55 protein-coding genes and 4 pseudogenes (1 of these 59 running past the window's edge) are annotated in these 55,304 nt (G+C 65.2%); 20 read left to right on the top strand and 39 right to left on the bottom strand.

Going from position 1 to position 55,304, the window contains the following annotated elements; translation table 11 throughout:
* A protein-coding gene (locus AVTE2539_RS22895; RefSeq protein WP_284414189.1) for a LysR family transcriptional regulator crosses the window boundary here: on the top strand, window positions 1-603 show its 3' portion. 312 nt of this gene lie to the left of the window's left edge; only the last 603 of its 915 coding nucleotides appear in the window; the start codon falls outside the window, past its left edge; the stop codon is at window positions 601-603.
* A gap of 134 nt (window positions 604-737) precedes the next feature.
* On the opposite strand, the gene AVTE2539_RS22890 is transcribed toward AVTE2539_RS22895, so the two are convergent.
* A complete protein-coding gene (locus AVTE2539_RS22890) occupies window positions 738-1,436 on the bottom strand; it encodes an FMN-dependent NADH-azoreductase (RefSeq protein ID WP_284414187.1) in 699 nt (232 codons plus the stop codon).
* A 115-nt stretch (window positions 1,437-1,551) separates the two neighbouring features.
* Between AVTE2539_RS22890 and AVTE2539_RS22885 the strand changes: the two genes are divergently transcribed.
* On the top strand, window positions 1,552-2,454 hold the full coding sequence (locus AVTE2539_RS22885; protein ID WP_284414185.1) for a LysR substrate-binding domain-containing protein: 903 nt from the start codon (window positions 1,552-1,554) through the stop codon (window positions 2,452-2,454).
* On the opposite strand, the pseudogene AVTE2539_RS22880 reads toward AVTE2539_RS22885, so the two are convergent.
* The 14 genes and pseudogenes from AVTE2539_RS22880 to AVTE2539_RS22815 all read right to left on the bottom strand — a co-directional run.
* Window positions 2,444-2,599: pseudogene (locus tag AVTE2539_RS22880) on the bottom strand (DUF3363 domain-containing protein); the annotation flags it as partial. The gene AVTE2539_RS22885 and the pseudogene AVTE2539_RS22880 sit on opposite strands and share 11 nt — an antisense overlap.
* Before the next feature lie 154 nt (window positions 2,600-2,753).
* Complete coding sequence (locus tag AVTE2539_RS22875; protein ID WP_284414183.1) at window positions 2,754-5,027, bottom strand: helicase-related protein; 2,274 nt, start codon at window positions 5,025-5,027, stop codon at window positions 2,754-2,756.
* Between the two features lie 135 nt (window positions 5,028-5,162).
* Window positions 5,163-5,480: a methyltransferase gene (locus tag AVTE2539_RS22870; RefSeq protein ID WP_284414181.1), complete on the bottom strand. Its 318-nt coding sequence runs from the start codon at window positions 5,478-5,480 to the stop codon at window positions 5,163-5,165.
* 38 nt (window positions 5,481-5,518) lie between these two features.
* Window positions 5,519-6,628, bottom strand: a complete 1,110-nt coding sequence (locus AVTE2539_RS22865; RefSeq protein WP_284414179.1) for a DUF6094 domain-containing protein — start codon at window positions 6,626-6,628, stop codon at window positions 5,519-5,521.
* Window positions 6,629-6,702: 74 nt separating this feature from the next.
* The gene (locus tag AVTE2539_RS22860; RefSeq protein WP_284414177.1) at window positions 6,703-7,374 is read right to left on the bottom strand and encodes a hypothetical protein; all 672 of its coding nucleotides are present in this window, start codon (window positions 7,372-7,374) and stop codon (window positions 6,703-6,705) included.
* Window positions 7,375-7,450: 76 nt separating this feature from the next.
* Window positions 7,451-7,711 (bottom strand): hypothetical protein, encoded by a 261-nt coding sequence (locus AVTE2539_RS22855; RefSeq protein ID WP_284414175.1) that lies wholly within the window; start codon window positions 7,709-7,711, stop codon window positions 7,451-7,453.
* 90 nt (window positions 7,712-7,801) lie between these two features.
* Window positions 7,802-8,515 (bottom strand): DUF3275 family protein, encoded by a 714-nt coding sequence (locus tag AVTE2539_RS22850; protein ID WP_284414173.1) that lies wholly within the window; start codon window positions 8,513-8,515, stop codon window positions 7,802-7,804.
* 63 nt (window positions 8,516-8,578) lie between these two features.
* Complete coding sequence (locus tag AVTE2539_RS22845; protein WP_284414171.1) at window positions 8,579-9,502, bottom strand: DUF3577 domain-containing protein; 924 nt, start codon at window positions 9,500-9,502, stop codon at window positions 8,579-8,581.
* A gap of 370 nt (window positions 9,503-9,872) precedes the next feature.
* The gene (locus AVTE2539_RS22840; protein WP_284414169.1) at window positions 9,873-10,559 is read right to left on the bottom strand and encodes a hypothetical protein; all 687 of its coding nucleotides are present in this window, start codon (window positions 10,557-10,559) and stop codon (window positions 9,873-9,875) included.
* Between the two features lie 388 nt (window positions 10,560-10,947).
* On the bottom strand, window positions 10,948-11,310 hold the full coding sequence (locus AVTE2539_RS22835; RefSeq protein ID WP_284414167.1) for a DUF3085 domain-containing protein: 363 nt from the start codon (window positions 11,308-11,310) through the stop codon (window positions 10,948-10,950).
* 49 nt (window positions 11,311-11,359) lie between these two features.
* Window positions 11,360-12,157, bottom strand: coding sequence for a GTPase (locus AVTE2539_RS22830; RefSeq protein WP_284414165.1), 798 nt, complete (start codon window positions 12,155-12,157; stop codon window positions 11,360-11,362).
* Window positions 12,158-12,317: 160 nt separating this feature from the next.
* The gene (locus AVTE2539_RS22825) at window positions 12,318-12,710 is read right to left on the bottom strand and encodes a hypothetical protein (protein ID WP_284414163.1); all 393 of its coding nucleotides are present in this window, start codon (window positions 12,708-12,710) and stop codon (window positions 12,318-12,320) included.
* 19 nt (window positions 12,711-12,729) lie between these two features.
* A complete protein-coding gene (locus tag AVTE2539_RS22820) occupies window positions 12,730-12,942 on the bottom strand; it encodes a hypothetical protein (protein WP_284414161.1) in 213 nt (70 codons plus the stop codon).
* A 336-nt stretch (window positions 12,943-13,278) separates the two neighbouring features.
* Window positions 13,279-14,850, bottom strand: a complete 1,572-nt coding sequence (locus AVTE2539_RS22815) for an ATP-binding protein (RefSeq protein WP_284414159.1) — start codon at window positions 14,848-14,850, stop codon at window positions 13,279-13,281.
* 651 nt (window positions 14,851-15,501) lie between these two features.
* On the opposite strand from AVTE2539_RS22815, the gene AVTE2539_RS22810 reads away from it, so the two are divergent.
* Both AVTE2539_RS22810 and AVTE2539_RS22805 read left to right on the top strand, forming a co-directional pair.
* Window positions 15,502-15,996: a hypothetical protein gene (locus AVTE2539_RS22810; RefSeq protein WP_284414157.1), complete on the top strand. Its 495-nt coding sequence runs from the start codon at window positions 15,502-15,504 to the stop codon at window positions 15,994-15,996.
* Between the two features lie 128 nt (window positions 15,997-16,124).
* Window positions 16,125-17,552 (top strand): Shedu immune nuclease family protein, encoded by a 1,428-nt coding sequence (locus AVTE2539_RS22805; RefSeq protein ID WP_284414155.1) that lies wholly within the window; start codon window positions 16,125-16,127, stop codon window positions 17,550-17,552.
* A 604-nt stretch (window positions 17,553-18,156) separates the two neighbouring features.
* Here AVTE2539_RS22805 and AVTE2539_RS22800 read toward each other — a convergent pair.
* The 11 genes from AVTE2539_RS22800 to mobH form a co-directional block, all read right to left on the bottom strand.
* Complete coding sequence (locus tag AVTE2539_RS22800) at window positions 18,157-19,617, bottom strand: DNA cytosine methyltransferase (RefSeq protein ID WP_284414153.1); 1,461 nt, start codon at window positions 19,615-19,617, stop codon at window positions 18,157-18,159.
* 484 nt (window positions 19,618-20,101) lie between these two features.
* Window positions 20,102-22,144, bottom strand: coding sequence for a DNA topoisomerase III (locus AVTE2539_RS22795; protein WP_284414151.1), 2,043 nt, complete (start codon window positions 22,142-22,144; stop codon window positions 20,102-20,104).
* A 163-nt stretch (window positions 22,145-22,307) separates the two neighbouring features.
* A complete protein-coding gene (locus tag AVTE2539_RS22790; protein ID WP_284414150.1) occupies window positions 22,308-22,694 on the bottom strand; it encodes a single-stranded DNA-binding protein in 387 nt (128 codons plus the stop codon).
* 88 nt (window positions 22,695-22,782) lie between these two features.
* A complete protein-coding gene (locus tag AVTE2539_RS22785; protein ID WP_284414148.1) occupies window positions 22,783-23,337 on the bottom strand; it encodes a DUF3158 family protein in 555 nt (184 codons plus the stop codon).
* Window positions 23,334-24,176, bottom strand: a complete 843-nt coding sequence (locus AVTE2539_RS22780) for a PFL_4669 family integrating conjugative element protein (RefSeq protein ID WP_284414145.1) — start codon at window positions 24,174-24,176, stop codon at window positions 23,334-23,336. Before AVTE2539_RS22780 ends, AVTE2539_RS22785 begins: the two co-directional genes overlap by 4 nt.
* Window positions 24,177-24,502: 326 nt before the next feature.
* Window positions 24,503-25,741, bottom strand: coding sequence for an STY4528 family pathogenicity island replication protein (locus AVTE2539_RS22775; protein ID WP_284414143.1), 1,239 nt, complete (start codon window positions 25,739-25,741; stop codon window positions 24,503-24,505).
* A 4-nt stretch (window positions 25,742-25,745) separates the two neighbouring features.
* A complete protein-coding gene (locus AVTE2539_RS22770; protein WP_284414140.1) occupies window positions 25,746-26,306 on the bottom strand; it encodes a DUF2857 domain-containing protein in 561 nt (186 codons plus the stop codon).
* Entirely contained in the window at window positions 26,303-27,928 is a 1,626-nt protein-coding gene (locus AVTE2539_RS22765) for a ParB family protein (RefSeq protein WP_284414138.1), read from the bottom strand. The genes AVTE2539_RS22770 and AVTE2539_RS22765 overlap by 4 nt, the downstream gene beginning before the upstream one ends.
* Window positions 27,929-28,147: 219 nt before the next feature.
* Complete coding sequence (locus AVTE2539_RS22760; RefSeq protein ID WP_284414513.1) at window positions 28,148-28,993, bottom strand: ParA family protein; 846 nt, start codon at window positions 28,991-28,993, stop codon at window positions 28,148-28,150.
* 32 nt (window positions 28,994-29,025) lie between these two features.
* Window positions 29,026-29,253 carry an AlpA family transcriptional regulator gene (locus tag AVTE2539_RS22755; protein WP_284414136.1) on the bottom strand — a complete coding sequence of 76 codons (228 nt, stop codon included), beginning with the start codon at window positions 29,251-29,253 and terminating at the stop codon, window positions 29,026-29,028.
* An 896-nt stretch (window positions 29,254-30,149) separates the two neighbouring features.
* Window positions 30,150-32,027 carry a MobH family relaxase gene (gene mobH / locus AVTE2539_RS22750; protein WP_284414134.1) on the bottom strand — a complete coding sequence of 626 codons (1,878 nt, stop codon included), beginning with the start codon at window positions 32,025-32,027 and terminating at the stop codon, window positions 30,150-30,152.
* Window positions 32,028-32,356: 329 nt separating this feature from the next.
* Here mobH and AVTE2539_RS22745 point away from each other — a divergent pair, with 329 nt between their 5' ends.
* Window positions 32,357-33,463: an NAD/NADP-dependent octopine/nopaline dehydrogenase family protein gene (locus tag AVTE2539_RS22745; protein WP_284414132.1), complete on the top strand. Its 1,107-nt coding sequence runs from the start codon at window positions 32,357-32,359 to the stop codon at window positions 33,461-33,463.
* Window positions 33,464-33,534: 71 nt separating this feature from the next.
* The gene (locus AVTE2539_RS22740; protein ID WP_284414130.1) at window positions 33,535-34,422 is read left to right on the top strand and encodes a DMT family transporter; all 888 of its coding nucleotides are present in this window, start codon (window positions 33,535-33,537) and stop codon (window positions 34,420-34,422) included.
* A 47-nt stretch (window positions 34,423-34,469) separates the two neighbouring features.
* Here the strand turns inward: AVTE2539_RS22740 and AVTE2539_RS22735 are convergent, their stop codons facing one another.
* A complete protein-coding gene (locus AVTE2539_RS22735) occupies window positions 34,470-35,366 on the bottom strand; it encodes a LysR substrate-binding domain-containing protein (RefSeq protein ID WP_284414128.1) in 897 nt (298 codons plus the stop codon).
* Window positions 35,367-35,501: 135 nt separating this feature from the next.
* Here AVTE2539_RS22735 and AVTE2539_RS22730 point away from each other — a divergent pair, with 135 nt between their 5' ends.
* The 8 genes from AVTE2539_RS22730 (at window position 35,502) to AVTE2539_RS22695 (ending at window position 41,776) form a co-directional block, all read left to right on the top strand.
* The gene (locus tag AVTE2539_RS22730) at window positions 35,502-36,875 is read left to right on the top strand and encodes an MmgE/PrpD family protein (RefSeq protein WP_284414126.1); all 1,374 of its coding nucleotides are present in this window, start codon (window positions 35,502-35,504) and stop codon (window positions 36,873-36,875) included.
* The gene (locus AVTE2539_RS22725; protein ID WP_284414125.1) at window positions 36,875-38,047 is read left to right on the top strand and encodes an NAD(P)/FAD-dependent oxidoreductase; all 1,173 of its coding nucleotides are present in this window, start codon (window positions 36,875-36,877) and stop codon (window positions 38,045-38,047) included. The genes AVTE2539_RS22730 and AVTE2539_RS22725 overlap by 1 nt, the downstream gene beginning before the upstream one ends.
* Entirely contained in the window at window positions 38,040-38,342 is a 303-nt protein-coding gene (locus AVTE2539_RS22720) for a (2Fe-2S)-binding protein (protein ID WP_284414124.1), read from the top strand. The genes AVTE2539_RS22725 and AVTE2539_RS22720 overlap by 8 nt, the downstream gene beginning before the upstream one ends.
* Window positions 38,342-39,727 (top strand): FAD-dependent oxidoreductase, encoded by a 1,386-nt coding sequence (locus tag AVTE2539_RS22715; protein WP_284414123.1) that lies wholly within the window; start codon window positions 38,342-38,344, stop codon window positions 39,725-39,727. The genes AVTE2539_RS22720 and AVTE2539_RS22715 overlap by 1 nt, the downstream gene beginning before the upstream one ends.
* Window positions 39,728-39,752: 25 nt before the next feature.
* Entirely contained in the window at window positions 39,753-40,139 is a 387-nt protein-coding gene (locus AVTE2539_RS22710; protein WP_284414122.1) for a RidA family protein, read from the top strand.
* A gap of 14 nt (window positions 40,140-40,153) precedes the next feature.
* Entirely contained in the window at window positions 40,154-41,155 is a 1,002-nt protein-coding gene (locus tag AVTE2539_RS22705; protein WP_284414121.1) for a Bug family tripartite tricarboxylate transporter substrate binding protein, read from the top strand.
* Between the two features lie 103 nt (window positions 41,156-41,258).
* Window positions 41,259-41,639 (top strand): transposase, encoded by a 381-nt coding sequence (locus AVTE2539_RS22700; RefSeq protein ID WP_284414119.1) that lies wholly within the window; start codon window positions 41,259-41,261, stop codon window positions 41,637-41,639.
* Window positions 41,594-41,776, top strand: coding sequence for a hypothetical protein (locus tag AVTE2539_RS22695; RefSeq protein ID WP_284414117.1), 183 nt, complete (start codon window positions 41,594-41,596; stop codon window positions 41,774-41,776). Before AVTE2539_RS22700 ends, AVTE2539_RS22695 begins: the two co-directional genes overlap by 46 nt.
* Before the next feature lie 96 nt (window positions 41,777-41,872).
* Here AVTE2539_RS22695 and AVTE2539_RS22690 read toward each other — a convergent pair whose 3' ends face one another.
* Window positions 41,873-42,307 carry a GlcG/HbpS family heme-binding protein gene (locus AVTE2539_RS22690; protein WP_284414115.1) on the bottom strand — a complete coding sequence of 145 codons (435 nt, stop codon included), beginning with the start codon at window positions 42,305-42,307 and terminating at the stop codon, window positions 41,873-41,875.
* 129 nt (window positions 42,308-42,436) lie between these two features.
* Here AVTE2539_RS22690 and AVTE2539_RS22685 point away from each other — a divergent pair, with 129 nt between their 5' ends.
* From AVTE2539_RS22685 to AVTE2539_RS22675, 3 genes are all read left to right on the top strand, one after another.
* The gene (locus tag AVTE2539_RS22685; RefSeq protein WP_284414511.1) at window positions 42,437-43,297 is read left to right on the top strand and encodes a LysR family transcriptional regulator; all 861 of its coding nucleotides are present in this window, start codon (window positions 42,437-42,439) and stop codon (window positions 43,295-43,297) included.
* A gap of 215 nt (window positions 43,298-43,512) precedes the next feature.
* Window positions 43,513-43,686 (top strand): hypothetical protein, encoded by a 174-nt coding sequence (locus AVTE2539_RS22680; protein ID WP_284414113.1) that lies wholly within the window; start codon window positions 43,513-43,515, stop codon window positions 43,684-43,686.
* Window positions 43,687-43,695: 9 nt separating this feature from the next.
* Window positions 43,696-44,115, top strand: coding sequence for a JAB domain-containing protein (locus tag AVTE2539_RS22675; protein WP_284414111.1), 420 nt, complete (start codon window positions 43,696-43,698; stop codon window positions 44,113-44,115).
* Here AVTE2539_RS22675 and AVTE2539_RS22670 read toward each other — a convergent pair.
* The 10 genes and pseudogenes from AVTE2539_RS22670 to AVTE2539_RS22625 form a co-directional block, all read right to left on the bottom strand.
* The gene (locus AVTE2539_RS22670) at window positions 44,027-44,548 is read right to left on the bottom strand and encodes a hypothetical protein (protein WP_284414109.1); all 522 of its coding nucleotides are present in this window, start codon (window positions 44,546-44,548) and stop codon (window positions 44,027-44,029) included. The two genes, AVTE2539_RS22675 and AVTE2539_RS22670, sit on opposite strands and share 89 nt — an antisense overlap.
* Window positions 44,545-45,702: pseudogene (tnpC, locus tag AVTE2539_RS22665) on the bottom strand (IS66 family transposase); the annotation flags it as partial. The pseudogene tnpC and the gene AVTE2539_RS22670, both read right to left, overlap by 4 nt.
* Window positions 45,703-45,740: 38 nt before the next feature.
* On the bottom strand, window positions 45,741-46,175 hold the full coding sequence (locus AVTE2539_RS22660) for an EamA family transporter (protein ID WP_502868967.1): 435 nt from the start codon (window positions 46,173-46,175) through the stop codon (window positions 45,741-45,743).
* A 28-nt stretch (window positions 46,176-46,203) separates the two neighbouring features.
* The gene (locus AVTE2539_RS22655; protein WP_284414107.1) at window positions 46,204-47,556 is read right to left on the bottom strand and encodes a sensor histidine kinase; all 1,353 of its coding nucleotides are present in this window, start codon (window positions 47,554-47,556) and stop codon (window positions 46,204-46,206) included.
* On the bottom strand, window positions 47,532-48,197 hold the full coding sequence (locus tag AVTE2539_RS22650) for a response regulator transcription factor (protein ID WP_284414105.1): 666 nt from the start codon (window positions 48,195-48,197) through the stop codon (window positions 47,532-47,534). Before AVTE2539_RS22650 ends, AVTE2539_RS22655 begins: the two co-directional genes overlap by 25 nt.
* 22 nt (window positions 48,198-48,219) lie before the next feature.
* Window positions 48,220-48,978, bottom strand: coding sequence for a COG4705 family protein (locus tag AVTE2539_RS22645; RefSeq protein ID WP_284414103.1), 759 nt, complete (start codon window positions 48,976-48,978; stop codon window positions 48,220-48,222).
* Window positions 48,979-48,994: 16 nt separating this feature from the next.
* Window positions 48,995-49,447 (bottom strand): hypothetical protein, encoded by a 453-nt coding sequence (locus AVTE2539_RS22640; RefSeq protein WP_284414102.1) that lies wholly within the window; start codon window positions 49,445-49,447, stop codon window positions 48,995-48,997.
* 28 nt (window positions 49,448-49,475) lie between these two features.
* On the bottom strand, window positions 49,476-50,258 hold the full coding sequence (locus tag AVTE2539_RS22635) for a COG4705 family protein (RefSeq protein WP_284414100.1): 783 nt from the start codon (window positions 50,256-50,258) through the stop codon (window positions 49,476-49,478).
* Window positions 50,259-50,327: 69 nt separating this feature from the next.
* Window positions 50,328-50,924, bottom strand: a complete 597-nt coding sequence (locus AVTE2539_RS22630) for an undecaprenyl-diphosphatase (RefSeq protein ID WP_284414098.1) — start codon at window positions 50,922-50,924, stop codon at window positions 50,328-50,330.
* Between the two features lie 56 nt (window positions 50,925-50,980).
* The gene (locus tag AVTE2539_RS22625; RefSeq protein WP_284414096.1) at window positions 50,981-51,316 is read right to left on the bottom strand and encodes a PepSY domain-containing protein; all 336 of its coding nucleotides are present in this window, start codon (window positions 51,314-51,316) and stop codon (window positions 50,981-50,983) included.
* Window positions 51,317-51,462: 146 nt separating this feature from the next.
* Here AVTE2539_RS22625 and AVTE2539_RS22620 point away from each other — a divergent pair.
* Window positions 51,463-51,675: pseudogene (locus tag AVTE2539_RS22620) on the top strand (hypothetical protein); the annotation flags it as partial.
* Window positions 51,676-51,697: 22 nt separating this feature from the next.
* Here AVTE2539_RS22620 and AVTE2539_RS22615 read toward each other — a convergent pair.
* Window positions 51,698-52,150, bottom strand: a pseudogene (locus tag AVTE2539_RS22615) (fumarylacetoacetate hydrolase); the annotation flags it as partial.
* Between the two features lie 80 nt (window positions 52,151-52,230).
* Between AVTE2539_RS22615 and AVTE2539_RS22610 the strand changes: the two are divergent.
* Together AVTE2539_RS22610 and AVTE2539_RS22605 are read left to right on the top strand one after the other, a co-directional pair.
* On the top strand, window positions 52,231-53,259 hold the full coding sequence (locus tag AVTE2539_RS22610; protein WP_284414094.1) for an IS5 family transposase: 1,029 nt from the start codon (window positions 52,231-52,233) through the stop codon (window positions 53,257-53,259).
* 730 nt (window positions 53,260-53,989) lie between these two features.
* On the top strand, window positions 53,990-54,454 hold the full coding sequence (locus AVTE2539_RS22605) for a hypothetical protein (RefSeq protein WP_284414092.1): 465 nt from the start codon (window positions 53,990-53,992) through the stop codon (window positions 54,452-54,454).
* The last annotated feature ends 850 nt before the right edge of the window (window positions 54,455-55,304 follow it).

Here is a 55,304-nt window from a genome sequence, read left to right as displayed (position 1 = left end):
GCCTTCGGCGTTCACTACCTGCTGCCGCGCGTCTCGGAGTTTCTGGAGCGCTACCCGGACGTTCAACTGGACGTGACGTTGAGCGACGTGGTGGTCGATCTGCTGGACGACCGCAGCGACGTGGCGATCCGCACCGGGCCGCTGCCGGATTCGCGCCTGACACAGCGCCGGCTTGGCGCCAGCGGACTGGTGGTGGTCGCCTCGCCGGACTATCTGCGACGCGCCGGCACTCCCGAACGGCCCGAAGACCTGCACCGGCACCGCCGCCTGGGCTTCCACTACGCCCGGCATGTGGATGCCTGGCCTTTCATCAACGGTGATGGCGCGCACATCGCCATCGCACCGTCGAGCGACCTGCGCCTGGGCGATGGCGAGAGCATGCGCCAGATGGTGCTGGCCGGGGCCGGTGTGGCCCGGCTGGCGCGCTACCACGTCCGGGCCGATCTTGCTGCCGGCAGGCTGGCGCCCTTGCTGGAAAACCACGACTGCGGCGCCGTGGAAGACATCCATGCGGTGTTCGTCGGGCCCGGCCGCCATGTGCCGGCCAGGGTCAGGGTGCTGCTCGATTTCTTGGCCGAACGGGTCGCGCGGGATTTGGCTTGAGGCAACAGTCGGTGCTGACCGCTGCGACGTGGGCATCTTCCTTGTCAACGGCGACCTGGCCGTCCATCGTGCGCCAATCACCCCGCGCATTTGCGACCGGCTGCCGACCTATGCCTTCGGCATCGCCAAAGGCCTCAAACTATTCGGCTTGCCGGCGAGGCCACGTGGCTTGCCAGCAGCGATACCAGTCCGTCCACCGCCGTTTCGGCTTGCTGGATCGAATCGGCCAACCGCTGGCCGGAGAACTCGTCGTACTCGATGGCCACGCCGTGCACGTCGGTCACGCCGATGTAGGCAAAGGCGGTGCGCACGGACGCTTCCACATGGTTGCGCCCGGCCAGGCGTTGGCCCGCGTCGTATCCATAATCCCCGCGCGAGGACAGGATCACTAGGCACTTGCCGGCATTGGCCAGCAGCGGCCAGTACGGGTCGCCGCTGCGGCCCCGATCGAACCCGAAGGTCCGTCCCACGCGCACGATGTTGTCGATCCAGGCCTTGAACTGTGCCGGCGGGGCAAAGTTGTACATCGGCACGCCGGCGACGATGAGATCGGCTTGCAGCAGTTCGTCCACCAGCGTGTCGCTCTGCTGCAGCGCCTCTCGCATCCAGTCCTCGCGCTCGGATTCCGGCGTGAACGCGGCATGGATCCAGCGACCGGTGACGGGCGGCGGGGGCTCCTGGCCCACATCCCGGTAGATCACCTGTGTTTCTGGGTGTTGTGCCGTCCATTGCCGAACGAAACGGGCCGTCAGTCGGCGCGTGTGCGAGCCGTGGGGTGTCGCGTCGGAACCGCCCGGGCGGGCGCTGGCGTCGATGTGCAAAAGCGTGGTCATGCTGGCAGTGCTCCTGATGGATGAATTAAAATCACTGACAGAAAGTTTCATTCGAGAATGAAACCAGGACAAACGATCATTTATCAGCCAACGGCTGATATGGAATCATCCATAGATGGCGACGCGTCTCCCTTCGCTCAGTGCATTGCGTGCCTTTGAGGCAGCGGCGCGGCTGCGCAGTTTCAAGAAGGCGGCCGAGGAACTGGCCGTCACGGCCACGGCCATCAGCCACCGCATTCGCGTGCTGGAGGAAGACCTCGAACGCCCCTTGTTCGTGCGCAAGGTCCGCGCGGTCGAACTGACGCCGGATGGGCAGACCTTGCTTACGGCGGTCAGCAGCGGCTTCCAGGCCATCGCCATGGCGATCGAGCAGGTGCGCCGACCTCGCCGTGCGTCGGTGACGCTGTCGGCGACGCCGGCCTTCGCCACTAAATGGCTGGTGCCGAGGCTGGCCGCGTTCCAGGCCGCATATCCCGACATCGACCTGCATGTGCATGCGTCCAACGTACCCGTCGATCTGAGCGCCGGCACGGCGGACCTGGCGATCCGGTACGGCCACGGCCATTACCCGGGTCTCACCGCCGCCTTGTTGCTGGAGGATCGTTTCGCCCCTGTCGCCAGTCCGACCCTGCGGACCGCGATACGCCAGAAGGCGTCGCAGTGGCCGCTGATCCATTTCGACTGGCATCGCCCCCTCCCCGTGGATCTCACCTGGGCGGCCTGGATGCGCGCGAGCGGCCACCCGCCCTCCGACCAGTCCACCGGCATCCGCTATTCCGAGGAAAGCCACGCCATCCAGGCGGCTGTCGCCGGCCAGGGTGTGGCGTTGCTGAGCCTGCTGCTGGTCGAGGAAGAACTGCGAATGGGATTGTTGGAGATCGTGGCCGAACCGGTGCTCAAGGGCATGTCGTATCACGTCATCAAGCCCGGCCGGCGGTCTGTATCCGACGCGGTGCTGGCCGTGGAAGACTGGCTGGTGCGCTTGGCCGAGACAACGCACTTCAACATCAGTCCATAGCCGGCCCACGCTGCCGCCCAATCTCCCACGACACACCACCGCCGCGCACTGTCGCGGCGATCTGCTGTCCCAGCCGCTGTTCGATCACCGGCCGCCACGGCAGCAGGCTGAATCCCTTGCCGTCGTCCGGCATCGCATAGCTACCTCGCGGCTAGTATTTCCAAGGAAGTCGATGCATCGTCTACCGATCCGCTGCCGGATTGGACGATTAGGCACCTGGCGGCGTACGGTGTCGACCAAGATATGAGAGGTGCAAAGAACCGCGGCTCCCGAAGGAGCCGCGAAGGATTGCGAGATATTCAAGCCACCAACTGCCGCGCGAGCGCGACTTCGACGGAGTCCCCGTCCTGGTTCAGGACGTCGAGGCCGCTTTCCGGGATGTCTCCCGACGTGCTCTGCGCCACCATGATCTTCTGCGCCATCAACTTCAGGCACGCCATCTGCGATGACGCCGCGTAGCCCAGGAAGATCACCCGGATGTCCTGCTTCTGTCCGATGCGCCAGGAGCGGCGCGCGGCCTGCTGCAGCGAATACACGTTGTAGCCGGACTGCATGAAGACGATCGTCGGAAAGTCCAGCAGATCGAGTCCGGTCTTCACCAGTTCCGGGTTGGTGATGAGGACATCGACGCCGCGGTCCACCTGCTCGGCGATCCAGTCCTCGCGGCGGCTCGCATCCACCGTCGCTCGCAGCACCGCGACTTTGAAGCCTTCCAGTTCGAGCAACCGCTTCAGGCGTGCAGTCGTGTCCCGCTTGCCGGTGTACGTCGTATAGACGAGCGTGTTCCTGCCCCGGTCCTTCTCCTGCCGGCAGATCTCGATCAGTTCCTGTTCCTTGGGCGTGACCTCCATGTCGTGGAACTGGGACGGCACGAACGCGAGGGTGTCCCGCGTGCGGGGATGCACGACGTTCTCCGCGCGAAAGCACGTGTCCGGCCAGGCCAGCAGCGTGTTGAGGACGACACCCAGCAGGGTGGTGTCGCGGCGGGCCAGTGCCTGCCGCAACTCGGTGGTGAGCCGCACGGACAGCGCCGCATAGGCGGCGGCCTGGGCCGGTGCCATCGGCACCTCTCGGAACTCCTCGTCGTACGGCGGGAGCGCATCGCTGCCGATGTCGCGCAGCTTCAGGAAGATCGTGAACGGCACGACGCAGCGCAGCACGCCCTTCGGACCGAAGCCAGGTGCCTTGACTGTGCGCACGCTGACCTTGTTGCCCTTGGCGGTCTTGTGCGCCGTGCCCGCGCTCTCGGAGTAGATGTCCTTGAGGACGCCGTGGTCGCGCATGAACGCCATGGCCGCCGAGGCCATGCTGCCGCTCTTGGAGGGCCGGTAGCCGTCTTCGATCATCCGCCGGGGCAGTGCGCGGAACAGCAGGTAGAACAGGTCATCGCCATAGCCGCCCATCAGCGTGCCGGTGAGCTCTAGCGACTTACGGCACTTCGATGCGAGCACGCCCATGGCCTGGCCTTGGGCGCTGCCGCCGTTCTTGTACTCGTGCGCCTCGTCGGCGATGAGCAAATCGAACGTGCCATTAGGCAGGTAGCGTTTGACGAACTCCGAAGGCTGGTAGCCGCCCTCGCCGAAGCCGAACTCCATATTGGCCATCGCGCGTTCCATGCGCGTGGCTTGGCGGTCGGAGAACACCAGCTCCCCGTCGCCATCCATCAGGTTGATGAATTCATGGATGTTGTCCCCTAGCATCGAGGCCAGGAAGCCATCGCCGAACTTGCGCATCAGCTTCTGGGCCGTGACCTCGCCGATGGTGGGAATGCGCTTGAGCGCCTTCAGCACGGCCGAGGACTGGTCGCTACCCGACAGGGTGCGAGGACGCATCAATGTCCACAGGGGCGCGGCGCAGTGGCTGCACTTCCTGCGGTACTCCTCCGCTTCCAGCGCGACCGGGCTGACCGGTTCGCCGTCGAGGTCGGTGATGACCGTGCCGCAGTCCGGGCAGGCGGCCACGTGGCCGTGGCGCGTACGCCGGGCGACGAAGGTGGGCTTCCAGTGGAAGCCCATCCGCATCCGCACCCGGCCCAGGACGAAGAACTCCTGGCCGCCGGGCTGCACGCCCAGTTGCTCGCGCAGCTTGATGAGCTTGACCAGCGTATCCGGGCCGTTGAGCACCCAGACCTTGGCACCCGCCACGGTTTCGAGAATCTCGCGGCGCCACTTGTAGACCAGGTGCGGCGGCGACAGAACCAGCGTGCGGCGGTAGCCTTCGGCGTGCAGCACCGCCGCGGTGGCGATACCCACCGTGGTCTTGCCGCAGCCCATTTCGCCGTTGATGAACGCGGCGCGCTCGCCGCGGTCGATCAGCAGCTCGGCGGCTGCATGGACGACTTCCGCCTGGGCGGGAAAGAGCCTGCGCTTGAGGCCCGCAATGACGCGCTCGCGATGCGCCCTCGGCTGGCCGGCATAGACCGGCGGATTGGCGCGGTTGAGCGATTCGAGCAGTTCGTCGCCGAACTCGGCAACGAATTCGGTGAGGCTCAGGGACAGGGGCGAGGCTTCCGCATCGAGCAGATCGCCTTGCACGGGCTCCGCATCGGCGGTGGTTTCCAGATCGAGGGACATGGTGATGCTCCAAAGCAATGGGGCATGCACCTCCCCCAGGGGGCGATGGCATGCCCCGGGTGGGAGAAAGCTCGGCGCGCGGCCGAAGGGATCAGAAGTTGCAGGCGCTGGCGGCCTGCGGGAAAAGCCTGCGGGTCAGATCGCGGCCGGTTCCTCGGGCAGTTGCACGACGGTCTTGCCCTGGTCCGCGCTGGTGACGATGACCAGCGACAACCGGGGGGTGATCGCGAACCGCGAGGTCACCGGCGTGCCGCGCTCCAGCGCGGTGCCGTTGGCCTGGCGCTCGGCCTCGCCGACCTCGCCCCAGTCGCCGCGCACATGGCGCTGCACGTAGGGCAGGGGATCGATGAGGGTCTTGCTCGCGAGCCAGCGCACCTTCTCGCTCAGCTCGATCGTGCCCAGCGCGAACAGCGGTTGCGGAAGCGGCTTGCGCCGCTGGAACAGTGGAAACATGTTGATTCTCCTTGCCGTGGTGGATGGATGCGCCGGGATCAGCGGATGGTCAGGACCTCGCCCAGCGTGGGAGAGCCCGGGGTCATGTCCCAGGCCCGGATCACCGGCACGAACTTGTCGGTGAGGATGCGCGTCTCGGCGATCGAGCCGTCTTCGCGTTCTGTGAACTCGCGCTGCAGCGCCTTGTCCTTGTGCGTGTCGCCCTTGACGATCAGTACGCGGCCCGCCTTGGAGCGCACCACGCCCGAGATCGCACCGGCGGCCAGCGCCAGGGCGAGATGCCACGGAGACAAGGCCCGCGCGGGCGGGCGCAGCGACTGCTGCGCGGCGCCCAGGTGCGTATCGAGCATCGGCCAAAGGCCGCGCAGCCGGCCGACTTCGTCGGCGAACTGCTCGGGCTCCATGGTCACGCGGAAGAAGTTCTCCGGCGCGGCCACGCTGGCAGGAACGATGTACGGCAGGAACGGCCATTCGCCGGGCAGTTCTTCGGGGATCACCTCTCCGTGCCCGACCTGCAGCAGAAGGGTGCGCGCGGCGGCGGCCGCATCGGCGGCCAGGTCGCGTTGCCGGATGCGCCGGCCGAAGATCACCACCTGTTTGAACTGCGTGTCCACCGCCCGGTAGATCCGCAGGTCCGCATAGTGGCGCGTCAGCCAGCCCACCAGCTCCGCGTCGAGCACGTAGCCCGGGACGATGAATACGAGCACGCCGCCGTGCTGCAGCAGTTGCAGGGTGCGCTGGTAGAACAGCTTTTCGAGGCGGGCGCGGCCCTGGCCCTGGTAGCCGATGTTGCCGTTGACGTCCTTGGCCAGATCGCCGTAGGGCGGGTTCAGCCACAGCAGCCCGAAGGCCTGTTTGGAGATCATGGTGTCCATCAGGTCGGCGTGCAGGCAGTGATCGACCAGGCCGCGGGCATGGCGTGCCCGCTCCGCGTCGAACTCCACCGCATACGCCTGTGCCCGCTCGTTCCCGAGCGCCCGGGCCATTTCGGCGATGGCAGCGCCTTCGCCTGCGCAGGGGTCGAGGATGCACATCGGGCCGTTGCCGGGAACCAGTGCATGCAGCGCTCTTTCGAGCGTGGCTTCGTCGGTCGGGTAGTAGCCGTTCTTGATGAAATTGCGGGCAAGCCGCGCAAACATGAGGGCCATGGAATGCTCCTTGGGATGGATGAAGGAATGCGGTCGCGCCGGCGGTGTCGCCGCCGGCACGACCATTGCGGAACTCAGGCCACCGCTTCGAGCGACAGCTGAGGTGCGGGGTCGATGGACTGCGGAAGCCGCCGCGGTTCGATGCGCAGGACTGCGTTGCGGATCAGGTCGCCGAGGGCCTGGGTGAGCACCGGAACGTCGATCGCGAGCCGGTGGCCTTCGAGGGGCCCGAGGGCGAAGGGAAGGCGTGCCAGCATGTCGTGGCCCTGCAGCAGATCGAGCACCGGCTCGCGCCAGTGATCGAGCAGCGGCAGCGGGCAGGTATCGCGCACCAGCGACCAGAGCCGGTCCGGCCTGCAGTGGCTGTCCTTCGGCAGCACGGCCAGGGCGCTGGCGTTGGCCTTGTCGGGCCTGGCGCAGCGCCGGTCGAACAGCCACACGTTGGACAGCGCACCGAAGAGCGTTCGGCGGTAAGCACGCGTCATGCGCTTTTCCAGGCGATCCACATTGCCGACGAACACCGGAACGCTGCCGCCCTCGGGAGTGATGACGTGGAACTGCTGCAGTCCCTGCTCGTCGCGGCCCAGGGTCAGGCGTGCGAGAAACTGCTGGACCGCCGTGTCGCGGGCCCAGATCGATAGGAAGACGAGACCGCCCTGGTCGTCGCCAACGCACGCGTCGGCCATGACATCGGGGCACTCGTCGATGCGATAGAGCGGGGAAGATCGGGAATCGGTGGTGGGCATGGTGATGTCCTCGGATAGGCGGGGACAGCACTGCCCGGTGGGGCGTGTGCAGCCCCCTGGGGTGGAGTGATGGCGTTCAGACCGGCTCGAATTGCCGGCTGTACGGGTTGAAGCGCAGCACGTCGTCGGCTGCAGTGATGGGCGTGAAGCCGTCGAGGTAGATGTTGCCCAGGTACTGCGCGCGATAGGTCAGTGCCTGCCGCGCCTGGTCCTCGGTCAGGCCGTTGGCGACGAAGTGCTCCAGGAGCTCTTCATCGGTGGAGGTCTCGTCGTTGGACAGTTGGCCTTCGACGAAAGCCAGCAACGGCCGTGGGAGCGTTGAAAGAATCGGGTCCATGTCGGTGCGTTGAAAGATGGCCGGACGAGTCCCGAAGGAGAGGCGCGCCCGGCGTATGGATGGGAAGCACCGCGGGTGCGGTGCCTGCGATCACGCGGCCTGGCTCACCGCCGGGCGGCTCCAGACCTGTGCCTTGATGTCCAGTGCGTAGCCCAGTTCGCCCAGGCGGGCGATCTGCGCACGCAGGGTGCGACGGCCGATGGTCGAATCGAGCTTCACGCAGTCCTGCAGCGGCCAGAGCAGGCCGAACAGTGCGGCGTCCTCGCTCTCGGTCGCACCCTGCGCCTGGCTGGCTGCGCTGTGGGCGGAAGAGGGCGTATCCACGCCGAATGGCGTGGTATCGACCAAGGGATCCGTCGATGCCTGCGGCATCGCGGCGCCCGTGGATGGCGTAGCGGGCTTTGCCGGCGTCGCCGGAGCCGGCTGGCGGGCGGCGGAAGCCGCACCCTGCTCTTCGTCGAGGGGATCGACGTCCTGCGTGGCAAAGCTGCGCGCCTCGTCACGGCTCAGCTTGTCGATGCCGTGGAGCGTCATGCCGTCCAGGTTGGCGCGGATCTCGAACCGCATGCCGTCGCCCACCGGATAGGACTTGGGGAAGATGTAGCGGATGACGAACTCCCCGTCATACCGGCCCTCGGGATACTGCTCCAGCTCCGCATCCTTGACCGCGAAAACGCCCAGATGCGTGGTGAGCCGCCCGACCGTGAACGGTCCGTTGCGGCCGCGAATCGTGCGCAGCGTCAGCTGGCCTGGAACGATGATGGGCGAGGGCGCGGGGCGCTCGCCGGGTGTGGTGGTGTCCATGATGATGTCCTTGCGTTCGCTCGGGAGAAGAAGGGCGGGGCCCCGTGCGGGGCCCTGCCGGTTTCAGAACGACTCGACCGCTTCCGGCTCGCGTTCCTGCTCCTCGCTCACGGGCTCACGCTCGGCGGGCTCGGGAGCATGGACGGATGCCGCGTCGGGGGCGTCTTCGGCTTCGGACGCGGAGGCATCCTCGGTCGGCGGCGTGTCGGGAGCCGGTGCCGCCAGCGGATAGACCTTCTGGCCATCGATCTTGATGAGCCCGATGTGGACCAGATTGGCCTCCAGGGAGGCGGCGGCTTCGCCGGCACGTTCCCCCTTGGTGCGCAGGTACGCATCGATCTTCATGTCGTTCAGGAAGAACGAGATGAGCACCTTGCGCTCGGCCTCCACGGCTTGCACGCAACGCCGCACCAGATGGGCTGCGGATTCCGTCTTCACCTTGGTCTCGATATACCGGTATTCCGGCTCATCGGTCGGCCCGGCCAGCGCCGCGATGCAGCAGGCGAGGAACGGGTCGCCGTCCTTCGGACGAACTTCCTCCGGGCGGTTGAGATACCCGATGCCGCGGGTGATGAGCTCATGCGTCTCGATGCGCATGAACTCGCCGCGATCGACCAACTCGGCCTTCAGCAGGCGGCCCTTGAGGCCCGCCGCCGCTTCGCCCTTGCGCTCGCCCTCGGTGCGGATGAAGGGATCGGGCCACAGGTCGCCGATGCGGAAGCGGACCAGAGGCCGCTTCCGGCGGTCGTCCACGCCCATGTAGCTTTCGACCAGTTCCTTGGCCTTGGCGCCGGAGACCTTCAGATCGAAGGTGCGGTAGCTCGGGTCCTTTGCGGGACCGACCAGCGCGTCGATCTTGCAAGCCAGGAAGGGCTGTGCGCGGCGGCCGCCGCGGACCGGAACTTCGCGGACGTTCTTCAGGTAACCGATGCCCGAGGTGTGGAGGTCGAAGTAGGACTTCGCGTTGGATGACGATGAGGTAGTCATGGTGGTGCTCCAGAGGATGAAGCGGAGACACACCGACCCCATCGTGCGGGGAGAGGTGCGTAACCCCGCGGTGGGTTGAACAGGCGGATGCATCGCCACCGGAAATCGGCGGCCGTTCGCGCGATGGATGCGATGCGAACTGGTTCGGTCACGCAGCCTGGCGGCTGCGCGCAACTTCGAAGACCGAAGGTTGCCTGGCATGTCGCCGACTTCTGTCGGCAGGCATGCGCGGAGCGTCCTGCGTTCCGCCTCGTGCTGCCAGACAGAACCCGTGCCGCGGCGCGACCGCATTGAGCAAAAAAAAGCCCCCGCATGGCGGGGGCTGGGAAGCACAGGGCGCAACTCGACGCCTCGGAAGCGAAGAGGCATGTCATTCCTCTCCCCGGACAACGAGGCCTCCCATCAACTTCCAGATGGCGGCGCGCTGCACCTTGTCGCGATGGGCCACGTCTCGGATGCCGGCCAGAAGCCGCAGCGCTTCGCGCGCAATGACCACGCCTGCGCTGTCGAAGTCGTTGCTCGACAGTGCGCTGCGGATCAGGGGGCCTAGCTGCGTCGCGTCGCTGGACGTGCTGTCCCATGCGAACTCGCGGCTCATGTAGTGGCCCGCGCCACCGAACTCGAACAGGTGAGGCCTGTCGCATCGCCAGCAGCCCTCGAAGCGGACCTCACGAAGGTGGTGCCCGTCATCGAAGCACGTGGCGAGCAGGAACAGGTCCTTGATATCGGCTGCGTCCCCGAAGTCGTCCCGCTGGATCATGGAATCCAGTGCCGTGTCTCCGTCGGCGCAGAAGTGGTTGCCGAGCACCTGCAACACCTCACCGATCGGCGTGATGCTGTCTGGTGAAGGAGTGAAGCCCAGAGGCGCTGCAAGATCGATCAGCGTCTCGCGCAGATCGTCCCAGCTGGGGGAGCTGTCGGACCGGAGGGCGATGTAGGCCTCGCCGTTGCCGGGATACTCGGCATCCAGCCGGAATTCGCTGAACAGCGCACGGATGACCGGTGTAACGCGGTCGAGAACGAGGACACCGGTGGCCTCGTAGTAGTTGTCTGCCATAGCGTGGCTCCTGTAAAGATCGCGGAGCCAGCCCCTGCGGACATGGCATCCGCAGGGTGGACTGGAATCGGGGCACACCGGCCCGTCGAGCGGGGGAAGGTGAAAAGCCCCGCGCTGGGTTGAGTGGATGAATGCATCCGCCACCGAAGTTTCGGAGGCCGTTCGCGAAGTGATGCGAAGCGAACTGGTCCGGCCACGCAGAGCGACTCGCTGCGCGCAACCTTGAAGACCGAGGGTTGCCTGGCATGTCGCCGACGTCTGTCGGCAGGCATGGCCGCAGCGTCCTGCGGATTGCTTCGGCGAGCCAGCCGCAACGCGATCGACCACCAGCCGCATTCCCGCAAAGAAAAAGCCCCCGCTTGAGCGGGGGCTGGGAGGCGCAGCGAACTCAGTTCGTGCGGTCGGAGGGAACGGCCAGCATCGTGAGCTGCTCGGGCGTGGCAGAGAGTTCGAGGTCATAGCCGCCGGCCAGAACCTTGGCGAACACTACATCGCCCGGGTCGATGTGCTCAGCGAAGTCGTCGCCGCCGAGTTCAGCATTCGCCGTGTGCCACCAGTCATCGAAGGGGTCGATGTCCGGATTGCAGCCCACCGCGTATGCGATCAGCTTCTGGCGGCCGTTGCTGTTGCGGGCACCGCGCTCGGCGAGCCAGTACACGCCCTGGTCCTTGACCAGGACGATCCTGCAGCGCTGAGCAGCAGCTTCGGCGAGCACGGGGCGAAGATCGGCGCCCCTGAAACGAAGAGACATGATGTGCTCCTGAAAAGCGAAGTTGAGAAGGTCACGTTGGTGCGATGCTTCACGCCGGTGAGTACGTCCTCGCTGGCAGCGGTGTCACGCGGATGCGCCGCCAGCTGCCGTCGTCGAGGCGCGATTCCAGTACGCTGCCAAGCTCTTCGAAGTACACGTCTTCGACACGGTCAATGGGCTGGCCCACGGGAAGAAACTCGATCACGTAGGCGTCTGCGCCGCGGTCGTACAGGATGCGCACGCCCCCATCGAACTTCGCCGCCGAGACCGTGAAGGTGATGGCCGGCGGCGTCTTGCAGATGTCCGACGGCTTCGGATCTACCCAGTTGAAAACCTTGGCACCCGCGTCCACCAGCATGTGCGTGATTCGGCGGAAGCCATCAGGCGCCGGAAGCTCCTCCAGTTGCTCGATCAGTGCGGCGAGCTCGGGGCATCGTGGCTTGGGAATGGGCAGCTTGGCAGGCGCAGCGCCCAGCACCATCGTCTCCGAGATGAACTCGGTGCCATCCGCAGTTCGTTCCGTCCGACGCTCCGGTGTGTCCGCACGCAGGCCGTCGAACCGGCGCCTTGCGTACGGCTCGACCAGTACCCTGGCACCCTCGTCGGGCTCCATGGTCACCAGCGACCGGTCCAGCACGGCGAACTCGGCGCGGCCCGTCTTGACGACGATGGCCTCCGCCGTCTTGGCGACGACCTTGCCCTCGAATGGTTTGGGATCGAAGGTGATGCCGAGAGACGAAGGCCGTGGCACGCCGTCGAGGATGCAATACGTGAACCTGCGCACGTTCGAAGGAATATGTAACCGCACCAGGGCGGGCAGCTGGGCACGAAGAATGGTGGGATCCATGGAAACCTCCTTGATGAAGCACAAGGGGCTTCCCCCCAAGGGAGAGGCTCCCTTGGGGGTTGATAGAAAAGCGGGCGCTCAGGGCGCCCGGTGATGAAAGCGAGGGCTGCGCGGCGAGCCGCGTAGGTTCCTCGTGGCCAGGACCCTGGCCGGCGTGGACTTACCAGCCCACGTAGTTCAGCAGCAGGTCGGCGATGACCTGTCTGCTGTGCAGGTCGAGTCCCCCGAAATCGGCGAGACCCTCGAACCGGCACTGGCGCAACATCGCTGCGCCTTCCCGAGCGTTGTAGAAGCTCACCATTGCGGAGAGGAACATGCGCTGGCCGCTGCTCAGCACGCTGAGTGCTTCGCCGATGGCAAGCAGGTTGGGCCGCAGGTCCCACTTGCTCGTGGCCTTGCGCATCCCTTCCATCGTGCCGTCGCCGAACCACTCGGGACCGGCAATCTCGATACCGCGCTTCCAGGCTTGGAAGAACGCTTCCGGTGCAGCAGCGAAGTGGATCTGTTCGCGCACGAACAGATCGGCGACCTCCGGGGGAAGAGTCAAGTTCATGATGGAATCCTTCACGGGATCAGGGGTTGGGCAACTGGGACCATCCACCGCGCTGCAGCGCGCGCTGGGCTGCTTTCTCGCTGCGGAAGTACTCGCTCGATTCACGGGATACGGGACCGTCGAGGTCGCGCGTGCCGATGTAATGGCCGGCGGCGCTGTGCAGCACCTCCAGGGGCAGCAACTTGCCGGCGTAGTGCAGGGCCAGGTGGCCGAAGACAGATGGCTTTGGCATGGACAGATCCTTCTGGATGCGCGAGGCGCCACAGCCCAGTGCGGGCAGAGGCTCCCGCAGGACGTGGATGAAAATGCATCGACGCCACGAGGGGCGTTCGTCCGCGCAGCGATGCGAAGCGGACTGGTGGATCGCGCGGGACGAATCCCGCGGCAGCCTTGAGATCCAGGCTGCTGGCATGGCGCTGACGGCGTCAGCTACACATGCGTCCAGCATCCCGCCCCGATGCCGGGCAGTGGTCGGCCAATCCGATGCCGCCCTGGACCGCATTCCGTCCAAAAAAAATGGCCCCGCACCGGAGTGCGGGGCCTGCGTGGCTTGGTTGTGGATTGACAGCTAGGAGGAGGTGACCGATGCCAACTTGCCTTCCGCATCGAAGGCGAGCCTCACGCCGGCACCTGCGAGTTTGGCCTGGGCTTCGTAGCGCAGTGCGCGCGGAAGCAAGGCTTCGACCACATGGTGCGGTGACGAGGAACTGCCCACGGCGATGAAGGTCCGGATGGTCTCTTCATCGTCGTCTTCGAGGTCCTCGTCGTAACGATCATCCACGGTGTAGTCGCTGACCAGCCGCGTGACGCTGCCTGCCTCCCTGGTGACGTACAGCGTGCCGTCCTTGCGGAGGGCTGAGACATCGAAGAGCTTGCCGCCTTCGAGAAGCCCGACCTGCAGCGAGTCGACGAGCTCCAGAGCGACCTCCCAGTCGGCCAAGCCTGGATGCTCCATCCGATGCCGTGATGCACCGACGCTGACCGCGATCCGTTCCGCGCTGAGCGGGCGTGCCAGACGAAGAAGCCAGTGGCCTGCATCCAGGTTGATTTGATCCAGCAAATAGGCGTCCGCCGCCTGCAGAAACACTTCAGCCAACAGCACATCGCCATCATCGTCTTCGATCCGCCAGACTCCGGCTTCCGACATGGCGTCCGCGGAAGTCACTCCGTCGTCACCGTAATGTTCCCAATACCGGCAAACCCCGGCTGGCCGGTCTTTCCAGTTGCGAAACCAGGCGCGCGGCACGAAGGGAACATCGTTGAGGAGGTCGGCGTTGGAGGAAATGACGCATGCGTCGGCATACCACTCGGCGAACTCGTGACCGGCCAGCTCGGACTTCTTGTCCATTAAGGCCTCTCTGTAGGCAACATTCACTGCAGCCTGGATACGAGGAATATCGCTGGATTCGTTCAGCAGATGCTGGCGATCAGGTAGCTTGGCGACCATGTCGTCGGGCAGCAGGACGACCTGCTTCGGCGCATGCGAACTTCCTGCTTGGATAGGCAGCCCCTGGAGGAAGCATCGCCACTGGTTCGTGGCGCCATGCAGGTCGATCAACACCTTGCCCATGGACGTCTCACGCCATCGAAGCTCGGGCTTTGCCAGCGGCCTGGGGATTTCGGCGTCATTGACGTACACCCTGACCGGAAATGCCTCGCACAGTCGCCGCATCTCCGAGCGCACCCAGTCCGGCAGAAAGACGTGGCGATCCGGTGAGCGTACGCCGTCGAGCTGGATCTGCGTGCCCTGCCAGGTGCCATCTGCCGGGAGAACCTCGATCGGCTCTCCGGCAAGGATGTCGGCGGTTCGTGCGGAAAAGGTCTTCCCGCATGACCGCACCGTCAGCCGTTCGGCGAAGTACAGCGTGGCGAGCGCACCCATGCCGAAGGCGTTCTCACGCTCCCTGATGGATGCTTTCCAGCCTGATTCGGCGATGTGGATGAGCGATTGGAGGTCTTCGATGCCGCTGCCATTGTCGTGGATGGCAATGCAGTCGTCGGTGACGTAGATCCGGATCTCGCTCGCCTGGGCGCGGCGGGCGTTCTGCAACAGTTCCCCCAGCATGGAGCGCTGGTTGAACGCATGCCGCAGGTTGGCGATGAGGCGGTGCTGATTGGTCTGAAGTCGAATGGTCGTCATGGTTGGCTCCTTGGATGGAGTGCGCCGTGGCGCACGCGGGCGCACGCCCGTCCGCTCGCATGAGCGGGCGAACAGGACGTTTGCCGGTAGGAATGAAATGGGCAGAGTCGCCCGGAGAAGGGTTCGCATCAACGCCCCTGGGAAGGGCGTGCGTCCGCAGGCTTGATGCTGGGCGGACTGGAGGATCGCGCGGTTGGTGTTCCACGGCAGCCCAAGGATCCTGGCTGCTGGCAGCCGCCGACAATGTCAGCAACGCATGCGATCAGCATCTCTTCCGGACGCCCGGGAGTGGTCGGCGAATGCGATGCGGTCGCGCCCGCATTCCAGTAAAAGGTGCGCCTATCACTTAGTGCATGGCGTTCCTGACGTGGAAGGGTTTCCTAGCCAGGAAGAGTGAGGGGGCGGGCACCGCCGCCGGTCAGCGACGAGCCAGGAGGTGCAGTGCAACGCCGGCGCGCTGAGCTGCGCCGACTTTGGGCAGTATCGTTATGGCGTAGCCCAGCGATGGATAGGCGCTCTGGAGCCGTTCGAACTCATGGCTGGGGATGGCGCAATCTGGGCCCTAGTTCATGCGGTCCGTTGAATAACGGGGCACAATACGCTTCAATTTGTATAGACTTGTGCGAGGATATATCTTGGGAGTGAGAAATTATGCTTGATCGCATCGTGGTTCCTACAGATAACATCTATAAGTTTATCGCCTTGTTCTCGCTGGTCGTGCTGATATTTTGTGGGTGGCAATCAATATCATTTAACACGGAAGTGAATTCAATCGTTTTTAAGAATTATCCGGAAATGCAGGATCTGCGTGCGCTGGATGCGCGCTCGCGCGTGCAAGATGCTCGGTTGGCGGTATTGGATCGCCAAATCGAGATTGCGACCCAGGACAGGAAATTCTATAACTCGCTATTAGGGTTTTCGATGGCCATTGCCATTTTGGGACTGGTAGTTGGTTTTGGCGTTTGGTACCGGAAGATTCAGCCTCTGGTTGATGCGCAAAGCAAGGCTCAGCTCGAAATCCTTCAACTTGAAATAGAAAAAATCAAGCTCGAAAACCGAAGGCTGGCCGATTCGCTCAAGGCAGGTGACGATCCTTCCAACATGCCGGCAGCCGCGTCACGGAGCGGTGTCGTCGGAGAGGCCTGACACGGCGGTCGCGGCGGGACTAGGGTAGACGCCCTGCTCCAAGCCAAGAACGCAATAGTATTGTCGCGCGGCCCGCCGTGGCGAGTTGGATGTGGCAGGGCAAAACATCAATTTAGCGGGAGGAGACCATGGCAGTTTCCAGGGTCAACATGGGCGAGATCGAAGCATCAGACGAAGAGCCCCAGGCGGCGAATGCCGCTGAGGAGTGTATGGTCAGCCTCGACGTCATCGAGGTGGATGGCGATGAGGTCGCTGAGGTGTTTGCTCATGAAGAGCCGTCCGACGATGCCGTTGGTCGAGTGCCACGCAAAGAGCTCCTGGCGCACGTCACCTCCAGTGAACTGCTCATGTTGCCCAGGGTGTCAGCTACCTACCGCGCAGAGTTCCTCGAGCCAAAGTACCAGCAGATCGTGAGAATACGCATTCCGGGAGACTGGAAGGTCCCGCAAAGCATCGAGGAGTTTGATGAACTGCTCAAAGAGCTGCCCGTGGGCTTCTCGCGACGCGCCTCGCTGGGGCTTGGTCTCAAGTGGGAGAATCGTTTGATCGTCGAGTCGATCGAACGCGCGACGCAGGCAACGGAACTCCTGCTGGTCGAAGGCGATGAGGCCTCGATCTCGGGCGCGACCTTCTCGATCGGACGGAGGCTTTTCGATCGCGTGCGGAGGGGTATGGCCCAGATCGGACGACGGTTTCAACACCGCGCTCTCCAGGACCGGCGGTTCTTGGCACACAACGAGATACTGCACCCGATCGACGAGTTGTTGTTTCCAAAGCTGGTTCGGCAACCCAAGCCGGGCGAGGTGTACGAGTTGGCAAAGCTCAGCACGCGCGATCAACTTCGCAACGAGCGTGACCGCTCTGCCGCCACCGAACTCGTCCGACAAGACGCTCCGCAGATCGCGAAAGAGAATCCTCGCGCGTTACTTGAGTTGAGGTCCGAAATAGAGCGGGTAACGCTCGGTGAGTTGATCGCTCGTTTCGAGGCTCTACTCGATCGGAATCCAGTAGAGCAGGCCTGGCAGACGTTCTTCGAGGAACACCCGTTTGTCTTGAGCGTCGCCTTCCCTCACCCAGTGCTGCTAATACGGGGACAAGCGCACGTGGGAGGGACGACGATCGATGGAAAGGGAGAGACCATCGCGGACTTCCTCTTTCGACAAGGTATGACAGGCTCAGTGGCAATCGTGGAAATCAAGACGGGCCGCACGCGCCTGCTTCAGAGCAAGCCGTTCCGAGGGGCCATGTACGCGGCGCACGCAGACATGTGCGCCGCGATCTCCCAAGTCCTGGACCAGCGTGCCGAACTCACGAAGAACTTCCATTCGCGCGTTGGAAGTGCTGGCATGGAGGGAACGCACGTGTGGCATGTCCATTGCCTGGTGGTAGCCGGCAGAAATCCTGAAACCACGGACAGGCGACATTCTCTCGATCTTTTTCGCAGTGCCACCAAGGACGTGGCCGTGGTCACGTTCGACGAGTTGTTGGAGAAGCTGCGAGCCATTCACCGCGCCATGTCGGCCGAGGGGGCAGGTGCCGTGGACTCCACCGCCTGATGGCTGCATCATGAGGAAACGTAGACCGAACAGGGCGCAGTTGCTCGTGGCAAACGCGCCCCTCTCGAAGATTTCTTTCACCCCCGTAGCTTCCGCGCCAGCCGCTTTTCCTCGCGGCTAGGGCCAGGTTCCGGGAGCCTCCGTCGCGCACCGGTCTCCAACTCGCGTAGAAGGTGCCCTGCATGCGCACAGGCCCAGCGCTCCACCGACCGCATCGCCGATCCTTGCGAGCGAAAGTACGCGTGTGGGTAGCTGGCTGTTCTCTCGTCGTGCCGATTGACGTTCGCAATCCAGCGCCCGTCAGCAAACACCGTCTTGCTCACGCTCGCGACAATGGCACGATGACACCGCAGCCAGGTGTTGCCCCACTGGTCGGCGTCCCACGCGAAGTGTTCGGGCAGCGGCATGGGGCCATGCTATCGGCCGGCGTCTCACCGGAGGAGACGCCGCCTGAATCGTTCGGTTGCCGGATCGGCGCTGCTCGGGCGCCCCTCGGGTCGAGCGGCCAATGGCCCCGGGTCGGCAGCGCCATCCTCGCTCACCGGCCCGGGCGTGCACCATCGGGAACCTGCCCTGCGCAGGGTCGGGCATTTCTGACGATGCGTCAGGGTGCGCCCGACAGCGCGCGCTGCAGCCGCGCGCCGATCCACGCAACGCACGGCACGGCCATCGAGTTGCCGATGGCCTTGTAGCGCGGCCCATCGGCGGCCGGCTTGCCGCGGTAAGGCACCAGCGTGTGATCGTCCGGCATGCCCTGCAGTCGCTCACACTCGCGAGGCATGAGCCGCCGCACGCGCCAGCGCAGGCCCCAGCTGCCGTAGCCTGAAGGCTCGCATACGAAGTGATCTTCGTGGGCCGCGGCCTGCAGCACCATGGGATGGCCCTGGCCGGGCTTCCCACCGCCAGTGGAGAGCGTGCCCGCGATCCGGCCGTGCCCGCCCTCCCAACGCAGCTCGTTGCGGGAGTTCTGCGCGAACGCGATCGCCGGGATGACACCGCCGTTCGCGTGGGCGGATCGGTGGCCTCCGGCCCGCAGGGTCGGGCACCGCCCGATGAGCGCGTCGGCGCCGTTTCCCTGCGCAGTGAAGGCGATGATGGGCACGCCCTTGCCCGTGCCGTCCTCGCCGCACCCTTTGCCTCCGTTCGCGGTGTCCAGGGTGTGGCTGATCGCGCCAGCGACCGATTGCACCAGGACGGTCTCGGTGGAGAGATCGAACCGTGGCGGCGCACCCATCAGGCATGCCGCGAGCTCGGTCGGCCTCTGGCCGTTGCCGAACCCTACCGAGACGCGGGCCGCGCCATATGGCGAGCTCAGGCGGGATGTCCCGCCTGCTGTTGCAGCGCAAGTTCCAGCAGCGGAGGAAGCGCTTTCCCGCGGCGCGCTGCCCGGCGCAGGATGCCGCGGCAGGCCTTCTCGCTCAAAAAGTACCTCGGCGGGATCGAGGTCGCTTCGACCACTTGCCACAAGAAACACGCGCTTGCGGCGCTGGGCGAGGCCGAAGTATTGGGCGTCGAGCACGCGCCAGGCGATGCGGCGCCGGGGGCCAGACACACAACCCGCGTGCGTCCACCGCTTCCCTGGCGGTTGGAGAGCACGGCCTTCGCCGGCCAGTGCGCCCAGCAGGCAGCCGAAGGCATTGCCCCGGTCGCTGAGGACGCCGGGGACGTTTTCCCAGACGACCGTCGCGGGCGGGCGGCTGGAGCGAGTACGGACTTGGTCGATGGCATTGGCGAGCTCCACATAGGCAAGGGTGAGCGCACCGCGCGGATCGGCAAGCCCCTCGCGGGCTCCCGCGGTGCTGAACGACTGGCACGGCGTGCCGCCGACCAGGATGGCGGGTGCGGCGACTTCGCGCGCGCGAATGCGGCGTGCCAGCAACGTCATGTCGCCGAGGTTGGGTACGTGCGGGAACCGATGCGTGAGAACGGCGTTCGCGAAGCCGTCCGTTTCGGCGAACCAGACTGGTCTGAAGCCGAGCGGCTCCCACGCGAGGCTGACGGCCTCGATGCCGCTGCAGACGCTGCCGTAATCGATGGCCTCGGTGTCGGGGTGTGTGGGTTTCATGGGGTTCTCCTGTGCGTTGGGGGGGGGGGGCGGCAGGAGGAAGGCGCCGAAGACCGCGGGGGTCTCCGGCTGGCGAGGAAGTGGCCACCCGTGGAACGCATCGCACGCAGGTCGGCGTAAGAACCCCGTGCAGCGCAGATCACCCGGCCCGTGTCGTGGCTGGGGCCGAAATTCCTTGGCACGCATCCGCGCACAAAGGGAGCCCGTTGTTGCGCCGGTGGGCGCCGGCAAGGACTGCCGTTGACCCGACGGGTCTCCGGGTGGCCCGCGCGGTGCGCAGGGCGCCGGGAGACCCGTCGGCAACGGAAACACGCGATCAGTAAGGGTCCGCGGCAGCGGCGTGCGGACGAATGGGCCTTCCGCCGGCGGGCATGGCCCTGCCGGCGGGCATGCTTCGCAGAAGGCGGGGCATGCTGGGGCCTCGCGGGGCGCGAGGCTGCCGCACCTGCGGTGCGGTCGGGGTGTTGAGGAAGGGGCGCAGAGACTAGTGGGGCTTGCGCGCGGCGCGCGGCTTGCGCGGACCGTTGCGTCGGCCTGCTTTGGCGGAATCGATCGCAACGGTGCCCTTGCAGTCGGGATAGCGGGAGCAGGACCAGAAGGCTCCGGCTTTGCCGGTGCGCTGGCGCGTTGCGGCACCGCACAGCGGGCATGGCGGACCCGCAGGAACGCGGATCGCGAGGGTCGCTTCCCGATGCTGTTCGACCAGTTGCGAAACCCATGTGGCCTGCTTCGAGACGAACGTGTCGAGGTCCATCTGGCGCGCCTCGATCATGTGCAGCGCCTGTTCCCAGATTGCCGTGGTGCCGGGGTCCGCAATCGCTGCGGGAACTGCGTCGATGAGCGTCATCGCGGTCTCGGATGCGCGAACCACGCGGCCCTTGCGCACCAGGAACCCGCGCGCGAGCAACCCGCTGATGATGTTCGCGCGCGTCGCCTCCGTTCCGATGCCCGTGGTGTCCCTCAGCGTTTGCTTCAGGCGCGGATCGGTGACGAGCTTGGCGACGGTCTTCATCGCCTTGACGAGCTCGCCCTGGGTGTAGGGGGGCGGAGCCTTGGTGTGCAGCGACTTCAGATCGAGCGACCTGACCTCGCAGGCCATGCCTTCGTGCAGTGCCGGCAGCGCCTGGTCGCGCGGAGCTTCGCTGTCCGTCTCGGCTTCGGGAGTCTCCGCCCCTGTACCGGGGATCGAGGGAGCAGCGAACGCCGCCTTCCAGCCCGCATCGATGACCTGCTTCCCGGGCGCCTGCAGCGCCTGGCCGCCGCATGCGAGGCGCACCGTCGTTCGATCATAGGCATAGTGGGGAAGGAACTGGGCGAGGTAGTGGGCGCGGATGAGCCGGTACACGGCCAGTTCCTTCTCGGACATTGCCGACAGGTCGGCGGGCTCCAGCGTCGGGATGATGGCGTGGTGGGCCGCGATCTTGGCGTCGTTCCAGGCGCGGGAGCGCTGGCCCAGGTCGAGGTGTTGCATGAGCGGCTGCAGCGTCGGGTCCGTCTTCAACAGGCTCCGGATGACCGTGGGAACCTCGGTGAGCATGTTCTCTGGCAGATAGCCCGCGTCGGTACGTGGATACGTCGTCGCCTTGTGCGTCTCGTACAAGGCCTGGGCGATGTCGAGCGTCTCCTGCACGTCGAGGCCGAGGCGCCGTGAACAGACTTCCTGCAGCGTGTTCAGGTCGAACGGAAGCGGAGGGCCTTCCTGCACACGCTCGGTATCGATGCCCGTGATCTGCGCTTGCCCGGCCGTGCGGATGGCGGCCACCGCATGTTGAGCCGCGCTCTGCTGTACGCACCGGCCTGCAGCGTCCGTGACGGCTGCATGTGGAACCCAGTGTGCGGAGAACACCTGCGCGCCCGCCGAGAGCGAGACCTCGATGGACCAGAACGGGACCGGGACGAATGCCGCGATCTCCCGATCGCGGTCAACGACCAGCTTGAGGGTGGGCGTCTGCACGCGGCCCACCGAAAGCACCCCGTCGAAGCCGGCCTTGCGCCCCAGCAGCGTGAACAGGCGCGTGAGATTGATGCCGACGAGCCAGTCAGCGTGGGACCGTGCGAGCGCGCAGTGGTAAAGCGGAAGCGTTTCGTGCGATTCCCGCAGGGAGCCCAGCGCTTTGCGGATTGACGCATCGTTGAGCGCGGAGAGCCATAGCCGTTGGATCGGTCCTCGGTATCCGCAGTACTCGACCAACTCGCGGGCGATCATCTCGCCCTCGCGGTCCGCGTCGGTTGCGATGATGAGTTCTGACGCCTGAGCCAGCAGGCGCTGGACGACCTTGAATTGCGAGGCGGTGTCGGCCTTGACCACCCACTGCCACTGCTGTGGAACGATCGGCAGCGTCTCCAGCGACCAGCGCTGATAGTGCTCGCCGTAGGCCTCCGGGGGCGCAGCCTCGATCAGGTGGCCGATGCCCCAGGTGACCTTGATGCCCGGCCCGGCCAGGCAGCCCGCTTCACGCTGGTGCGCGCCCAGGACCTTGGCGATGTCTTTGCCTTGGGACGGCTTCTCGCACAGAACCACGCGCATGAGAAGGGCCCTCCGAGCAATGCATGACGGTCATCGAATGGCCGTCAGCATCGCGGGCCCGCTGGGCTGGCACAGCGAAGAAGGCGCGCGCCGCACGCTCCGGGTTGCTGGGCGCCGGAGCGCCGCCTGTGGCGCCATCGCGGGTGATGGCGCCCAGCGATGGCTACTCGTCGCCGGCACCTGGCTTGGGGCTGAGTTCGATCGAATCCAGCCGGTACGGCAGGATGGCGACGCTGCGCGCGTCCACCTTGTATGTCGTGCGCGGCTGGCCTTCCTCGTCCGTCCACGCGTCGCGAATCATGCGGCCACGCACGACGACCCGCATTCCTTTGGCGAACAGCGTTGCCCAGTGCTCCGCGTCGCGGTGCCACCAGTCCACCGGCGCCCAGAACCCGCCGCGGTCATCGTAGGTGCCGTCGTTGCCAGGCACGGGATTGTCGAAGTACACATTGAGCCGCAGCACGCGCCGTGGCTCTTCGTTGCCGTTCGGATACTCGTCGAACTTCGGGGGGGAGCCGATGTTGCCTTCGCCGTGGAAATGGGTGCTCATGGTCTTCTCCGTCGTGGTGGTGGGAACTGCGCGGGCGAACGTCAGCGCAGGTGGGTTGGATCGGGCCAGAGGGCTGCCCGTTGCCGCGTCACGGCGTCGGGTCGCTGCCGCGCTGGCTGCCCTCAGATCTCGGTGTGCTCCGGCGCAGGTAGACGGCCTCGGCGCTGGCGATCTTGTTGGCGCAGTCCATTGCCTGCCGCCCCAGGGTGTGCAGCAGGCTCACTTGCATGTTGAGCACCACCCGCTGCACCTCCATGGCGTGCAGATCGTCGATCAAGCCTTCCGGCGTCGCGGTGCTGGCCATCATCTCCTGCCAGAGCGCCACGCCCATCGCGGAGCGGTCGTGTCTGCGCCAGCGCAAAAAGCTCGTCCCTGCGCCAGTGGTCTGCTGGGCCAGATGGATGGGCAGCAGCAGGTACGGGTACTGATTCGCCTGCGCCAGGACGCGCCGCTGCGCCATGTCCGTGAGCGCGTCGCGCAGGGCATGACAGTCGCTGGCCCAGGCCTCCAGAGGCCCATTACCTTTAAAAGGCTGTAAAAGGCCTTTTAGAGAGGCCGCGTGTCGCAGCCCGCGGAAGTCCGCCTGTTCCAGCGGTGCGAAGCGCCGCGGACCGCCGCTGGCGCAGGAAGTCGGCTCCGTCATGGCGCAGTGCCTTCGCCGTCGTGACCCTTGTCGCCGTCGGGCTCCCCGGCCGAGCTGTCATGGCGCGTGGCGTCCTTGCTCTCCGGTGCTGCGGCATCGCCGGGCTCGGCGGATGCGATGTCGTCGGCCGCCGCGCTGGTCGTGCGGGCCAGGCCGGAGCGGCGGACGATGGGCGGCGCGTAGCGGGAGCGGCGGGTTCCTTCGAGCACGTCCTGTGGCAGCTCGCCGTACTTCTCCACGGCGGCCCGGGCTGCGGCATTCTTGGCGGCGAAGTCGTCCCGGGTGCAGCCGGAGTAACGGTACTGCTGCGCCAGTGAGAACAGGCTGCGCAGCGCATGGGCACCTTCGTTGAGCCAGCGCTCCAGCGTGGAGCGATCGATGAGCGCGGTGTGGTGGGCAAGGATGAGCTTGCGCGCCAGTTCGTCGTAGTCGGCCAGGAGATACACGGCCATGAAGCCCAGCTGCGCATTGACGAACAGAGGCAGACGGATCGGCTGCACGTTGAGGTTCTCGCCCAGCGACAGCGCCGTCGGCACGCCGGTGAGTGCGCGGTCCACCTGCTCGCGCAACTGCCGCAGGGCGATGTTGGTCTGCGACAGCTTCTCCTCGATCCGCAGCATCCACCAGTCGCTGTAGGGATCGTCCTGCTCCGCTCCACGCTTCATCTTGTTCATCACGGCGATGTAGCCATTGAGTCCGACGATGCCGGGCCGGCCCTCCGCTGGTGCTCGGCCGTGCCAGATCCGGGATGCGTGGTGGGTGTGCAGCGTCAGCGACATCGCGCTGCGCAGCGACCCGAGGTTGAGCTGCAGGGCAGGGGTGTTGGGGGTTTCAGCCATGGATGACTCGCGATGGATGTACGAGCCGCCAGCGTCGCCGCCGGCCGGGAAGGCTGTCCGTCAACAACCCGCAGCCCGGGGTCGCCTGATTCGATCTCGGCCGGTGTGGTGGATAGACAGAGCGGGTTACGCGATCCAGCGAGGACCGCGGTGCGCAGCCCCCTGTGCCCGCCGCCATACCCGGGGTATAGCCCGGAGCGGGACAACCCCCCGTTCCCGCTGTAGAAGACAGCGCGCCTGTCGTGGCGCATCGGCGGGATGGTCGTCACTGCCCTGCTTCTATACCCAGGGTATAGCGCTGCAGTTGCCCATCGCGTTCCATCGGCTCAGCCACCACGCAGGATGGCGCGCAGCCGCTCCAGGTGTGCCCGTGCCACCTCCGGGCTCGCCGGCTTCGGTGCCGGGGCGGGCGGTGGTGGGGGCGGACGGGGCGGCGGCGGTGGAATGTCAGGCGCGGGAGACTTGCCGACGCCGGCGCCGGCCCAGGCTTTGAACTCGCCGCGCATCGCGCGCTGGATGAGCCCGAAGAGGTAGCCCGCAGGGTTGCGCACTGCACTGTCACGGCACCGCGCGACCCATTCATCCACCACGGCTTGGCGCTGCTCCTGGGCCACCTGTCGAATGGCGGCCAGCGCGCCCGATTGCTGCTCGTCCTTCAGGCTGAGGAATTCCGCCGGCAGGCGCAGGCCGGCGATCGCGCGATCGCACCCGCGCAGTACAGTACGTTCTCCTATACGAAAACTACCAGTACGGGCCTCCTTCGGATTCCGAAGAGAGCGCTCCGGCGCGGGTTTCCTGCCTGATTCGGATTCCGAAGGTGGAGGCGCGGGAATCCGAAGCAGGCTTGCCCGACCTCCTTCGGAATCGCCAGTGTGCGCATCCTGTGGGTAACTTTCCCCCTGCGTCTGCGGCTGCTGCGCACCATCGGCCAACTGCGCCGTAAGCACCTGCAGGCGAGTGGGCAGAACGCCGCCCCGCAACATCGGGTCGTCAGCAACCTCCTGCAGCACATGCTGTCCTACCGACTGCACCGCTTTGCTCGCATGGGTCAGCGCCTGGCTGACCAGCCCGAGGTAATCGGGATCCAGCTGCATCGCTTCGAAAGGCGTGAGCGGCGCATCGTGCAGCACATAGAGGTTGCCCATGATCCGGCCGCTGCGCTGGTCGCGGCGCCGGCGCACGAGGCTGAGCCAGCGCGTGAGCCTCAGCAGCGTGAGGGCGCGCGCGACGGTCTCCGTGGACGCTACGGGACCGCAGGGCATCACAGCGAGCAGGGGGCGCAACTGATCGTAGGTGGGCAGCGCCGTCAGGCCATCGACATTCAACTGCATCCGGATGACCTGCCAGGCATTGCGTTCGAGCGGCGTCAGCCGGCGGTCTAAAAACAACGCGCGCGGCACGCTCTCGTGGCGGTTGCCGCTGAAAAGGAAGCCGTCCTGGGCGACGGGTTTCCCGATGGGAGGGCCAGACGCGGGCGGCGTTGGCTGGGCCTGTTCGCAGGCCGCGTCGAACACGTCCGACAGCGAACGGGGGCCGGGCGGCCTCGGCATCCCGGGCGCTGCCATGGGCTTAAACCAGACCTTGCGCGATCCAGCCCTGTATCGCGGCCCACACCACGGACAGCGGGATGCTCATTTCCTCGGCCAGGTCCATGGCCACGTCGAGCATTGCGAGGTCGTCGTGCAATTCGATGCCCCGCTCACGGATCGCAGGCTTCCACTTGCCCCACAGCTCCGCATCCTGCGCTTCGCTCAGCACGGGGTGCCGCCCCTTGCGCTTGGGCAGCGCCAGGATCTCGCGCCGCAGCGCCACCTCCTGGTGCGAGAGGCCGAAGAACGTGCTGACCATCTCCGTGCTGGCGCCCAGCCGCAACATGCGGTCCACGGTGGAAATCTCGCGCTCCACATCCTGGGTCTGTCCGAGCAGCCGGCGCACGACCTCGGGGTTCACCGTCACCGAACACCAGGACACCGAGGCGTTGAGCAACACGCTCACCAGATCGGGGCGCTTGAGGGCCGCGAGTTCCGCATCGCCGAAACCCATCGACCGAGCGCGGCGCAATTGCCCGTTGCGCAGGTCATGCAGCGCCTGCGCGATGACGGCCTGGTTCAGCGGGTGGGGCGTGGTCATGGCATCGCCCCGGCGCCGGGCTGGATGTCTGAGAGCCGTCGGGCGAGGCGGATCAGCCGGAACAGCTTCACGATCCCGCTGTCGCTGAGCCGGGCGATGGCTTCGTTGCCGCGCAGCAGCGGGCCGAGCGCATCGGACAGCGACTCGGGGGCCGCTGGCACGCCGGACAGCGCCTGCAGAATCGCCAGCATGGCCCTGGCGAACGGGTTGTCGGCTGGCGAATGGGCGGTTGGCGCTGCGCACGTATAGCCGATGCCCCGCTCCGAACCCTCCACACTGTCGGCCGCGCCGCCTTCGGCGGCGATCTCCCGCGCGAATTGGGCGATATGCACGCGCAGCCGGTCCGGCGTATCCAGGCCCGGGTCGATGTGCCACAGGTCGGTGATGGGGTAGAGGCCGCCCGCCTGCACCGGGATGGCATGCACCACGTTGTCGGCGAAAGAGTGCGCAGGCTCGCCGTGGTGGTCCGCGACCAGCTTCTGGATCGACTGCAGGCGGTCCGTCGTGGGAGCGGGCGATGCCGTGCGCTCGCCCGTGGGGTTCGATGCAGGCCGCGTCGATTCGCCTGCGGCCGTTTCGGTCGTTTCGCGTTGAACGCTGCTCGGGTCGGCAGGCCGGGCAGGGGGGCCGCCGGTCGCGGTCCCGGGCGATGTCGGCCGAGGCACTGGCTGGTGCGTTGCTCCCCGAGGCATTGAGGCCACCGGCGGCGCGGACGGGGACGGGGCACTGAGCAGCACCCGCTGCCGGCCCTCCAGCCCGGCAATGTCCAGCGCGAGCACATCGTAGTCGGCACCCAGCACCTGCGACATCTGCCCGATCAGTTCGTCACGTACCCGGTCGAAAGAGAACTCATCCGGCACACCATCGAATCCCGAAAGGACGTCCTGAAAGAGATCGGCGAACGCGATCGCATCGGCGGATGCTCGCTGCGCCCAGACCTGCTCGGCACCGCGCCGCAGCAGCGACAGTCGCTCCACCTGGTGGCGGCCCATGCCGGCGTACAGCACCGAGGGAATCGCGGGCAAAAGGTACTGCACCGCGTCGCGCATGCGGCTGATGTGGGGTTGCGGCACGGGGTAGCCGTCCGCTGCCAGCCGACGGGCCAGTTCCATCTGGCTGATGGGTTTGCCGCCGTTCTCGCTCTCGTACAGCTCCCGGGCCTTCTCCACGCCCAGGGCTCGTTCGATGAATGTCAGCTTCCCATGGAGTTCCCCCTCCGCCAGGTGCCCTGTCAGCGCGATGATTTCTCCGCGCTGGGGCCATGGGCGGAACAGGCAGGGAATGCGGAAGAACCGCTCGTCCTTCGTTTCGGCCCACAGCTCGCGAAGGATTGCGAGGCGCGTATTGCCGCCGTTGCGGATCATGTAGTGGGCCGCACCCGGCCGCCGCGTGATGGCGGGGGCGGCGTCCAGGCCACGCTCGCGGATCGACGCCTTGATCTCTGGGTACAGCGGGTTGACGGTCACCCGTGGATTGAGGTCGTAGGGCCGCAACTGGTCCAGCGTGACCACCATCGGCGTGTCCGCGATTGGGTCGGTCAGGGCTTGCGCGGAGGGACCGCTGCGCTCGAACGTCTCCGAGAGCAACTGGCTCGCGATGTCGTGTGGGCCAGCCTGTGTCATCGCCGCACCTGTCCGTCCTTGGTGCGACGCCCATCATCCGCTCCGGCGTGCCCCGGCGCGGCGCTTCCACTGTAGAGCGCTTCGGGCGCACCCAGGTGGATCGGAGGCAGGCTCGGCTTGCACAGGCGCTTCAGGCGGCCGTTCGCGAAGACCGGCACCCAGCCTTCCGCGCGCGCGAACGCGATCAGGCACTGCAATGCCGCACTTGCAAGCCGGCGGTCACGTGGCGCTGGCATGGCTTCGCCCCGTGACATGATCGAACCGGTCGCGCCACATCGGAAACAACTCTCCCGCGAGCGCGCGCTGGCTCTCCAGTGCCGCGGGAGCTAGCCGGCCGCGCGGACGACGTGGCTCCACGCGGTGGACGGGCAGCCGGCGCAGCGCCGCCGCGGGGTAGGCCTCGATGGCCGGGATCGTCGTCTCCAGGACGTGTATCCCTGACACCTGCTGGAACATCCCGCGCAGGGCATGCTGTATCTGCCGACCGTTGACCGACACCGTGCGGGCTCGGTTGATGAGCAGGCGCAGTGGAGGCGGCTCGATGCCCAGGTGACGGTACGGCGCGATGTCGTCCATCAGGCTGAGCGTGCCGCGGCGCAACTCCCGCGCGGCGAGAATCTCCGGCGTGACCGGCGACAGCGAGAAGTCCGACGCCAGGATGGCCATCTCCAACGTGACGCAGCGCGCTCCCTGCGTATCGATCAGCACCACGTCATACCGGCTCCGGAACATGCCCAGCAGGTTGCGCAGCCGCAGCCTGCCGTCCGCGGCGTGCAGCAGCAGGGTGCCCAATTGGCCTTTGCCATCGTTGGACAACAGCAGATCCAGTCCGCCAATGGCGGTGGAGGAAATCAGTTGCCCGGGATCCTGCTCGTTGAAGGCCAGCAGTTCGTAGATGCCGCCCGGCGCGCGGCGGTCGAGGGGGAAGTAGCTCGATAGCGTGGGCTGTATGTCCAGATCGAGCAGCAGCACGCGCATGCCGGCATCCGCCAGGAAGCCCCCGAGGTTGGCGGCGGTGGTCGTCTTGCCGACACCGCCCTTCGTGGAAACGATGGAGACCACCAGCGGGGACGCACCGCCACGGGATGCGGGCGCGCTCACGCACGCTCCCGCTGGGCGAGCCACTGGTCGATTTCGTCCTCGTACCAACCCACGGCGCGCACGCCGAGCCGCACCCGCTGCGGAAACTTCTTCTCCTTCATCAGGCTGTAGATGTGGGCGCGCTTGAAACCGGTACGCTGCTCGACCAAAGGCCGCCGCAGGACACGTCGGCTGGTCGGCGGTTCGTCCGCCGTGCTGATGGTCGGGCTGGCTGCTGACGACATGGTGGTCATTCCTGACGCTCGCTGGCGTTGTGTGGAAGTCACCAGTGGATCGCGGTTCGCCGCGGCGGCACACCGCAAATGCGGTATGCGCGGCAGCGCATAGTCGCTGGAGCAGGAGGCAGCGCCAACGGATGCCAGGCGCGTCCGCGGTCCGTCCCGTAGGGGACAGTTGCGGAGATATCGGACGGGGATAGGGGTGGGTCGTCGGCCCGGCGCTATGCCACGCTGCGTGGGGGAGGACCAGTACGGGGGCGGTTTCTTGAGATTGGCATTCTATTTTTTGTAGTACGCGTATTTCCGGAAGCAGCATCCTTCGCAACTCCTTTGCGAACTCAAGCCTCTCCCCCCATGACGCACCGCCGGGCCAACATGGCTGGCCCGATAATCAATGGATAGGTGCGCGTCCCGTCCCTCGAAGCCGCGGCGTAAGCGCCGAGCTTCATGTTGGTTTTCTTGGTTACTTCATTAATTGAATATTGTGATTGGCAGCTGGCAGGAAAATCGCTGATTCCCGCGAAAATAGGATTTTTTGTTCCGCCTTGTAGAATTGTGAAACGGAGATGTATTGACCACCCCACGCCGGTGGGAACCTTGTAACGGAGTGCTGTAGCGCTGGTTCGCCGTGTGGTCCTGTGCGTGTCGCTGGCGTTGAGAAAGGTTGCATGGGTCGCTTTGCCGATTGCTCGGAAGTGGCTGGGTCGTCTACGCTCTCCCGTTCAAGGACGAAAACTGAGGCTTTTCCCCTCCGTATTTCGAATATCGATTTGCAGTTCTGAGACCGGTTCAATCGACTGCATGAGTAATCGGTCAAAGATAGCGGGTAGGGGTTTGGAAATCTTCGTTCACGCCTGACGATGCCCCAGGAACATCCGCCCCTTCTTGCGGCCCCTCGGCAATCAACTCGAATGTGTCGACTGTGGTGACGCCTGTGGTTCGTTCAATTCCAGCAGGCGCAGATACGGGTTGTTTGGCAGTGTCTCGGGCAACGCTGCCATCGGATCGCGCAGCAGGTAGCCGTGCAGACGGCGCGTCTTGCGGGGCCCCGTCACTTCGCACGTCCAGATGTTGAGACCGTTCGCCTGCTTGCGGTGCAGCCGCAGTCGTTCGAACTGCTTTTGCACCCACTGCCAGTCCGCAAGTTGCTCGCCTTTCGCGAGCGCCCGGACTTCGGGATGCTCCTGCGCATAGCGCTGGAACACGCCCGGGCTCACGAGGTAGGCAGTGTCCGCCACGGTATGCACCAGGGCTTTGGCATCGTTGAGGACCAACCGGCGCTGCTGCAGGCCCAGCCTGAGCCAAGCCATGAATCCATGGCCAGACGCAGCATTCGCCGGCGCATCTGCTTCGTGCGGAGCCGCCGCTTCGGCCTCGCCGCCAGCGCCGTCGCTCGGCTGCAGGGGTTGTGGAGCGATGGCCGCATCGGGGGAAGCTTCCTGGCCGGCGGAATTGTCCAACTGCAGCAGGTCCAGCAGCGCTCCGATGCCATCCTCTTGCGGCGCTGCTGCTGCCGCCACCCGGGCGGGCGCTGGAGCCGGCGCTTCCAGCGGCGGTGCGGCGGCGGACCGCGGCGCGGGGGAAACTGCGGGCGCGGCCTCGGCGTCTGGCGTCAACTCCTTGACCGTCCCGGCGAAGGGGGCAGGGCGGTCGCCAGCGTCCCAGATCAGACCGGGCGGCACGCGCAGGAACGTGAAGGTGTTGGACCAGCCGCTCTCGCTCGTTACGCAGGCCCTCCAGATGGCTTTGCCATCCGACGCCGGCAGCGCGATGCCATGTTCCTGCAGCACATCGAACACCGCGGTATTGCTCGACGGAATGCCCTCCATGCCCTGGGAGAGCAGGTGCGCCCGCAACTTGTCCGAGACGGTCTTGCTCACAAGCCATAGGGCGTCGTGCGTCAGCCATGCGTCCGATGCCTGGGGCTGGTTGAGCTGCAGCTGCTCGCGCAGCAGGAAGCGCAGACCGTCGAGCAGCTTGCGCTGTAGCGCATGCCTCGGCGCGGCCAGCGCACGGGCCGGGTCACCTCCCATCGCCTGCGCCACCGACGCCTGGTCCGCCTGCACCACGAGTTCCCCGAGCACCCCGGCGTGTTCGTGTTGGCCCGCGAGCACGTACAGCAGGGGCGGCCACAAGTCCGGGTAGCCGCTCAGCCAATCCAGGATGGCCCGGTCGAGGATGTGCAAGTACAGCAGGCCACCGGCCGCCCCGTGCAGGCGGTACTCACGGCCGCGGCAGTAGCGGAAGCGGTAGGGTTGCCGCAGCACCCCGTGCCATGCGTGCCATCGCGATCCGTCGTCCAGTTCCACTTCGAGATCCACGGCGATCTTGCCGATGTCGTGCAGCAGCGCCGCATAGGCCACCCCCGCGGTCCAGGCTTCCGCCTGGGCGGCCTGTGCCTCGGGCGTGGCGCCAGCGGGAAGCAGATGGGACTGCCGAAGCTTGAGCGCGTAGGCCACGATCTCCAAGCCATGGTCCAGCATCCCTCCGGGATAGGAATGGTGATGGCTCTCCGATGCGGGGAACAACTGCACGAACTCGGCGTAGCGGCGGATCGGCGCGAGGTACAGGTGGTCGAATTGTTGCCGCGACAGCGATGTCCGCTGCCAGATGTGCTCCAGAAGGCGTTGGCGGCGCGGTGGCGCGAGCAGTTCGATGGCGGACTGCTGCGCGGTCCAGCCCGGCGACGAAGGAGTGGTGGCAGCAGCCTGTGGCGCAGCGGCGGGTGTGCGCTCCGTTGTCGAAGCCGGCCCGGCTGCGCGTCGGAATAGGCGGAACATGGAGTGTCGGACGTTGTGCGAGCGGGTAAGCCCAGGGCTTCGCCGGCGCTATGCCTGCGAAGATGTGGTGTCGCAGGGTGCGGCATGCGATCTGCGACGTCAGCCAGCAATGAGGCCGTCACACAGTCGCTATTGCGACGGCCTCTTCGTTCGGTCGAACGGTGACTGCGGCGCACCATAGATGGGTGAGCGAATCGCTGGCGGTAACCAGGGGATGACGAACGGGAGCGCCACTACCCTACCTGTCGCGCAGCAATTGGTGCATTTGCGAGACCAATCCAGGTCGATGGAATCGCGCTCACGGATTCGGAAGACTGCAGGCGGATTTGATGCTGCCCGTCAAGAGCTCACGGATGCGCGACATGGCCAGCGAAATTGCTGTTTCGATCATCGGCGCAGGTCACTGCGGCTGCGCCATCGCCGCGGACGTTCTCTGCCGTGGCGGCAAGGCGCTCCTTTACGCGCACCCGGACCACAGCGCGGCGCTGCACGCCATCCTGCGTCAGGGCTACCTCGGCGTGTCGGGAAAGATGTGCGGCCGCTTCATGCCGGTGCTCTGCAACGACCTGAGCGAAGCACTCCGGTTCTCGGACTACCTCGTCCTGGCCCTGCCATCGTTTGCACACGATGAAATGATCGCGGCGCTCGCAGCCCATGACCTGGCACGTCACGTCGTCGTGTGCATCGCCGGAAACTTCTTCTGCCTCGCTGCCCGGCGGTCGCTCAGGGCACGCGCGATACTGGAGACCAGCTCGGCGCCCTACGCGTCTCGCGTGGTCGGCGCAGAAGTGAAGGTGATGGGCATCAAATCCCAGCTGCACATTGCTTCGCTCGCGCCCATCAGCGATCAGGGCACGCTGCAGGCGCTGGCGTGTCTGTTCCCCATGCCGCTGCGGTGGTACCGGAACGTGCTGGAGGCAGGGCTGTCCTGCATCAACGCCGTGCTGCACCCCGTGCCTGCGCTGCTCAACACCGGGTGGATCGAGTCCACGGCCGGCGACTTCCACTTCTACCGCCAGGGCATGAGCGCATCGGTGGTCAGGGTCATGCAGGCAATCGATCAGGAACGCATGCGCATCGCCAGTCGGTACGGACTCTCCGTGCGCTCCGCGGTCGACATGATGAACGCGTACTACGGGGGGCGATTCGCCAGTCTGTGCGACTTCGCGCGCGAGAGTGCGGAGCACAACCAGGAGAAGATGGCTCCATCCAGCATGCGGCATCGCTTCATCGAGCAGGATGTGCCGCTGGTGCTGGTGCCGTGGCACGAACTGGGCCTCAAGGCAGGCATCGATGCGCTGACGATGCGCGCCATCATCCAGATCGCATCCATCGTGCGACGCCAGCCCCCACCGGCCGAGGGTGTTGCGTTGCGGCGGCTTGGACTGGCCGGGCTCGACCGGCGGGGCATCCTCGCTGCCGTGGCCGCTGTTTGAGCGCGGGACGCACCGTGAGCCCGGGATCTTCTGTGCCTGCAGTGCGTCCGGAAGGGCCAGGGCGGGCTACCTTGCGTGCCATCGGGTACAAGCTCGGCTCCGCACTGCTGCTGGCGGCCATGTACGCGCTCATCAAGTCACTCGGCAGCCGCTATCCCATCGGGGAAATCGTCTTTGCCCGCAGCGGATTCGCTCTGCTGCCGATCATCGTTGTCATGCTCGCCAGGCGCCAGTGGAGCACGCTGCGCACCTCTCGGCCGTTCGCCCATCTGCGTCGATCGGTCGCGGGCGTCGTCTCCTTGTTCCTGAGCTTCGGTGCGGTGGCGCTGCTGCCCTTGTCCACCGCCACCGCGCTCACGTACTCCGCGCCGCTGTTCATCACGCTGCTTTCGATCATCGTGCTCGGTGAGCGGGTCTCGACTGGCAGGTGGGCCGCTGTCCTGATCGGGTTCGCAGGAATGCTGATGGTGATCCAGCCCGACCTGGAGGCGGGGCTGCCGTTGGGCAAGGTTCTCGGAGTAATGGCCGCCGTCGCGACCGCGGTGGCACTCGTCGCCATCCGGCAGATGGCGGCATCGGAATCGGCGCTCGCGATCGCGTTCTACTTCACGCTCTTTGGCACCGTGGTGGGCGCTGCATCGCTGCCACTGCGATGTGTGGCTCCCGATGCCTCCGATGCGCTGCGACTGGTCTCCGTGGGAGTGCTCGGTGGTATGGCACAGCTGCTGCTCACCATGGCTTACCGGCTGGCACCGGCTTCGGTGCTCGCACCCTACGAGTACGCCACGCTGGTGGGTGCGATCCTGGTTGGGTTCATCGTCTGGGACGAAATGCCTGGGTCCGTTGAATGGCTCGGGATCGCCGTCATCGTCGGTGCCAACGTCGGCATGACAGCCCATGAGCAGGCCCGGGCGCGGCGCGCACGCCTTGGTTCGACATCCGGTAGGGCGCCCGAGTGAGCGCACGAGCCGTCCAATCTCTGGCGCGGCTTCGCCGCAGCGGGTGCTCAGCCTTGCTCCATGCGCTGGCTGAGCAGGTCCGCGAACTCGTCCACCAGCGCGTTCGCGGGTACGCCCGAAGGCGTGATCAGCCCGTACTGGGACCGGATCGGCTCGCGCAGGGCAATAGCCACGTAGCGCGGATCGTCCACCGGCGAGGGCACCCAGCGCGACACCAGCGCAATCCCGGCACCCGCAGCGGCCATCGCGCACGCGATGGAAGAGGTAGGTGTTTCAGCGACCACCTGTGCGGCGATGCCCCCCTGATTGAAGACGTCATCGATTTTGTAGCGGATGTAGCTGTGCGGCGAAGGAAGGATCAGGCGCTCGGCGGCCAGCTCGTGCAGCGAGATCTCCGTGGACGCCGCCAGGGGATGCCCTCGGGGAACGACGGCCACCAGCGGAGCCGAGGGCAAGGCCCGCACCTCGATTCCCGCATGCGAGAGCGGCAGTTCGATCACGCCCGCGTCGAACTGCCGCGTCGAGACCAGTTCGGCGATCTGCCGCGAGGGGAGCGATTGCGCGAACGTTCTGACCTGCGGCCGATCCTGCATGAACTGCGCGAGCGCATGCGGCACCAGCCACTGCGCGAGGGCCGGCAGTACCGCGATCCGCAGCGCGCCAGCGCGGTGGTGCCGCAGGTCCAGGGCCACCTGCGAAATGCGCTCGATGCCGCCGTAGACCTGTTCGACTTCGCGGAAGAGGGCCTGCGCTGCCGCTGTCGGCACGAGCCTGCGGCCCTTGCGCTGGTACAGCGAGTAGCCCAGCCGCAGTTCCATCTGCGCAATCGTGCGGCTCACCGCGGGCTGGGTGATGTTCAACAGTTCCGCCGCGCCGACGACGCTGCCCGCGAGCATCACCGCGCGGAAGGCTTCGATGTGCCTCAAGTTGAGGTCGGACTTCATATATAACCTTTCGGCATTTGCACCCCCCGACATGGCAATAGTCGATCGAGGGCGCTCTCCATACGATCAAAGCAATCAGCAGAAAGTGCTGTGCTGCAGCGGGAGCGGCGCTGCGTTACTCCAGAGGATCGGAATATGCCAGAGAGTTATATGTTCAGGAGAGTTCAAGCGCCGGACGGAACGGCCGGCGGCGTTGCGCATGCCCTGGCCTCCTTCATCGTCGGTGCTCGGGAACGGCAGCTGCTGCCCGCGACCCGGGAGGCCGCCCTGAAATGCGTCCTGGACGCGCTGGGATCCGCCGGTGCCGCCATGGACGTCCCGGGTGTGGCCGCCACGCGCGATGGCGCCAAGCGCCTGCTCGGGCGCGGTGCGGTGCCGATCTGGTTCTCGGGTGGCAGTGGGACGCTGGGCGCCGCGCTGCTGGCCAATAGCGCGGCCACCGCCGCGTTGGACCTGGACGACGGCTATCGGCGCGCCCGTGGCCATCCGGGAGCGGCGGTCGTTCCGGCCGCCTTGGCGATGCTCTCGCTGCGGCCGGTCCTGTCTGCCGACGAGATCCTCGGTGCGATCGTCGCGGGCTACGAGGTTGCGCTGCGGGTCGCCATGGCGCGACTGTCGTATGCCCCCTCCGGCGCATGGTCGGCGTATGGGGTCATCGCGGCGCTCGGCTACCTGCAGGGGACGTCGCTGGAATGCCTGGCCCAAGCATTTGCCATTGCCGCGCAGGCTTCGCCCGCGCTGCCGGCCCTCGCGGGCCTGGCCGGCTCCGACGTGAAGGAGGGCATCCCCTACGGATGCCTCGCGGGCCTGGCTGCGCTGGAGATGGCTGCGGCCGGAGCGACCGGCCCCACCGACATCTTCGACATGCCGACGCTGTTCAATGGCGATGTGGCCCTGGCCGATTTCGGACCGGCACCACTGATCGAAGGGACCTACTTCAAGCCGTTCGGGTGCTGCCGCCACATCCATGGGGCGCTCGACGCGCTGCTGCTGTTGCAGCGTGAACATGGGTTCACCGCCGAGGACATCGACGGCATGGAGGTCGCGACCTACCGGGCCACGTTCAACCTCGCGAACCGGCCCGCGCCCATCTCGCTCACCGATGCGCAGTACAGCGTTCCGTTCTGCCTCGCGGCGGCGGCGATCGGTGGCGAAGCCGCGCTGCTTCCGTTGAAGCAGCCGATGTTGAGCGACCCCCGAATCGTACGGCTGGCGCGTACCGTCGTTGTGCAGCCCGATCCGGAGCTTGAATCGCTGTTTCCGGCGCGCTCGCCGTCGCGGCTCACGGTCACCCTGCGGACCGGCGAGCGCATCGTGTCTTCCGTGGTGGACCCGCGTGGTGATCCGGCGCGCCCGATGCACAGGCATGAACTGGTGGCGAAGTTCCGGCAGGTGACCGCGCATACGTTGGGCCCGCAGCAGGAAGAGGTCCTGCAGGGCCTGCAGCAATTCGAGCATGGCGAGACGGCGCCGTTGGTGCGAGCACTCGGACTCGACTGGACGAAGTGATGTCCGCTGTGCAACACCCCATCACGCTGCCGGCGGGCGGCGAGCACTCTCGTGCGCGGCGTCCGGTCAAGCACCGCTTCGATGTGCTGGTCGTCGGTGCGGGGGCAGTGGGCATGAGCGTGGCCTACGGTCTGGCGCGGCGCGGCCTCTCGGTCTGCGTGGCCGATGAGGGTGACATCGCGTTCAAGGCGTCCCGCGGCAACTTCGGCTTGGCCTGGGTCCAGGGCAAGGGGGCGAAGTGCGATGACTACGCCCACTGGTCGATCGACGCGGCCGGCATGTGGCCGGATTTCGCCGCCGAACTGCAGCAGGCCGGTGGGGTCGATGTCGAGCTGTCCCAGCCGGGCGGCTTCACGATCTGCACCAGCGCGCAGGAGTACGAGGCGCGCGTCGAGATGCTCACAGGCATGCAGCGCAGGCTGGCAGGCAAGTTCGCGTTCGAGGCACTGTCCGGGCCGGAGACGCAGGCCCGTCTGCCGCAGGCGAGTGCGCAGATCGCCGGCTCGACCTATTGCCCATTGGACGGGCACGTCAGCCCGCTGAAACTGCTGAGGGCACTGTTCACCGCTTTCAGCGGACACCGTGGTGTTCTGTGTCCCCACACGGCCGTGCGGTCGTTGACCGCGCGGCCACAGGGAGGCTTCACCGCGCGCACTGCCACCGGGACGATCGACGCGGACAAGGTGGTCCTGGCGGCCGGGCTGGGCAGTGCAGCGCTGGCATCCGACCTGGGCCTGGAGGCGCCGCTGCACCCTATCCGCGGACAGTTGCTCATCACCGAGCGCACGGAGCCGTTCCTGCGCTACCCGACGCTGCATGTCCGGCAGACCGCCGATGGAACGATTCAGATCGGCGATTCCAAGGAGGACGTGGGCCTCGATACGGGCACGACGTGGGAAGTGCTTGCACGGATCGCGCAACGAGCGGTGCTGAGCTTCCCGGCGCTGGCCGGGCTGCGCATGGTTCGCGGTTGGGGAGCGCTGCGCGTGATGAGCCCGGATGGCTTCCCGATCTATGACGAGTCGCCGCGGTGCCCGGGTGCTTTCCTGGTCACGTGCCACAGCGGCATCACCCTGGCTCCGCAGCACGCGGGGCCGGTAGCCGAATGGATCGCCACCGGCGTGAGGCCGGACGGCATAGGCGGCTTCACCGCAAGGAGGTTCCATGTTTAAGCCATTGGATGGCTCAACGCCGGTTGAGCTCGTGGACATCCAGGTGGACGGCGCCACGGCGCGTGTCGCTAAAGGCAGGACGCTGGCGATTGCGTTGCTGGAAGCAGGCCATTCCATCACCCGCCGCAACCACCACGCGGAGCCCTGTGCTCCCTTCTGCCTCATGGGCGTGTGCTTCGAGTGCCTGGTGCATCTGGATGGGCAGAGCAACGTGCAAGCCTGCCTGGTCAGGGCCGAGGCCGGTATGCGCGTGCGCCTGCCGCAAGGGGGCGCCGCTCCCATCGGAGACGCGTGATGGACTACGACTTGGTGGTGATCGGTGCCGGGCCTGCCGGCATGACCGCTGCGACGCAGGCGGCGGGGCTCGGCCTCAAAGTGCTGCTGCTCGACGAGCAGGCCCAGGCCGGTGGACAGATCTACCGGCGCGTGCAGGAGGCGGGGCCGCAGGCCTTGCGCGTCCTCGGTGACGACTATGCAACTGGTCGCGCACTGGTGGATGGGTTGCAGGCGAGCGGAGCCGAAACATGTTTCGGTGCGTTCGTGGTCGATGTGTCGCAGCAGTTGGAGGTGTCCTTCCAGGTCGGTGGAGGCATCCGCCAGGCGCGCGCACGGCAACTGGTCGTGGCGACGGGCGCGATGGAGCGTGCATCGCCGTTCCCGGGGTGGACCTTGCCCGGCGTGATGCCCGCGGGCGCCGCGCAGATCGCGCTGAAGGCCGATGCTGTCATCCCCTCCGGACGCGTGGCCGTCGCCGGGTGCGGACCGTTGTTCCTTCTCGTATCGCAGCAGCTGCTTCGCGCAGGTGCCGACGTGGTGGTCATGATCGAGACCGGGGAGCCGGGCAATGCGCGCCGCGCGTTGCCCCATCTGCCTTCGGCGCTGCGGTCGCACCGCGACCTGCTCAAGGGCCTCTCCATGATGCGCGGCCTCTGGCGGGCGCGTGCGCCGTGGTTCAGGGGCTGCGATGCCCTGCAGGCGATCGGCGACGAGCGGGTACATGCAATCCGCTTCCGGCACCGCGGCAAGCTGATAGAACTGGCGATCGATACCCTGCTGGTGCATCACGGCGTGGTGCCGAACCACCAGCTATCCCGGCTGCTGGGCCTCGCGCACCGCTGGAGCAACGAGCAACTGGCCTGGCAGATCGAATGCGACCTCTACGGGCAGACATCCATGCCGGGCGTCTTCGTCGCTGGCGATGGCGCCAGCATCGCAGGCGCCCTGGCGGCGGCGGACCGGGGCACCCTGGCCGCGCTGGGAGCCGCACGAGCGCTCGGGCGCATCGGGCCGGAAGAACTGCACCGGGCCGCGGCCGCGCATGTCGCCAAGCTCCGGCGCCATACCGGCATCCGCCCTTTGCTGGACACCCTCTATGCGCCTCCCGAGTGGCTGCTGGAGCCCGCCGACGACACCATCGTCTGCCGCTGCGAGCGCGTCAGCGCGGGCACCGTGCGGGACATGGCGGACCTGGGCTGCGCAGGGCCGAACCAGAGCAAGTTCCTGAGCCGCTGCGGCATGGGGCCGTGCCAGGGACGCACGTGCGGCACGTCCGTCACGCAGCTGATGGCGCAGCGCCTGGGCCTGTCTCCCGATGAAGTCGGGGCCTACCGGGTTCGTCCGCCGCTGAAGCCGCTCCCACTTTCCGTCATCGCCAACTTCAACCCATGCGGCCAGCCTTGAGCCTGGACGCTGATTCGCTGCAACCATGACTGCACCACACGCACTACACCGCCTCCACACCAACCAGCGCATGAGCAAAGCGGTGGTGTTCGGCCCCCTCGTGTTCCTGAGCGGACAGACCGCCAGCGGCTCGCCCGCCACGACGTTCGATGAGCAGATGCAGGAGGTTCTGGATCGCATCGACGCCCGTCTGGCGGACGCTGGCTCCGACAAGCGATCGCTCCTGTCCGTGACCGTGTACCTGCGGAACATGGATGACTTCGCGGCGTTGAACGCCGCATGGGAGCGGTGGATTGCCCCAGGCACCGCCCCGGCACGTTGCACGGTAGAGGGGCGCATAGCCTCCCCACATTTGCTGATCGAGATCTCCGCTATCGCCGCCACGTCGGCGTCCATCCACCCTTACGATTGAAACGAGGCCTCCCCATGACCGAGATTTCCGACAACACACCCATCCCCCGGCGCGCATGGTTGCGCTGGTCTGCTGGCGCGGGCATGGCATGGCTTGCGGGTGCGGTCCAAGCGGCCGACTACCCGTCCAAGCCGATCCGCCTGGTCGTGCCGGCGCCGCCTGGCGGCGGTACCGACATGATGGCGCGGCTGCTCTCGAATGCCTTGAATTCCGCCCTGGGCTGGACGGTGGTGGTGGACAACGTGCCCGGCGCCGGGGGAAACATCGGCCTGGACAAGGCAGCCAAGGCCGCGCCTGACGGCTACACCCTGGCGATGGGCGAGTCCAGCAACCTGACCGTGAACCAGGCGCTCTACAAGAAGATGCCGTTCGACGTCGCCCGCGACCTCACTCCGGTGGCGCTCATGGCCAAGGTGCCGCTTGTGCTGGTGGTCTCCGCCAAGGGCCCCTACCGCAGCGTGGCGGACCTGGCGGGTGCGGCAAAGCGCAAGGCGGTGACCTTCGCATCGTCCGGGAACGGAACCCTTGCGCATCTCTGCGGAGAGCTCTGGAAGGGCAAGGCCGGCCTCGACCTGGTGCATGTGCCGTACCGCGGCGCCGCACCGGCCATGACCGATCTGGCGAGCGGGCAGGTGGACATGTTCGCCGCGTCGATTACCGCAGCGCTGCCGATGATCCAGGCCGGCCTGCTGCGGCCCTTGGCGGTCGCATCCCCGCTGCGCGCAGCAGCGCTCCCGAACATTCCGACCATGGCCGAATCGGGCTTCCAGGGCATCGAGGCGGCCGTAATCTTCGGTGTGGTGGCGCCGGCAGGGACGCCCGACACCGTGGTCTCCCGGCTCAACCAGGAGATCAACCACGCGCTCAAGCAGCCGCAGTTGCGGCAGTCGCTGATCGACCAGGGAGCGATCCCCGAGTCCCTGGGCGGCACCGTGCCCGCGTTTGCCAGCCTGCTCAAGGACGAGCGGGCGAAGTGGGGGCAGGTTGTTCGTGATTCAGGGGCGTCGGTGGATTGAGCGTAAACGTGGCCTCAACACCCTATTGATGCCACAGTCCTGAGCGCCGAGCATATATGTCCATATGCAGAACTCTGGACACACCCCTGAGTGGGCCGGCCCGATGGTGGAGCGCACGATGCGCAACGGCAAGCGGATCTACACCTCGGCGTTTAAATCCTGGCTGGTGGAGCAGGCCCGCGTGCCGGGCGTGTCGGTCTCCGGCCTTGCGGTGTGCCACGGCGTCAACGCGAACCTGCTGCGCCACTGGATGCGTTTGGAGCACTGGGGTGTGCCTGGGCCTGCTCCGATCCTGTTGCCCGTGACCGTCACGCAGCCCGCGCCTGCCATGGCGCCGACTCCGGTGACCGAAGGCTCGGCACCGATTGAGATCGCGCTGGGCGAGGACGTCGTGCGCGTTCCTGCCGGCAAGGTGCAGCGGCACAGCCCGAGCCGAGTGTGCCCAAGCCCACGCGCGAGGACTTCCGGCGCGGCGACAAGGTAGCCTTCGAAGACAAGTACCTGCAGACGGTGGTCGGCACGGTCGTGCGGATCAACGAGCGCACCGCGACGGTCGATGCCGGTGGTGGCAATACCTGGCGCGTGGGCTTCGCGCTGCTGCGTCGCGTGCTGGACATCTGACACTCCGCCGAACGGCCGAGGTCAAGTGGGCCCTGGGGCCTCGCTTACATTCGCTCGTACTTGCGTCAGTCAGCTCGGCTGTGAAATGGAGACTGCTTAATTGTTGCCGATTGCTTGGACCCCGGTGGCTGCGACCAGCGCGTCTTGCGTGGATTGCATGCCGGAAACGCCGATCGCACCAACAAGCCGACCATCCATCATCACCGGCAGGCCACCTTCGAGTGGGCATGCACGATCTGTGGCCAGCAGTCTTAGGTTGATGCCGCCGGCCGTCAGCGCCTCTTCGAACATCTTGGTCGGGCGCTTGAACCGCACGGTGCTTTCCGCCTTGGCCTGGGCGATCGCAACGCTTCCAGTCTGGGCATGGTCCATCTTGTGCAGCAGGACGAGGTTGGCGGCGCTGTCCATGATGGCGATCACCATCGGCCAGCCGTTGCGTTGGGCCTCAGCTTCTGCGGCGGCAGCAATTCGCCGCGCAACGTTGAGCGACAGGGGCGGGCCGTACTGAACGACGTTTGAGGCTGAGTTCACGTTGAATTCCTTGTATGTGGGTGAATCTGTCGATGGTAGGAATGGATAGACTGGGTGCCTATCCCCGATCCCTTCGCATTTGCTGTGCGCAAATCACCCGATCCGCCACCTGCCTCTTCTTCACAGACCTTGCCTGCATGGGACGACGTACGGTTCTTCCTTGCCGTTGCGCGCGAAGGAAGTCTGTCCGGTGCCGCGCGCACGCTGCGAGTGGAGCATTCCACCGTCGCGCGGCGTGTCGGTGCGCTGGAGGTGAGCCTCGGCGTTCGTTTATTTGACCGGCTCCCACGGAGTTGGGCCTTGACAAGCGACGGGGAGGCGCTGATTGCGCCAGCGGAGCGCCTTGAGCACGAAGGCCTGGCATTCAGTCGTGCGGCCACATCGGCGACAAGCCTTCAGGGAACGGTCCGCATCTCAGCGCCGCCGGTGTTTGCAAGCCAGTTCCTCGTGCCCCGACTGGCCAGCCGCAATGACCGATGGAAGGGCATCGACTTGGATCTTGTCGGAGAGGTCCGCACTGCCAACCTTCATCGCCGTGAAGCCGATCTATCCCTTCGTTTCATGCGCCCGAGCGAGCCGGGACTGGCTGCGCGCAAGTTGGGCGTACTGAGTTTTCACGTCTTTGCAGCACCGGCCTGGTTGGCGCGTGCCGAGGCGGAGTGGTGTTTCCTCGGCTACGGGAATCCATTGAGCGATGTGCCTCATCAGCAGTTGCTCGCGCGTATGGCCGGTGACAGGCCCTTCATCCTCAAAAGCAATGATCTTGCGGCGATACATCGCGCTTGCCGGGACGGGATGGGGCTCGCGATGCTTCCCAACTTTCTTGTGCATATCGACGATGGTCTGGTCAAGGTGCCGGGTGTGGACGGACCTGTTCTGCGGGAAATCTGGTGCGTCGTCCATCCTGATGTTCGTCGCTCGCCGCGTGTCAGGCTGATGGCGGATCTCATCGCCGAACTGGTCGCGGAAGGTTCTGAGATTCTGGCTTGAGCGCGACCAATGCCCGATGCGGTTCAAAAACACAGGTGACGTTGGGGGTGGGCGGGCTTGCTGTTCCCTTTCACCGTAGCACGTCGTTCTCGCTGTCAAGGTCTGCGGCTGCTGCGCACCCTTGCGTCCTGCCGGCCGTCTTCGAACCCTGACAACTGCGCTGCGGCGTGCTGCTTCCGGTCTCGGGCAATTCCGCCTGATTCACGGAGCCGACCATGGCACACGACCTCTTCTCATCTCTCGATTCGTTCACGACTTCCTCTGCCGACACTTCGGCGCTGCTGGTGCGCGATGTCGCAGGCAGCTACCGTCCGGCAGCCGACGACGAAATCCTGAACGCTGCTCAATGCCTGCTGGCAAGCCAGGTGCGTGGCACCAATACGCTGTGATCGCCGCAGATGGTCAAGGACTTTCTCAAACTACGCTTGGCAGGGTTGGAGCACGAGGTGTTCGCGGTCCTGCATCTGGACTCGCAGCATCGCATCGTGGAGTACGTGGAGATGTTCCGGGGCACGGTCAGCCAGACATCGGTCTATCCACGTGAAGTGGTCAAGGATGCGTTGAAGGTCAACAGCTCGGCGGTCATCTTCGTGCACAACGATCCTTCGGGCAGTGCGGAGCCGTCGCGGGCGGACGAGGCGATCACTCAAACACTGAAATCGGTGCTGTCGCTGGTGGATGGTAAGCGAGGCCCCAGGGCCCACTTGACCTCGGCCGTTCGGCGGAGTGTCAGATGTCCAGCACGCGACGCAGCAGCGCGAAGCCCACGCGCCAGGTATTGCCACCACCGGCATCGACCGTCGCGGTGCGCTCGTTGATCCGCACGACCGTGCCGACCACCGTCTGCAGGTACTTGTCTTCGAAGGCTACCTTGTCGCCGCGCCGGAAGTCCTCGCGCGTGGGCTTGGGCACACTCGGCTCGGGCTGTGCCGCTGCACCTTGCTGCGTTCGGCCGGCGCCGGCTGGCGGGGGCTCGATGGCGGCATAGGGCAGCTTCCATTCCCGCCGCTCGCGCAGGTCCTGCAGCACGAGCTGCGTGTCCTTCATGGCCAGCACCTTGCCCTCGCGCAGGCTGCCGTCGCGCCAGTCCAGGAAGCGCACCGTCTGGCCCAGGTGCAGGTTCACCCGCACGGCAATGATGCGACGCGGGTCGGCCAGCAGCCGCTCGATGACGGCGCTCAGCTCGAACAACTGCAGGCTGCTGGCATTGTTCAGCAGCTCCAGCAGGCGCGGATCGACGCCGCGGCTCATGCGGCACGCCGCGTGTCGTCGCCCACCGTCTCGCCTTTGCCGATGTTCCACGGCAGCAGTTCGTCGATGTTGCAGATGGGGTGATCGGCGATGCGTGCCAACACCTCGCGCAGGTATCCCTCGGGATCGAGCCCGTTGAGCTTGGCCGTCTGCACCAGGCTGTAGATCGCGGCCGCCCGCTCGCCGCCGGCATCCGAGCCCATGAACAGGTAGTTGCCCCGGCCCAGCGCTACACCGCGCAGGGCACGCTCGGCTGCGTTGTTGTCCATCTCGATGCGTCCGTCATCGCGGTAGCGCGTCAGTGCCTGCCAGCGCGTGAGGGTGTAGCCGATGGCGCGTGCCAGATCGGACTTGGCCGACACGCGCCCCACCAGGCCGCTCAGCCAGGCGTGTAGTTCATCGAGCAGCGGGGCGGCACGGGCCTGGCGGTGGGCACGGCGCACGTCCGGTGGTTGGCCACGGAGCTCCTTCTCCACGGCGTACAGCGCCGCGATGCGCTGCAGTGCCTGGGCGGCGATGGAGTCTTCGGCCTTGCCGGTGCTCAGGTACAGGTCCCACCACGGACGGCGCGCATGCGCCCAGCAGGCCGCCTCGGTGACCTGATCACCGTCATACAGCTTGCCCCAGCCGCCGTAGGCATCGGCCTGCAGCACGCCATGGAAGTGGCGCAGGTGGCGCTGCGGATGCTCGCCCTTGCGGTCGCGCGTGTACTGGTACCAGGCTGCGGGTGGTTCGCCGGCGCCGGCGGGCCGGTCGTCGCGCACATAGACCCACAGGCGCGCGGTGCGCGTCTTGCCTTGACCAGGCGCCAGCACCGGCACGGGCGTGTCGTCGGCGTGCAGCTTGGCTGCCGCCAGCGTGTAGCGGCCCAGCGCGGCCACCAGTGGCGCGAGCAGCCGCTCGCTGTGATCGACCCAGCCAGCCATGGTGGAGCGGTCGATCTGCACGCCGCTGCGCGCGTAGATGCCGCTTTGCCGGTACAGCGGCAGGTGGTCGCAATACTTGGACACCAGCACGTGGGCCAGCAGGCCTGCTGCGGCCAGCCCGCGGGCGATGGGCCGGCTGGCGGCATCGGCCTGGAAGATGCACTGGCAGCGCACGCAGGCCAGCTTGGGCCGCACATGGCGGATCACCTTGAAGTGCGCCGGCACGTACTAATGCGGCGACTGGTTGAGTCAAGATAACCTGCCCGTTATCGCTTGAACGCCAGTAACAAAACGCCACCAGCAACCATTGCAATGCCAGACCATTCTCTGAGTGACGGACGTTCACCCAAAATTGTGAACGCAAACACTGCCACCAAGACAAGACTGAATTTATCGACCGGCGCGACCTTTGAGGCATCGCCGATCTTGAGTGCACGGAAGTAGCATACCCATGACGCTCCGGTTGCCAAGCCTGACAGCCCGAGGAAAAGCCATGTCTTAGGTGGCAACTTCAAGGGGTTGGCCCATTTCCCCGTGTAGCCGACAAACGCCGACAGGACAACGATGATGATGGCCGTTCGGATCAAGGTAGCCAGATCGGAGTCAACTCCCTGAATGCCCACCTTGGCAAAAATGGCCGTCAGCGCCGCAAATACGGCCGACAGCAGCGCCCAATAGAACCAACCAGTTGAGGTAATCAATTCGCTTCACTCCTCGTTTCTTAAGTCATTACTTCATTGGCACGGTAACGGAAATCTTTAAGCCGGTTTGCTGAGTTTCATCCACGAAGTCGAGACGAATTTCCGCACCGATGCGATGGGCAATCGTTTGGACGATGGATAACCCTAGGCCAGAACCGATCTGCTCGCTGCCCAGCGTGCGGTAGAAGGGATCAAAAACCCGATCCTGTTCTACCAACGGAATGCCAGGCCCGCTGTCCTGAACACGCAGTTCGGCTTTCCCGCCCGATATACCAACGGAAAGATCGACCTTTCCGCCTTCCGGCGTGTAGCGGATGGCGTTATCGACCAGATTCTTGACCACGGCGATCATGTCCAGCTCGCTCACCCACACCTCGGCGTCCTGCGTGCCTTCGACTCCGATATCGATGTGCTTGGCCTCGGCCAGCGGCATGAGATCTTCCAGCACACGTCGGTAGATGCCCTGGATAGATGCCGGCGACTTCGGCGAGCCGGTGGCCGACTGCGCCTTGGCCAAGGTCAGGAGTTGATCCAGCAGGCTCCGGCCGCGCTCAATCCCTTGGCGCAGCACAGTCAGACGCTCGCGCGCCAGGTCGGGCATTTCCGCTTCCGAAAGCCGCTCCGCTTGCAGCGAAAGAGCAGTCAGCGGCGAGCGCAATTCGTGCGCAGCATCCGCCACAAAGCGGCGCTGGGCCTCCATGGACTGGCTGACACGGGCGAGCAGCCGATTGATCGCCACGGCGAACGGCCGCACCTCGGCCGGAAGGTGGCTGTCTTCGACGGGGTGCAGTTCCTGCTCGGCGCGCTGATCGATTTCCTTGGAGAGCGCGGCGATGGGCCGGAACATCTTGCGCACCAGGTCGGCAACGATCAGCAGCAGCACCGGAACGAGGATCAGGAGGGGCATGACGGTGCGCAGTGCCCCGTCGCGGGCGATTTCATTGCGAAAGCCCGATTCCTGAGCCACGGCGATGCGTTCGCCAGCGGCTGTGGTCTTGACCAGTACACGGAATGTCTCGCCGCCGATCTCCAGCGTATGTAGTCCATCGGTCAGGGTTGTCGGAAGCGGGAGTGTGCCTCCTGCATCCACGCTTACGGGGGAAGGACTGACCTCGCCCAAACGCTGGACGATCACCCGCGATTCTTCATCGGAATCTTTGAGATGGGTATCGCTGGTCGGTGCGGCAGGCAACAGGCGCTGACGACCCACGAGCTGCGCCACCTGGCGCAACACGTCGTCCTGTAGTTCGTGGGCCTCATCGAAGGCGGACAGGAACGAGAAGACGCCCGCCACGATGGCCACCGCGAGGATGGCCAGCGACAGGGTGAAGGACAGCTTGAGCTGAACCGATTCGTTCAAGCGCTTTTTGTGACCATCCATCCAACCCCCCTGACATTCTTGATGATCTCGCTGCCGAGCTTGCGCCGCAGCGCGTGGATCAGGAATTCGACTGCATTGCTTTCCACCTCTTCCCCCCAACCATAAATGCGGTCCTCCAGTTCGCCGCGTGAGAGGATGGCCCCCGGCCGAACCAGCAAGGCTTGAAGCAGCGAAAACTCGCGGTTCGACAGTTGCAGTTGGGAGCCGCCATTGACGCTGGCCTCTTTCGTGGCCGGATCGAGCGACACCACGCCATTGCTGAGAACGGGCGCTGCGGTGCCGCCTTTGCGCCGTAGAACGGCGCGCATCCTGGCCAGCAGTTCAGCCATCTGGAAGGGCTTGGATACGTAGTCATCGGCCCCTCCGTCGAGGCCGCGCAGGCGGTCATCCAGACAATCGCGCGCGGTGATGATAAGCAGGGGGATCGGGTTGTCCATGCTGCGGATGCTGGCCAGCACGTCCAGCCCGTCCTTGCCGGGCAGGCCCAGATCTAGCAGAACCAGGTCATAGTGCTGGCAACCCATTGTCGTGAGAGCCGTCTGCCCGTCCTTCACCCAGTCCGCGGCGTAGGACGCATCCTTCAATGCGCCTTGGATCGCTTCACCGATCATGGGGTCGTCTTCGACCAGCAATACCCGCATTCCCCCTCCGTTCAATCGTTGTTCAATGTGCCGTCCTGGCTGCCCGCTGCGGGAATATCAAGATGGCAGTCACGATGAAGGCCACCAGTGCAGCCGATGCTGAATAGCGACTCAACGCCAGACCGCCTGCGCTCAGTGGCTTGTCGAGAAAATCTCCTACCACCGCACCCAGCGGGCGCGTGAGGATGAACGCAGACCAGAACAGCAGCGTGCGGGACACGCTGGTCCGGTAGTAGGCTGCCACGACCAGTGCGAGGAGCCCGCAGAATACGATGGCCGCGCCGGTATAACCCAGGCCCGCCGTATCAGCCGTCCAGTCACCCAGCGCGGTGCCCAGCGTCTGGGAGAACATGATTGTCAGCCAGTAGAAGGCTTCCGCCTTGGGGGAACTGACAGTGCTCACCGATACGGAGCCAAGGGTGCGATGCCAGACGAACAGCGAACCGAGCAGCAGGGCCAGCAGCAAGCTCGAACCGCCAGCGTACCCAATTCCGAGTGATCGATCCGCAAAATCGGCCAACGTCGTGCCGACCGTCGTGGTAGCGATGATGGTGGTCCAGTACAAGAAGGGGTGGAAGCTCTTGGCCTTGACCTGCGCGACGACGGCAGCAAGTAAGATCACAGCGAAGATGCCGGTTCCGACCAGGTAGCCCAGATTCATGGACATCGAGACGGCATCGCCGCCGGTTTCGCCAAGCGTGGTTGCGGCAATCTTGATGAGCCAGAACCCCAGCGTGACTTCGGGCACTTTGGCCAGAGCGTATTCAGTGGATGTTTTCATGGGGCACGCTCACGCGTCAGGCTTTGCCTTCGAGCGTGTCGAAGGTTTTTAGCAGATTACCCATCGCAGCCTTGCAGTCAGCTTGGCTTGGCGTGTCGGCACGCAACGCAGACAACGCCTTGTCGATGGCTTTGTCGAGCAGATGCCAGTCGTCGGCAGCGCGCGGTTTCAGTCCGGCCTCAGCCGAATCCCAGGCTACCTCCAAATCCTTGATGCGGGTCTTGGCGGCGGGCAGATCACCCTTGTCTACGATGGTGGACACGTCAGTGGCGATGCTGCGAAATGCGGTCAAGTCGCCCAGCTTGGAAGCGGCTTTGCCCGGCGATACCGTGCTGGCGTTGGCTGTCGGTGCAGGGTCGGTGCTCGCGCCGCCTTGGTCGGCAGGCTTGGAGCAGCCGGTGGCCAGGGCCACGAGCGCCACCGCCGACACGGCAGCGACAAGGCCAGTGATAGAGTGCGCTTTGGGCATGATTTCTCCTTGGAAAGTGGGAAGAGAGTTACTTGGTGGCCTGGGCGGAGCGGTCCGCGTTCATGCTGAACTGCGCAACGGCCACCAGCATGACGATGACTGATAGGAACAGGGCGCTGGTCCACATGGCCCCCATTCCGAGGCCGCCATAGGTCTTTGCCTGTGTCAGCAGGTCGCCGAGCGCAGCGCCGAAGGGTCGGGTCAGGATGTAGCCGATCCAGAAGGTCAGCACGGCGTTGCCACCCATACGCCAGGCGGCATAGGTAATGCCGATTAGCGCGCCGAATGCGACTGCGCCCAAGGTAAAGCCCAAGCCCAGAGCCTCGGTCGCCAGATCGCCGGCAGCAGTGCCCAGTGCAAACGTGCAGAGGATGGCTGACCAATAGAACAGCTCCCGGCGGCGCGTCACGATGTCGTGGATGGACAGGGTACGTTCGACTCGATACCAGACAAAGAAGATCGCGGCGAGCGCCACGGCGAATACCGAGGTACTGACATAGAGGCTGACGCCCAAGCCGTCGGTCAACAGGTCGGTGATCTGGGTACCGACCACGCTGACCAACACGACCGTTAGCCAGTAAATCCAAGGCGTGTAGCGGCGGGTACGCAGTTGAGTGAATAGGGCGACTGTCAGCAAAGCGGCCATGACGGTGCGCGTCAGGCCCTGGCCAAAGCCCGCGTTGACCGCCAGGAAGTCAGCCCCCGTCTCGCCCACCGTCGTGGACATGATCTTGATGATCCACAACGACAGCGTGACTTCAGGGACTTTGTTGAGCCAGCCGCTTGCTCTGACCGTGGGCAAATTGTTCATGGTGTTCTCCTGCCGAGGTAAAAGGGATTGCCGCCAGTCTGACCAGGCAGACTTAGCCCATCCATAGGCTCACTCGCGCACCCGTCCCTGCGCGATCAGTCTGCCGAACAACAAGCAATGGATGCGGGTCGCCAGCCGGTAGATCGGCCCCAAGTACCAGCGTGCTTCGTGCAACGTCAGCACGGCACTGAACGCCGCGACCGCAATGGCACCAAGCATGTCCAGTGGAAAGTGAACCCCCAGGTAGATGCGTGACCATGCGATGGGGAGGCCAAACAGCGCCAAAGCGACGCCAGCCCTTCGCAGTCCTCGCTGTAGCAAAAAGCTGACGGCAACCGACCACCACAGCGTCGGGTGATCGCTGGGAAATGACGAATCGGCAACATGGGGAATGAGCGTATGACCCAGCCCGATCATGAAAGGCCGGGGATGCGACCAAGCCAGGCCGATGATTGGTTTGGTCAGCAGCCCAAGCAGGCCGGATGCGGTAGCGACCAGCAGCGCTTTGCGGGTGTTCACATTGCCGCGCAGCCAGCCGATGCCGATCAGAATCGGGACGGCCCAGATGAGCCATTCCGCAAAGAAGGTGGCCAGCGTCACCACCAGAGCATTCGGGTGTTCAGGCGCGTTGAGCCATAGGAACAATGCTTGGTTGAGATGTTCCATGAAGTCTCCGGGCCGGATCACGGCGTCATGCGCGATCCGGCCACACTGGCAGGCGGTCAGTCTTGCTTGTCGTGGTCGTCATCGTGATCCGCCTTGTCCTCGGCAGACGAGATGACGGTGCCCTTGTCGGCATCGACTCGGACATCGAAGACCTTGGCCCCGCTGACGACTTCCACGTCATAGACCCAGCCTTGTTTCGAGTTTTCGTACTCGGCGCGCGATGCTTTGCCATTGGCGTGCTGCTCGGCAACGGTGATGGCCTGGGTGAGCGGAATCTTGGCCTTGGTGATCGCCAGCGCATCGTTTTCCATGCCGCCTTTGGCGGCATAGGCGACAGCGCCAGTCGTAGCAATGGCGATCGCAAGTAGGAAAAGTTTGGTGTAGCGGTACATGATGCTTCTCCAGAAGAGTGCAGGGATTTGCACGGTGGAGAAGTTACGCAGGCAGACTTAGCTCGTACTGAGCCGAGCTGTTTTTGCGCTTACGGGCATAGTGCTATCGGCTCCTGACACTTCGTGCAGTCGCCTTTTGAAAATGACAACTGGACGACGAGGCATGGCTGCACCGCATGCGTATGCTCTCGGAACTGACGGCCCTGCCTTTGGTGGCCGTGGGCGACGTGCACATGCACGTCCGGTCGCGCAAGCCGCTGCAGGACGTGTTGACGGCCACCCGGATCGGCAAGCCGCTCACGGAATGCGGCCACGCGCTGCACCGCAGCGCCGAGCGCCACCTGCGCACGCGGCTGCAGACCCTCGTGCGCACTCACCATCAACCAGCAGACCACGTGCTGCCAGATTGCGCATCAGATGTGATGCGCCGAAGGTCCAAGGCTCGCATTCGGTGGACAACCGCACAGTGTTGCGAAGGCTGCCGAGCTTGTCATTGGAGATGGTCACAACGTCGCCCATCTGGTGGGTGAAGCCCTGCCCCGGCTCCCCGCGATCCTCGGTGGGGGCAAACAGCGTTCCCATGAACAGCATGAACCCGTCCGGATACTGATGGTGGTCGCCCACGGTTTGGGCGACCAGATCCAGGGGGGCGCGCGAGATTTCTTTCATTGAACTCTTTCCGCGCAGCACGAAGCCATCCCGCCCCTCGACATGCAGATCCACGTCTGCGGCTCGCACGTCGTCCAGGCCGTAGGTGCCATCGAACAGGCGGATCAATGGACCGATCGCACACGAAGCGTTGTTGTCCTTCGCCTTGCCCAGCAGCAGCGCGGAATGGCACATCGACTTCCGGGCACCTCTAAAAACCTCGCCTTTGGCATCATTGGTCTGGAGGAAACACCGAGGACGCCACGATGATCAGCCTGTTTGCCGGCCACGAACGCGAAGCCAAGCGGCAGCAGATCGGCGATCCGCTGGCTCTGCTGTCACGGCATATCGACTTTGCCGGGATTGCCGAGGCCGTAGATGCGAAGCTGTCCTTGGGTACCGGCAAGCGCGGCGGCCGTCCGGCTTGGCCGACGCAGGTGATGATCAAGCTGCTGCTGCTGCTGTTGCAGCAGTTGTACAACATCTCCGACGACGCGCTGGAGTATCAGGTGCTGGATCGGCGCAGCTTCCAGCAATTCCTTGGACTGGAACACAGCGGCAAGGTGCCCGACGCCAAGACGATCTGGGTGTGGCGCGAACGGCTCAAGACCAAAGATCTGATGGGCGACATCAGCACGGCGATCGGTGAGCCATTGCAACGTGCCGGGTTCATTGCCCGCGGCGGTCAGATCATCGACGCCAGCATCGTCAGCGCTCCGATCCAGCGCAATACGCGCGAGGAGAACGCGCAGATCAAGCAGGGCGATGACGTCGGCCAGGACTGGAGTGATGCCAAGCGTGCGCAGAAAGACGTGCAGGCACGTTGGACCAGGAAGCATGGGTTGACGTTCTACGGCTACAAGCTGCACGCCAGCACGGACCGCCTCTGGGGCTTCATCCGCCGCTACGATGTGAGCGCGGCCAACGTGCACGACAGCCGCCACTTCGAGCAGGTGCTGGACCCGGACAACACCGGCCGCACGGTATGGGCCGATAGCGGGTATGCCGATGCAGCGCGAGAAGCAGACCTGAAAAAGCGTGGTTACCGCCCCGCGATCCAACATCAAGGGCAGGCACGCAAGCCCTTGAGCGAGGCAGCAAAGCGCCGGAACCGTCGCATTGCCAAGGATCGGGTGTTCGGTGAGCACCCGTTTGCGCGCTTGGCCCAACAAGGCGGCAAGTTCGTACGCTGCATCGGCTTGGCGCGGGCAAAGGTGGTGATCGGGCTGAAGGTCGCCAGCCATAACGTGATGCGGCTGGCACGGCTACAGGAGCGGGCGATGGTGCCGGCGTGATCGCCTGAGGTGGCCCAGCGGCCACCTCAGCCTCCCAACCACCACGATCAGGCGCCGCTCTGGTGCCGTTGCGACAGATGCTGCCCCTGGCTCCAGGTCGTGGCAGGTTGTTCGAGGTGCCCTTCCGTCGCTCGGCGTAGGCTGCTTCAACGGCTTTTGAGAGATAAGGTAGGTGATAATGTATTCGCTGCAGCCTCGTCGGATGCAGGCGCCCAGCGGCGGTGAGTACACACGTGGGAAATCATCAATGGCTCGAAGCCAATATGCATCTTTTGAGCAGTCAAGACGGAAGCGTCAACGCGCCGATGCAATGCACGCCTGTGTGCGAGCACCCTTGTCCAATCACCATTGGTGCATCTCGGTGTTAGGTGATGGTACCCGTGTCCGATGGATAGCTCATGCAGCGACCATCTTCGGAGTTATGTTGGCGCCTGCATGGGCAGCGGCGCCAGTCTATTTCGACATCTCCAGGCTCCTATGGGGTGCTGTGTTGTACGTCATCGCAGTCGCAGTTGCCGCGGGAATCGCATCTTCAACTCGCACTTGGTTGACTGCCTGCATATTCTGGGCAACGCTACTTTCGCCGGTTGGGATTTACATTGCCCATAGGACGCAAGTTGGCCTGCAGAAGGCACGTTGGAAAGAAACACATAATCGACAGATTGAGGCATATCGCCAGTTCTGCAGCGGAACGAACTTGCAAAGGCATGCCGTGCTTCCATCGAAAGGTATGTCGCTGCTGATTTCTCGTCATGACGAACCAGCTATCACAGGACTCTCAGGCCTCAGCTCCGGCTCCTTGGCTGGGCATGTAGCTCGCATCCTCGGCGAGCGCAACCTGTGCGCGTCTACTGGCGTGCGCTATATCGAGGCCCGCAGCTACAGGCAACCGGAAAAATTCGACCGGTACGAGTTGTCGTGCCCACAAGTGGGGCACACCGTTGTTGATGCGTCATCAGCGACGCTGGAACTGGTCTTCGGCGAGACATCGGAGACTGTCGCTGCACCGGGGAACATGCCTTGGGGCGGAACCGATATGTGGAAAAATTCGGTACGCATCGTGGATTTGCGAAGTGGAACGACGATTGCAAGCGATTTTGTTTATGGAACTACAAGCTTTAGCATTAGGTCGGAATGTCGAGACCATTTGGAGGCCATTACTTCATTAGTCGTCGACAGCATTCCGCATGATTAGGTTTCGAAAATTTTTCTTATTTAAGCACGTCGGCTCCATGTATAGAATAAATGCCGAATCGTTTTACGACCCGAAAGCGCCGAAAACCTAGGGAAGATCTGCAAGACCCCACCGCTGACTGGCGCTTGCAGTGAGCCGCAGGCAAGATGCGAGCATGACGCTAGAAGTCACACCCGATTCAGCCCCGCCGCGGGGCGTCGGAAAGGGGTTTGCAGACCTTCCTTAGCTTGGACGACAGGAGATAGCCGGGTATTGCAATGGTTCAGGTGTAGTACCTTAGTCCTGCCTAAATAAATTACACAGCCGCGCCCACGCGGTACGCAGCTGCTCTTGCGTGATCGACCACATGGTTTTCCACGGCTCTGCTGGGGAGCAATTAACGGCCGGTGTATTCTGAATGATCAGCGGTCGATCGTATGCTAATGGCACTTTGATAACGGGCCTTTTGGACACGCGATCGCGGATTTCCTGTTGGGCCATCTGAGCGTGCGGGTGAGTATGGTTACTCTCTACGTATTCACGCACAAAAGCAGCATGGTCGCAAACTAGGTGCTTGCTCGATCCAGGTTTGAGCCTGGCTGCGCAGATCCGCATTTCTTCGATTGCTGGAACGTATGGCCAGTGTGAGACGTATACATACAGCACATCGGGCACTAGAACCGCCGGAGGGCTGTCAGTAGCGATAAGTTCGACCGGGCCGGAGAAAAAGAAGCCGAGCGAGACTGAGGTTGCCCCTGAAAACCGGAGTGCATAGCCCGATTCTCAAGCGGCAGATTTACGCTGCGCCGCCAACCAGCGTTGTTCGAATTGCATCGGGCTGAGGTAGCCCAGCGCCGAATGTAGCCGCGAG

It is taken from the genome of Acidovorax sp. SUPP2539, assembly GCF_030158975.1.
Taxonomy (GTDB): Bacteria; Pseudomonadota; Gammaproteobacteria; order Burkholderiales; family Burkholderiaceae_C; genus Paracidovorax.
This window is presented reverse-complemented; position numbering and strand designations above follow the sequence as displayed.

Coding starts and splice junctions, on each gene's coding strand:
- AVTE2539_RS22890 (WP_284414187.1), bottom strand. CDS start 1,436: ATGACCACGCTTTTGCACATCGACGCCAGCGCCCGCCCGGGCGGTTCC.
- AVTE2539_RS22885 (WP_284414185.1), top strand. CDS start 1,552: ATGGCGACGCGTCTCCCTTCGCTCAGTGCATTGCGTGCCTTTGAGGCA.
- AVTE2539_RS22875 (WP_284414183.1), bottom strand. CDS start 5,027: ATGTCCCTCGATCTGGAAACCACCGCCGATGCGGAGCCCGTGCAAGGC.
- AVTE2539_RS22870 (WP_284414181.1), bottom strand. CDS start 5,480: ATGTTTCCACTGTTCCAGCGGCGCAAGCCGCTTCCGCAACCGCTGTTC.
- AVTE2539_RS22865 (WP_284414179.1), bottom strand. CDS start 6,628: ATGGCCCTCATGTTTGCGCGGCTTGCCCGCAATTTCATCAAGAACGGC.
- AVTE2539_RS22860 (WP_284414177.1), bottom strand. CDS start 7,374: ATGCCCACCACCGATTCCCGATCTTCCCCGCTCTATCGCATCGACGAG.
- AVTE2539_RS22855 (WP_284414175.1), bottom strand. CDS start 7,711: ATGGACCCGATTCTTTCAACGCTCCCACGGCCGTTGCTGGCTTTCGTC.
- AVTE2539_RS22850 (WP_284414173.1), bottom strand. CDS start 8,515: ATGGACACCACCACACCCGGCGAGCGCCCCGCGCCCTCGCCCATCATC.
- AVTE2539_RS22845 (WP_284414171.1), bottom strand. CDS start 9,502: ATGACTACCTCATCGTCATCCAACGCGAAGTCCTACTTCGACCTCCAC.
- AVTE2539_RS22840 (WP_284414169.1), bottom strand. CDS start 10,559: ATGGCAGACAACTACTACGAGGCCACCGGTGTCCTCGTTCTCGACCGC.
- AVTE2539_RS22835 (WP_284414167.1), bottom strand. CDS start 11,310: ATGTCTCTTCGTTTCAGGGGCGCCGATCTTCGCCCCGTGCTCGCCGAA.
- AVTE2539_RS22830 (WP_284414165.1), bottom strand. CDS start 12,157: ATGGATCCCACCATTCTTCGTGCCCAGCTGCCCGCCCTGGTGCGGTTA.
- AVTE2539_RS22825 (WP_284414163.1), bottom strand. CDS start 12,710: ATGAACTTGACTCTTCCCCCGGAGGTCGCCGATCTGTTCGTGCGCGAA.
- AVTE2539_RS22820 (WP_284414161.1), bottom strand. CDS start 12,942: ATGCCAAAGCCATCTGTCTTCGGCCACCTGGCCCTGCACTACGCCGGC.
- AVTE2539_RS22815 (WP_284414159.1), bottom strand. CDS start 14,850: ATGACGACCATTCGACTTCAGACCAATCAGCACCGCCTCATCGCCAAC.
- AVTE2539_RS22810 (WP_284414157.1), top strand. CDS start 15,502: ATGCTTGATCGCATCGTGGTTCCTACAGATAACATCTATAAGTTTATC.
- AVTE2539_RS22805 (WP_284414155.1), top strand. CDS start 16,125: ATGGCAGTTTCCAGGGTCAACATGGGCGAGATCGAAGCATCAGACGAA.
- AVTE2539_RS22800 (WP_284414153.1), bottom strand. CDS start 19,617: ATGAAACCCACACACCCCGACACCGAGGCCATCGATTACGGCAGCGTC.
- AVTE2539_RS22795 (WP_284414151.1), bottom strand. CDS start 22,144: ATGCGCGTGGTTCTGTGCGAGAAGCCGTCCCAAGGCAAAGACATCGCC.
- AVTE2539_RS22790 (WP_284414150.1), bottom strand. CDS start 22,694: ATGAGCACCCATTTCCACGGCGAAGGCAACATCGGCTCCCCCCCGAAG.
- AVTE2539_RS22785 (WP_284414148.1), bottom strand. CDS start 23,337: ATGACGGAGCCGACTTCCTGCGCCAGCGGCGGTCCGCGGCGCTTCGCA.
- AVTE2539_RS22780 (WP_284414145.1), bottom strand. CDS start 24,176: ATGGCTGAAACCCCCAACACCCCTGCCCTGCAGCTCAACCTCGGGTCG.
- AVTE2539_RS22775 (WP_284414143.1), bottom strand. CDS start 25,741: ATGGCAGCGCCCGGGATGCCGAGGCCGCCCGGCCCCCGTTCGCTGTCG.
- AVTE2539_RS22770 (WP_284414140.1), bottom strand. CDS start 26,306: ATGACCACGCCCCACCCGCTGAACCAGGCCGTCATCGCGCAGGCGCTG.
- AVTE2539_RS22765 (WP_284414138.1), bottom strand. CDS start 27,928: ATGACACAGGCTGGCCCACACGACATCGCGAGCCAGTTGCTCTCGGAG.
- AVTE2539_RS22755 (WP_284414136.1), bottom strand. CDS start 29,253: ATGTCGTCAGCAGCCAGCCCGACCATCAGCACGGCGGACGAACCGCCG.
- mobH (WP_284414134.1), bottom strand. CDS start 32,027: ATGTTCCGCCTATTCCGACGCGCAGCCGGGCCGGCTTCGACAACGGAG.
- AVTE2539_RS22745 (WP_284414132.1), top strand. CDS start 32,357: ATGCTGCCCGTCAAGAGCTCACGGATGCGCGACATGGCCAGCGAAATT.
- AVTE2539_RS22735 (WP_284414128.1), bottom strand. CDS start 35,366: ATGAAGTCCGACCTCAACTTGAGGCACATCGAAGCCTTCCGCGCGGTG.
- AVTE2539_RS22730 (WP_284414126.1), top strand. CDS start 35,502: ATGCCAGAGAGTTATATGTTCAGGAGAGTTCAAGCGCCGGACGGAACG.
- AVTE2539_RS22725 (WP_284414125.1), top strand. CDS start 36,875: ATGTCCGCTGTGCAACACCCCATCACGCTGCCGGCGGGCGGCGAGCAC.
- AVTE2539_RS22720 (WP_284414124.1), top strand. CDS start 38,040: ATGTTTAAGCCATTGGATGGCTCAACGCCGGTTGAGCTCGTGGACATC.
- AVTE2539_RS22715 (WP_284414123.1), top strand. CDS start 38,342: ATGGACTACGACTTGGTGGTGATCGGTGCCGGGCCTGCCGGCATGACC.
- AVTE2539_RS22710 (WP_284414122.1), top strand. CDS start 39,753: ATGACTGCACCACACGCACTACACCGCCTCCACACCAACCAGCGCATG.
- AVTE2539_RS22705 (WP_284414121.1), top strand. CDS start 40,154: ATGACCGAGATTTCCGACAACACACCCATCCCCCGGCGCGCATGGTTG.
- AVTE2539_RS22700 (WP_284414119.1), top strand. CDS start 41,259: ATGGTGGAGCGCACGATGCGCAACGGCAAGCGGATCTACACCTCGGCG.
- AVTE2539_RS22680 (WP_284414113.1), top strand. CDS start 43,513: ATGGCACACGACCTCTTCTCATCTCTCGATTCGTTCACGACTTCCTCT.
- AVTE2539_RS22675 (WP_284414111.1), top strand. CDS start 43,696: ATGGTCAAGGACTTTCTCAAACTACGCTTGGCAGGGTTGGAGCACGAG.
- AVTE2539_RS22670 (WP_284414109.1), bottom strand. CDS start 44,548: ATGAGCCGCGGCGTCGATCCGCGCCTGCTGGAGCTGCTGAACAATGCC.
- AVTE2539_RS22655 (WP_284414107.1), bottom strand. CDS start 47,556: ATGGATGGTCACAAAAAGCGCTTGAACGAATCGGTTCAGCTCAAGCTG.
- AVTE2539_RS22650 (WP_284414105.1), bottom strand. CDS start 48,197: ATGCGGGTATTGCTGGTCGAAGACGACCCCATGATCGGTGAAGCGATC.
- AVTE2539_RS22645 (WP_284414103.1), bottom strand. CDS start 48,978: ATGAAAACATCCACTGAATACGCTCTGGCCAAAGTGCCCGAAGTCACG.
- AVTE2539_RS22640 (WP_284414102.1), bottom strand. CDS start 49,447: ATGCCCAAAGCGCACTCTATCACTGGCCTTGTCGCTGCCGTGTCGGCG.
- AVTE2539_RS22635 (WP_284414100.1), bottom strand. CDS start 50,258: ATGAACAATTTGCCCACGGTCAGAGCAAGCGGCTGGCTCAACAAAGTC.
- AVTE2539_RS22630 (WP_284414098.1), bottom strand. CDS start 50,924: ATGGAACATCTCAACCAAGCATTGTTCCTATGGCTCAACGCGCCTGAA.
- AVTE2539_RS22625 (WP_284414096.1), bottom strand. CDS start 51,316: ATGTACCGCTACACCAAACTTTTCCTACTTGCGATCGCCATTGCTACG.
- AVTE2539_RS22610 (WP_284414094.1), top strand. CDS start 52,231: ATGATCAGCCTGTTTGCCGGCCACGAACGCGAAGCCAAGCGGCAGCAG.
- AVTE2539_RS22605 (WP_284414092.1), top strand. CDS start 53,990: ATGTCGCTGCTGATTTCTCGTCATGACGAACCAGCTATCACAGGACTC.